The sequence below is a fragment of the Paraburkholderia sp. J7 genome (genome assembly GCF_905220155.1).
Taxonomy (GTDB): Bacteria; Pseudomonadota; Gammaproteobacteria; order Burkholderiales; family Burkholderiaceae; genus Paraburkholderia.
On sequence record NZ_CAJMYZ010000040.1, the window covers coordinates 1 to 47991 of the forward strand.

The window sequence follows — 47991 nt, forward strand, 5'->3', positions numbered from 1 at the left end:
AAGCAGCACGAACGCACCGAGCGAGCGCGTGTTGTAGTGCTTTTCGTAATACAGATAGAAGAGCGCGGTGATGAGGCTGAACAGCACGAACACTTCGTAGAGGTTCGAGATGGGAATGTGACCGACGTCCGCACCGATCAGGTAGGACTCGTACCAGCGCACCATCAGGCCGACGAAGCCCATGAGCACCGCCGCCCACGTGAGCTTCGAGCCGATCGAGCCGCCCGAGGGCGAACGCGAGAGCAGGCCGATCCAGTAGAACAGCGTGGCGAGCACGAACAGCGCGCTCATCCACAGGATGGCCGACTGGCTGGAGAGGAAATACTTGAGGAAGAAGGCCTGGTCGGCGCGCGCGAGGTCGCCCTGGTAGATCTGGATCGCGAACAGCGCGAGCACCGCGATACCCGCCATGAGCAGCCGCGCCGGCTTCCAGCGCCAGCCCAGCACGACGAGCGCCGGCGTGGTGCCGCAGAGCACCAGCTTGTCGTAGTAGTTCATGTGCGCGTGATAGCGCGAGAGCGCGAAGCCTGCGCCTGCCACGAGCGCCAGCGCGAACAGCCAGTCCACCACGCTCAGGCGGCGCAGGAAGGGGCGTTCGTCGAACAGGGCGTCGGCGAGAGGATCGTGGGCGCTCGCGGCGCCGTGCGCGAGAGCGGCATTGGCCACCTGAGCACGTTCGGCGCGGCGGGCCTTTGCGGAGGAGGAAACCTGAGACAAGTCCATGGGCTTACCGGTATTGATCGTGGGTGGCTGTCATCACGTGCGTGGATCAGGGCGCACGGTCCTTGCCGCTGCCGTTCGTGTCGCCCGCATCGCTCGCTGCGCCGGTTTGCGGCGCCGCGCCTAGCGCACGGCCAACCGCGTCGCGGGTACGGGCGAACTCCTTCTCGAAGTCGAGGGTACGGCGGGCGGTCGACATCGCCATGATGACGTCGACGCCGTGGTCCTGATCATCCTGGCCCTTGCGGTCCTTCAACCAGAACCACAGACGCCGCTCACGCACGTAGAACATCGAGAAGATGCCGAGCACGAGCAACAGGCTGCCAAGATACACGACTTTCTTGCCCGGCGCGCGCGTCAACTGAAATACCGAAGCTTGCACCTGCTTGAATGAATCGAGCTGTAGATAGACGGGAGATCCATACAGGAAGCTGTCGGAAATCGCGTTGATCGAATCTTGCACGAAGCGCGCGGCGTCGGCGTCGGGCTTCAGGTCGGGTTCGCCGGCCTGCTCGCGCGCGAGCTGCCAGAGGTCCCACGTCGCGCCCTCCAGCATGCGCAGCAGAAGGCTCGCCGCCTTTTCCTGCTGATCCTTCGGCACCGACTTGTCGATGAAGGCGGCCACGGCCTGGAAGCCGCCGGCGGCGCCCGCAGCTGCCGGCGCACCTGTCGGCGGTGGCACTGCGCCCGCGAAAAGGGTCAGGACACGCTCAGCGCTGTCTTCCAGATGCTGCTGCAGTTCGCGGTTCGAAGCTGGGACCGAACGCTCGGCGAAGCGCTTTGCCGCCTGCGCGCGGAGTGCGGGGTCCTCGAAGGCCGCGCGCAGCATCATCCACTCTTTCGGCGTGCCGCCACTGTCGGCGGGAATGCGCAGGTAGCGGAACGGATCGTCGGGATTCTCGCGCATGCCGGCGAGGAACATGCGGTCGCCGCCGCCCACGTCCACGGGCAGCATGTAGTTGTTGTACTCGCGCGCCTGGCCGTCTTTGTCGCGCACTTTGTACTGCACCGAAGGGCCGACGTTATGCAGATCGAGCGGCTTCGAGCTCTTCGCACCAGACCCGAGACGCTCGTCGAACGCCTCCTTGAGCGACTGGTGCGCCACGCCGCGCGCGTCGTTCGCGCCACTGCCGTTCGAGATGTTTTCGACGTTGATCGCGCGGAAGTCCGCGAATTCGATGGTTTGCCCATCCACACCGGGCACCGTCTGGCCGGCGGGCAGCGCGAGCGGCGCCGAGTTGCCGATCGTGCCGCCGAACGCGAAGCTCTTCGCGCTTGCGCCGGACATGGGCCACGCCGTCATCGACATCTGCGAGCCGCCGTCCTGGAAGCTCGACTGGTAGATCGACACGCCGTCGTACTCGAATGGCTCGTTCACCTCGATGCGCGCCAGAATGCGCTGCCCCGTCTTGTGGTCAATCACGACGATGTCGCTCGCAAAGAGCTTGGGCATGCCGGTCGAGTAGTAATCGACGATGAACTTGTTGAGCTGGATGGAGAACGGCAGGTCCTGGATCAGCGATCCGTCGGGCTGGTTCAGGATGGCCGTGGAAACGAACTGGCCTTCCGGGACCCAGGCGTAGCCGCGGAAGGTCGGGTTGGACTGCGAGAGCCGGTGCTCGGGCGGTATGTCGTTGATGACCGTGTTGCTGCGAATCGGCGTCTTGTCGAAGAGCCACATCTGGAATTTGATCGGCAGATTGCTGTCGAGCAGGCCGCCGAGACAAATGATCACGATCGCGAGGTGCGCGAAGATGTAGCCGATCTTCGTGAGCGCGCCGCGCTTGGCCGCGATGAGCGTGGCGCCGTCGGACTCGCGCGTGACGAATTTGTAGCCCATGCGCTGCGCCAGCTTGCCGAGCGTGGCGGCCGTTTGTGCGCGCGTGGCGCCCTCCACTGCGAACTCGCCCTTGTGATGGAACGCGCGCAAGCTACCTTCGCGGACCTTGTCCTTCCAGCTCCTCATGTCCGCGAGCATCTTCGGCGCGTTGCGGATCACGCACAGCGAGACCGACACGACGAGAAAGCCGAGGATCGTCATGAACCACCACGCGCTGTAGACCGTGTAGAGGCTCAGCGAGCGGAAGATGTCGGCCCAGAAGGGGCCAAACTGATTGACATAGTTCGGGTACGGGTCATCCTGCGTGAGCACCGTGCCGATGATGCTCGCAATGGCGAGCACAACGAGCAGCGCAATCGCGAAGCGCATCGAACTGATCAGTTCGACAGCGCTTTTCACCGCCTTCTGGCGAACATTCAACTGCAAACCCTGCGTGGTGACGCTCATTCAAACTCCGCTTTTCGCTCTTGCCGGCTTCTTGCCGGCTTCTTGCTGATGAGGCGCTACAGCAAAAAAGGGTGCAGGCGCGCCGCCAGCATGACGACGCCCTCACCCTTTTCTTGTTTTTCGGCCGGCCGCCCGATCAAACGCGCGGCAAGCCTGCTACTACGCTCAATGCAGGCCGGCCGCGTAATCGGCGACGGCCTTGATTTCGTCGTCCGAGAGCCGGTGCGCGATGGTGCGCATCGGATCGTTATTGTTACGCGTGCCCTGCTGGAAGGCATTGAGCTGTGCAACGACATATTCCGACCACTGGCCCGAGAGCCGCGGATACTGGATCGGAATGCCCTGGCCCGTGGGTCCGTGGCACGCCGCACACGCCGGCACGCCCTTGTCGGCGATACCGCCGCGCCAGATCGACTGGCCGAACGGCACGGTCTTCGCGTCGCGCGCGTAGCCGGGTTTGGGTGTCTGGGAGGCGAACCAGGCCGCCACGTTGATCATATCCTGGTCTGACAGCGCAGCAGCAAAGCCCGCCATGATGGGGTTCGCGCGCGCCGCTGGCTTGCCGCCGGGCTGCGGTTTGAAGTCCTTGAGTTGCTTGACGAGATAGTCGGCGTGCTGGCCGGCAAGCTTGGGATAGGCGCCGCCGGTGCTGTTGCCGTCGGCCGCGTGACAGGCCGCGCACACCTGTGCGGCAATGGCTTGCCCCCGGGCGAGGTCGGGCTTGGCCGGCGTTCCCTGATCCGCCGCGCTTGCGTGCCCCGCCATCATGAATAAACCAGCTGTTAGACCCGACGCTATCGCACTCTCGAACACCTTCAAGCACTTGCCCAGTCGATTCATTCGCGCACCTTGTTTCGTCTTGTGGGAATCAGGTTCTGCAATGGACGACAGCGACCGATCTACCTCGAAAGGCCCGCGCTGGCCTCACTGGTATTCAGTAAACCATCGCATTGTACAATAGCGCGCAAGGCAGCTCCGCGCCAGTCGGGCCTGCCCCCGATATCCCAGATTCCATCCCGGGCGCCTCCGGGCCCGGCGGGCCACCCGCCGCGTTGTTTCATATTGTGGTCCTTTTCCGATGGCCTTCCTGCTGCACCAAGCCCGCTTCTTCACGACGGTGAACCATATGCGCGACCTGCCCGCTACGGCGCGGCCCGAGGTTGCGTTCGCCGGCCGCTCGAACGCCGGCAAATCCACCGCCATCAACCTGCTGTGCAACCAGAAACGGCTCGCCTTCGCCTCGAAGACGCCGGGCCGCACCCAGCATATCAACTACTTCTCGGTCGGCCCCGCGGACGACCCCGCGGGCTATCTCGTCGACCTGCCCGGCTACGGCTACGCCGAAGTGCCGGCAGCCGCGAAGGCGCACTGGGAACAGTTGCTCTCGCTGTACCTGCAAACGCGCGCCCAGCTCTCGGGCCTCATCCTGATGATGGACGCCCGCCGCCCGCTCACCGACCTCGACCGCCGCATGGTCGAATGGTTTGCGCCGACGGGCAAGCCGATCCACGCACTCCTCACGAAGTGCGACAAATTGACGCGTCAGGAAAGCGTGCTCGCGCTGCGCACGACGAACAAGGCGTTCGACGAATACAGCAAGCAAGGCTATGAAGGGAAGCTGAGCGCGCAGCTTTTTTCGGCGCTCAAGCGCGTGGGGCTCGACGAGGCGCACGCCGTGATCGAGAGCTGGATCGTGCCGCAGGAAGCGGTCGGCGAGACCAACACGCAAGCGTAATAGCACCGCTGGCCCGTCGCTCCAGGCAGGCCCTCAGCCGTCGAAAAGCCCACACAGTCGGGCGTTTCACGCGTTTTCATCAGATCTTTTCGCAGCGCAGGCGCGGCTTTCGCCGTGCTATGTGCGTTACCGCACACAGACCGCACCGACGCCAGGCGCAAACGCCCTTTTGGGTCGTCGCGTCGGGGCCTTGCCACGCCAAGTCCGCCGCACATAAAAAAACCCGCCGTGATTTCCGGCGGGTTAAACAGCCTTATCGAAAAACGACAGGCACCCGCTCAGGGAGGAGAAGCGGGGAGCTCGGCGCCAGGCGCCTCGCTCGATCGGTATGATATACCATTGTCCCGAAAAGTTTCCTGCGCTCCCGGGACCCATCCCGTTTCAAGATATCCGCCGACATGAGCTTCTATCCGCATCATCGTCCGCGCCGCATGCGACGTGACGATTTCTCGCGCCGTCTGATGCGCGAAAACCTCCTCACCACAAATGATCTGATCTACCCCGTATTCGTCATTGCGGGCAACAACGTGCGCGAAGCCGTGCCGTCGATGCCCGGCGTCGAACGCGTGTCGATCGATCTGCTGATGGGCGTCGCCGAGCAGTGCGTCGAACTCGGCATTCCCGTGCTTTCGCTCTTCCCCGTTGTCGATCCGGCGCTCAAGACGCCCGATGGCATCGAGGCAACGAACCCCGACGGTGTGATTCCGCGCGCCGTGCGCGAGTTGAAGAAGCACTTCCCCGACCTCGGCGTGCTTTGCGACGTCGCGCTCGACCCGTACACGAGTCACGGCCAGGACGGCGTGCTCGACGAGAACGGCTACGTCATCAACGACGAAACCATCGAGATCCTCGTCGCGCAGGCGCGCGCGCAGGCCGAAGCGGGTGTCGATATCGTCGCGCCTTCGGACATGATGGACGGCCGCATCGGTGCGATCCGCGAGATGCTCGAAAGCGAGAACCACATCCATACGCGCATCATGGCGTATTCGGCCAAGTATGCTTCGGCGTTCTACGGACCGTTCCGCGACGCCGTGGGTTCGGCGTCGAATCTGGGCAAGGGCAACAAGATGACCTACCAGATGGACCCGTCGAACTCCGACGAAGCGCTGCGTGAAGTGCGCCTCGACATCGAGGAAGGCGCCGACATGGTCATGGTGAAGCCCGGCATGCCGTACCTCGATATCGTGCGCCGCGTGAAGGACGAATTCCGCTTCCCGACCTACGTGTATCAGGTGAGCGGCGAGTACGCCATGCTCAAGGCTGCCGCGCAGAACGGCTGGCTCGATCACGACAAGGTGATGATGGAATCGCTGCTCGCGTTCAAGCGCGCGGGCGCCGACGGCATCCTCACGTATTTCGCGCTCGACGCCGCTCGTTTGCTGCGCGCACAGAAGTAAGCGCCGCGCGCATTGCATGAAAAAAGGCACGTCTGCGGACGTGCCTTTTTGTTTTTTGCTCGCGCAATACCGCAGATCCCGATCAGGCCGAAGGCGCGCCCTGCGTCTGCGGCGCGGGTGCCGTCAAGCGATCGAGACGCGCGAGAAAGCGGTCGGCGTTTTCGTAGCCGACCACGCGCAGCACTTCCCGGCCCTGCGTATCGAAGAAGATGATGCCAGGCGGTCCGAAGAGTCCAAAGCGCTTGAGCAGCGCCTGGTCGTCGGAATTGTTGGCCGTGACGTCTGCGCGCATCAGGCCCAGTTCCGCGAGGCGTGCCTGCACGCGAGGGTCGCTGAACGTGAACTTCTCCATCTCCTTGCAGCTCACGCACCAGTCGGCGTAGAAGTCGAGCATCGACGGCTTGCCCGCTGTCTTGAGCGCCGCGTCTAGTTGCGCCGGCGAGCGCACGGGGGCAAAGACCAGCGCGTTTGCTGCGCTGGCGCCGGCGGACTGCGCCGCGCCGGTTGCGGCAACATCGCTCGCACCACCCACGCGCGCGGCAAGCACCGCAAGCGGACGCAGCGGATCGGCCGAGCCCGCCGCAAGACCGACGATCAGTGTCGCCGCCCAGATTGCGAATGCCGCGCCGAGACCGCGTCCGAGGCGGCGCCAGACGTTGGCCGCGCCCGCGTTCGGCGTGAAAAGCCCAAGCGCGGCCGCCGCGAGCAGCAGCCAGAGCGCGGCGAGCAGCATCTGCGCGGTGGCGCCGAGCACCGGCCAGACGATCCAGAGCGCGGCCGCCAGCAGCACGACGCCGAAGAATACCTTCACGCCATCCATCCATGCGCCCGCACGAGGCAGCAGCGAGCCCGCGCCGAGGCCGAGGATCATCAGCGGCACACCAAGACCCAAGCCCATCGCAAAGAGCGCTGCGCCGCCCAGCACGGCGTTGCCCGTGTGCGCGATAAAGGCGAGCACCGCGAAAAGCGGCGCGGTCATGCAGGCGCCCACCACGAGCGCGGAAAGCGCACCCATCACGGCGACCGCCGCAAATTTGCCGCCGGAGCGGCTCTGCGTGGCGCGTGAGGCGCCATCCTGCCAGCGCTGCGGCAGCGCGATGTCGTAGCCCGCGATCAACATGACTGCGAACGCGGCAAGCAGCACCGCGAATACACCGAGCACCCACGGATTCTGCAACCACGCCCCCAGGCTCTGCCCAACCAGCGCAGCGGCGATGCCCAGCACCGTGTAGACGAGCGCCATGCCGAGCACGTAGACGAACGAGAGCGCGAAGCCACGTGAGCGCGTGACGCGGGCGCCCTCACCGACGATGATCGCCGAAAGGATCGGGATCATCGGGTACGAGCAGGGCAAGAGGCTCAGCACCATGCCGGCCACGAAGTACAGGCCGACCACGGCGAAAAAGCCGCCGCCCTGGAGCAACGACTGCGCGTAGTCGGCGCTCGTGGCGCGCTCGTACCAGGGCTCGCCGGTGTCGCCAGCAGCGGGCGCTGCGTTGGATTGCGGCAGCGGCGTGGGCGTCGAGCGTGCCGCACCCGGAACGGTGCTCTGGCCAGCCGTAGCGGCCTGCAAAGCCGCGCCACTCACGTGGAACACGTGCTCAGCAGGCGGATAACAGATGCCGGCATCGGCACAGCCCTGCGACGTCACCGCGAGATCGAATGGACCGCTCGCCTTCTGCACCGGCACGTGAATCGTCAGCTCGCCACGATAGGTTTCGACGTTCTTCTGGAAAGTCGGATCGAACTTGATGTGGCCGGGCGGGATTTGCGCCTCGCCCAGTTCGGCCGTCCCGTTGCGCGCGGCAAATGCGAAGCGCTCGCGGTACATGTAGTAGCCGTCTGCGATCTTGAAATGCACATCGACCATGCCCGGCGCTTCGCTCGCGCTGAAGGTGAAGGCCTGATCGGGCGGCAGAAAGTCATCGTCGGCGGCGCGCGCGAGTGAAGTGCCGAACAGCAGAGGCAGCACGCAGCAGACGAGCAGGAGGAAGCCGGACAGCGAAGCGTACGGCGCGACGCGGGAGCGCCGATCGAAGCGGTTAGACATGTAGGGTGCGCTGAGTCTCGGCATTGACCCATTGACCGTAGGCGTTCGACGCCGTGGCCTGCCACGAGAGAATCTCGGGCGTTTCGTAGGGATGCTGGGTCTGGATGAACTGTTCGAGCTCGGCCGCGCGGGCGAGGCTCGTCTTGAAGAGCAGCTGAATCTCGTTGCCTGACTCGATGCTGCCCTGCCAGTGGTACTGCGAGTGCACGGCGCCAAGGCGCGTCACGCACGCAGCGAGGCGCTGCGCGAGCGCCCCGGAGGCGAGCTTTTCGGCGGTGCCCTCGTCGGGCACCGTGGTCAGCATCAGGGTCACATTGAGGGTCACGACGAACTCCGGCTGCGCCCTCTTTCAAAACAAGGGCTTGAGGCAAGACGTGATGCTACCACCGCCCCGACCGGCGCGTGCTGCGCGCCCGTTGATGCCGCTGCCAAGTGCGGTGCATGCGATCCGGTACTTTGTGTGCCGCCGGGCCCCCACGCCGGCACTACACCACCGCTCAGGTTCCCGAGAGGCTGAGCGATGTGCGCACCACGGCTCCCGAGCGCTGCAACTTCGCGAGTTCGCGCGCCTGCACCACGCTCATAAACTCGGCCCAGTCCCGCGCCAGAGCGGCTTTGTCGACCTTGTCGGTGTCGCCGAGCTTGTAGCGCTCGCCAGCCCGATAAGGCAGTTCCCAGGGCGCACGGTGCCAGGACCGCTCGGCAAGCGCAAGCAGCCGCGGATACACCATGTACTCGAAAAGCCGATCGTTGCGCATCACCTCGCCCCACGCCTGGCCCTGCATGCCTTCGACGCGCGGTGCGGCGCCCGTACCCGTCACCTCGAACGGATTGCCATCCCGATCGGGCATGATCTCGGCGTTCTGCGGCAGATTATCGGGGGCAAGCGAGAAGACCTTGAAGCTGTCCGTTGCGTGCGAGCCCCAGTAGTAACCGCGCTCATGCGGATCGATCGTGTGAGGAAAGTCGAAGTAGAGGTAGTCGGGCAGCGCGAGGACCGCACGGTAGCCCTTCTGGCTCCACGATTGCGCGGTATCCGCGCCGCCCCAGAAGAGCGTGTCCCAGAGCGTCACCATCACACTGCTCGTGGCGAAGTCCTGTGGACCGCTAGCGTGCTTGAGACCGTCCTGCCACGCCGCCATCGCACCAATGCCGTTGGCGCTCACGAGCCGACTGACGTCGATCGCGAACATCGTGGGCAATTCGTCGACCGACGCGACCCTGCCTTGTCGAATCAGCGCGGCGCACCATGGCGAACGTGCCCACGGTTTGTCCTGTGCGGCGAGGTCGATGCGCCCCTTGGCGGGATCGCCGCCGTCGCGCGCCTGAAAGCCGGCGCCAAGCAGAATGTTCTTTGCCTCGTCGCCGCCGAAGTGCCAGATCGAGAGCGGCGCGCCTGCCTCGCGATGCATGGCGGCGATTTCGCCGATGATCTTGCCTGCGAAGCGGCGCGCGCCGTCGGAACAGGGGTTCAGATCGGTCCGTCTGTCGTAGAACTGCACCGACGTAATATTCGAGGTGTCCTGAGGATCGAGCAGACGATACTCGTTGGCGCCTTGTTCGTCGCCCTGCGAATGCAGCTTGCGATAGCGCGCCTCCATCGACACCACCGCCGCGCGAGCATGCGCTGGCATATCGATTTCCGGGATGACTTCGATGAAGCGGTCGGCGGCATAGCGCACGAGCGCGATGTAATCGGCGCGGCTCAGGTAGCCGCCGCCCGATTCGTTGTTCGGCCCAGAGGCCAGTTGGGGGATGAGGCACCGGGTTTCGCCGGGATCGTGGCAACGCTGTCCGCCGATGTCGGTCAACTCCGGCAAGCCGGGAATCTGGATGCGCCAGCCTTCGTCGTCGGAGAGATGCAGGTGCAGGCGATTGAGCTTGTAGGCGCTCATCTGGTCGATGAGGCGCTGCAGGGTCGCAGGATGGCGGAAGTTGCGCGCGAGGTCGACCATCATTCCGCGGTGTGTGTAGCGAGGCGCGTCCTCGATGGTCAGTGCCGGCACGCGACCGCCCCCAGCGGGAGTCAGGGAGAACAGGGTCTGCACGGCGTAGTAAAGGCCCGGTGCGTCGAAAGCGTCAATGGACACCCCATCTCGCGCGATGATCAGCCGATAGCCCCCCGATACCGCGATGTCCGCTGGCAACGTGTGGGGCGCGAGGCGGCCCGTTATCTGCATGGGCGCTCCCGTCAAGCCGAGCGCTGACGCGCGTGCCTGCAGCGCGGCAAGCTGCCCGCCCGGTAAATCCGGCAACCCGAGCGCCACCCCGCCGATCTGGACGTCGCCAACACCCGCCTGCTCGCGTACGACGGCGGGAATCGCGCGCGCCGCAATCCGTTCGGCGGAAGGTGGCGAAGACTCAGCACGCGCACGTTGAAGTTGCGCCGGCGTCTGCAGGAAAGCGGCTGCGCTATCCGCACTGGGCGGCAGGCTTTCGACATACTGGGTTTCGTCGTCGGTATTGTTCGCCTTGAGGACGATCGGCGCCGCGCCGTCGACCACGACATAGGCGCGCGGCAACACATCGCTATAGCGCCGGTACCAGTACTCGCCCACGAAAGGCACTTCGATACGCTGACCCGGCGCCAGCGAGAATGCGCCTCGCTGGGGCGACAACGCGTACAGGTCGCCCGTAATGTGGCGCCACGAAATCGCAGCGTTGTCGATCGCGAGTATGCGCCGGATGCTGTGCATGTAGAGCGCCCAACCGCCTGCGCTCACGCGTTCTGTTCCCAGATTCTCGAGGATCAGGCGGCCACGCGCACAACTCGCCCAATCCGCGCCAAGGTTCGCGCAGGAAACACCGCTCTGGGTCGCGTCGTTCGTGTCGATGGCCACACTGAGCTTCAGGCTTGACGCGATCCGTTGCGCCTGGGCCTGGGTTGCGCCTGCGCTACTGTCGTCGGAGCCACTGCAAGCAGCAAGTGACAAGGCAGCGGTCAGCGCGCAAAGCACTGCGGCGAGCCGAGCGACTGAAGGATCCGAGGATCGAATTCGCGCGCAGCGAGCACTCCGTGGATGAGGCAAATCCATCGCGCACAACATCTTAAGTTGTCCGAATAAATCTCGAGAAAAATAAGACACCCGTCTCCTCCGCTTTCAATCGCAGCTGCATTCGTGCCTGACTATACGTTGACGGTTCCGCATCGAGGTCGCGGTACATCAAACTCAGCGGCATTCGGTGGCGCTGCGTGCAATCGGGCGGAGCCAAAAACAAAAAAGCCAGGCTAGGCCTGGCTTTTTTGTGTGCCGCTCGATCCGCAGTCCACAACTGCGTCAAGCGACCGAAAGCTTATTCCGCTTCCTGGACGTTCTCTTCCGCGACTTCCGGACGATCGAGCAGTTCGACCAGTGCCATCGGTGCGTTGTCGCCAACACGGAAACCGAACTTCAGGATACGCAGGTAGCCGCCCGGACGGTTCGCGAAACGCGGACCGAGCACGTCGAACAGCTTCGTGACCGAGTCACGATCGCGCAGGCGGTTGAATGCCAGACGACGGTTTGCGAGCGACGGCTTCTTGCCCAGCGTGATGAGGGGCTCGACAACCTTACGGAGTTCCTTCGCCTTCGGCAGCGTCGTCTTGATGACTTCGTGCTCGATGAGCGAGTTGGACATGTTACGGAGCATTGCCAGACGGTGGCTGCTCGTGCGGTTCAGTTTCCGCAGACCATGACGGTGACGCATTTCAATTTCCTTGAAACAAAGTTTTGGTCCAGCTCTTCTATCGCTTCGCGACTACCGAAGCACGGGCCGGTACATGAAAAAGGCAAGACGCGGATTTTAAAGGAAAATCCGCGTCCGTGCCACATACATTACTTGTCGAGACCAGCCGGCGGCCAGTTTTCGAGCTTCATGCCGAGCGTGAGACCGCGCGAAGCGAGCACTTCCTTGATCTCGTTGAGCGACTTGCGACCCAGGTTCGGGGTCTTGAGCAGCTCGTTCTCGGTGCGCTGGATCAGGTCGCCGATGTAGTAGATGTTCTCGGCCTTCAGGCAGTTCGCCGAGCGAACCGTGAGTTCGAGATCGTCCACCGGACGCAGCAGGATCGGGTCGATCTGCGGTGCGCGCGACGGCGCTTCCGCGGCCGTTTCCGTGCCTTCCAGTGCAGCGAACACCGACAGCTGATCCACGAGGATGCGCGCCGACTGGCGGATCGCTTCCTCAGGCGAGATCACGCCGTTGGTTTCGATGTTCATCACGAGCTTGTCGAGGTCGGTACGCTGTTCAACGCGAGCGCTTTCCACGGCGTAGCTCACGCGGCGAACCGGCGAGAACGATGCGTCCAGCACGATACGGCCGATGATCTTGGCCGACTCGTCGCCATAGCGGCGCACGTTGCCCGGCACGTAGCCACGGCCCTTCTCGATCTTGATCTGCACGTCGAGCTTGCCGCCCTTCGTCAGGTGCGCAACCACGTGTTCCGGGTTGATCACTTCGCAGTCGTGCGAGAGTTCGATGTCGCCAGCGGTGACAACGCCTTCGCCTTCCTTGCGCAGCGTAACCGTTACTTCGTCACGGTTATGCAGCTTGAAAACAACGCCCTTCAGGTTCAGCAGCAGGTTGACCACATCCTCTTGCACACCATCGAGCGTCGAGTATTCGTGCACGACGCCTGCGATCGTCACTTCGGTCGGCGCGTAGCCCACCATCGACGACAGCAGCACGCGCCGGAGCGCGTTACCCAAGGTGTGGCCATAACCGCGTTCGAACGGCTCCATGACCACTTTCGCGTGGTTGTCGCCGAGCGATTCCACAGCGATGATCTTGGGTTTCAACAAACTGGTTTGCATAGGTTTTCCTTTTCAATACCCTCGGCTCGTTACACCGATAAGGCTGAGATGGCAACAACCTGAAAAAAACGGCCGAGGCCGCCTCCTGCGCGAAGCACAGAGGTTACCCCGGCCGTCAATCCGATTACCGCGAATACAATTCGACGATCAGGCTTTCGTTGATGTCGCCAGCGATGTCGCTGCGCTCAGGCATGCCCTTGAACGTGCCTTCGAACTTCTTCGCGTCGACCGACACCCAACCTGCCATGCCGCCTTGCTCTGCGAGCGAGAGGGCTTCGACGATACGCGCCTGCTTCTTCGCCTTTTCGCGAATCGCAACGACGTCGCCTGCCTTCACTTGCATCGACGGGATGTTCGCGACGACGCCGTTCAGCGTGAGAGCCTTGTGGCTCACGAGCTGACGCGCTTCAGCGCGGGTCGATGCGAAGCCCATGCGGTACACGACGTTGTCGAGACGCGACTCGAGCAGTTGCAGCAGGTTTTCGCCGGTGTTGCCCTTGATACGGTCAGCTTCAGCGAAGTAGCGGCGGAACTGGCGCTCGAGCACGCCGTAGATACGCTTCACTTTCTGCTTTTCGCGAAGCTGCGTGCCGTAGTCGGACGTACGGGCGCCCGAAGTGCGGCCGTGCTGGCCCGGCTTGCTGTCAAGCTTGCACTTGTCAGCGAGCGAGCGGCGTGCGCTCTTCAGGAAGAGGTCGGTGCCTTCACGGCGGGACAGCTTGGCCTTCGGGCCGATATAACGTGCCACGTTGCTTTCCTTCGATAATTGATCACGCGAAACCTTAGTGGGAAAACCCGCGGTATCGCGCTAGTCCGGCCCTTTGAGCCGAACGGTGGGCTTAGTCAATTCAATAACGCCGAGAGCCTGGGTCGCCGTTTCCGGCGGCTCAGGCGTTCGGCTCAAACGACGCCTTAGATACGGCGGCGCTTCGGCGGACGGCAGCCGTTGTGCGGGACCGGCGTCACGTCGGAGATCGCGGTGATCTTGATGCCAAGACCATGCAGCGCGCGCACCGCCGATTCGCGGCCAGGACCGGGGCCCTTGATCCGCACTTCGAGGTTCTTGACGCCGTATTCCATCGCAACACGGCCAGCCGACTCGGCTGCGACCTGAGCTGCGAAGGGGGTCGACTTACGCGAGCCCTTGAAGCCCTGACCGCCCGACGTTGCCCAGGCAAGTGCATTGCCTTGACGATCGGTGATCGTGATGATGGTGTTGTTGAACGACGCGTGAACGTGAACCACGCCCTCGGCGACGTTCTTCTTAACCTTCTTGCGAACGCGTTGCGCCGCGGAGTTGTTCGAAGCCTTAGCCATTACGTTTTCCTGTAACTTTCAGTTCCGCTTACTTCTTCAGCGACTGTGCTGCGCGGCGCGGACCCTTACGCGTACGTGCGTTGGTACGCGTACGCTGGCCACGCAGGGGCAGGCCCTTGCGATGGCGCACGCCGCGGTAGCAGCCGAGGTCCATCAGGCGCTTGATGTTCATCGTCACTTCACGGCGGAGATCGCCTTCGACGACAAACTTGCCCACTTCCTCACGCAGCTTTTCCAGATCCGCGTCGTTCAGGTCCTTGACCTTCTTGTTGAACGGCACACCGGCGGCCACGCAGATGTTGCGCGAACGCGTGCGGCCAACACCGAAAATTGCCGTCAGGCCGATTTCAGTGTGCTGGTGGTTCGGGATGTTAACCCCTGCAATACGAGCCATTGTTTTTCCTCAAACAAAAAGCGCAAGCGCGCTAATCAGCCTTGGCGCTGCTTGTGGCGCGGGTCCGAGCTGCAGATCACGCGAACGACGCCGTTGCGCTTGATGATTTTGCAGTTGCGGCAAATGCGCTTTACCGATGCCATCACTTTCATGATATTACCCTTTTTCCTAAATCACTTCGCCCGGAACACGATCCGCGCACGCGACAGATCGTAAGGCGTCAACTCAACCGTCACCTTGTCGCCCGGGAGAATGCGGATGTAGTGCATCCGCATCTTTCCGGAAATATGTCCCAGAACGACATGGCCGTTTTCCAGCTTCACCCGGAAGGTTGCGTTGGGGAGGTTTTCGATCACCTCGCCTTGCATCTGGATTACATCGTCTTTGGCCATAGGTCCTTTTAACGCATCGGGACGCCGCCGCCCTTGAAGTTGGCCTTCTTGAGCAGCGATTCATATTGTTGCGACATTACGTACGACTGCACCTGCGCCATGAAGTCCATTGTGACGACGACAATGATCAGCAGCGACGTTCCACCAAAATAAAACGGCACATTCCAGCGCAGCACCAGAAACTCCGGCAGCAGGCAAACGAACACGATATAGATCGCACCGGCCAGCGTCAGACGCGTGAGGATGCGGTCGATATAACGTGCCGTCTGATCGCCCGGGCGGATGCCAGGTACGAACGCGCCACTCTTCTTCAGGTTGTCGGCCGTCTCCCTGCTGTTGAACACCAGTGCGGTGTAGAAGAAGCAGAAGAACACGATCGCCAACGCATACAGCAACACGTACACGGGCTGGCCAGGCTTGAGGGCTTCGGCCACATTGTGCAGCGTGTCCGCAAACCAGCCGGTTCGCGAACCCGAACTGAACCAGTTCAGGATAGTTGCCGGGAACAGGATGATCGACGACGCAAAGATCGGCGGAATCACACCCGACATGTTCAACTTGAGCGGCAGGTGGGACGACTGCCCGCCGTAAATCTTGTTACCGACCTGACGCTTCGCATAGTTCACGAGGATCTTGCGCTGGCCGCGTTCGATGAACACCACCAGGTACGTCACGGCTGCGATCAGAACGACCACGATGATTGCCGAGATGATGCTCATCGAGCCGGTGCGAACCAGTTCGAAAAGCCCACCGAGCGCATTCGGGAAGCCTGCCGCGATCCCGCCGAAGATGATGATCGAGATACCGTTGCCAAGCCCGCGTTCCGTGATCTGCTCACCAAGCCACATCAGGAACATCGTGCCCGTTACGAGCGTCACGACCGTCGTCAAGCGGAACACCATGCCCGGATCGATCACGAGGCCGGGCTGGTTTTCCAGCGCGACCGCGATGCCGAACGCCTGAAACGTCGCCAGCACCACCGTGAAGATCCGCGTGTACTGCGTGATCTTGCGTTGTCCAGCCTGCCCTTCTTTCTTCAGCGCTTCCAGCTGCGGCGAAACAATCGCCATCAGCTGCAGGATGATCGACGCCGAAATATACGGCATCACACCCAGCGCGAAGATCGTGAACCGCGACAGTGCGCCACCCGAGAACATGTTGAACATGCCAAGGATGCCGCCCGACTGGCTTTGAAAGAGCTTCGCCAGCTGGTCCGGATCGATACCCGGGACCGGAATATGCGCGCCGATACGATAAACGACCAACGCCAGCAGCAGGAACACTGCCCGCCGACGCAGGTCGCCGAACTTCGGAGCGCTGCGACCGGTTTTTGCGAGACTCGGGCTGTTAGCCAAGTAGCTTCTCCGATGCAGATGCTAGTGACGGCGGGCAAGCCCGCGCGCACCACTCACAATCACTCGGCAAAAGAACCGCCTGCTGCTTCAATCGCAGCACGCGCATTCTTCGTCGCACCCAGACCCTTCACGACGACCTTACGCTTGATCTCGCCGGTAGCGATGATCTTCGCGCTGCGGGTCAGTTCGCCCACGAGGCCTGCCTGCTTGAGAGCCAACAGATCGATTTCGTCGACCGGCAGCTTCTCGAGATCCGCGAGGCGCACTTCACCAACGAATTCCTTCGTCAGCGAGGTGAAGCCACGCTTCGGCAGACGACGCTGCAGCGGCATTTGACCGCCTTCGAAGCCAACCTTGTGGAAGCCGCCCGAACGCGATTTCTGACCCTTGTGACCACGGCCAGCGGTCTTGCCGAGGCCGGAGCCGATGCCGCGACCGACGCGACGCTTAGCGTGCTTCGCGCCTTCTGCCGGCTTCAGGTTATTCAATTCCATTTCAAACTCCTGGAGTCTTTGGTCGACCGCTTAGCCGATGACCTTAACGAGGTACGAGACCTTGTTGATCATGCCGCGCACAGCCGGCGTGTCCTGCAGCTCGGAAACCGAGTTCAGGCGGCGCAGGCCGAGACCGCGCACGGTGGCACGGTGCGTTTCGCGGGTCCCAATCAGGCTCTTGACGAGCTGAACCTTGACAGTTTTTTCAGACATGGTGCCCACCCTTAGCCCAGAATGTCTTCGACGGACTTGCCGCGCTTCGCTGCGATGTCAGCCGGGGTCGATTGCTTGCGCAGACCGTCCAGCGTGGCACGAACGAGGTTGTACGGGTTCGTCGAACCGTGGCTCTTGGCCACGACGTTCTGCACGCCCATCACGTCGAACACTGCGCGCATCGGGCCGCCGGCGATCACGCCCGTACCTGCCTTCGCCGGAGCGAGGAGGACGACCGATGCGCCGTGCTTGCCGTGCACTTCGTGTTGCAGGGTGCCGTTCTTCAGGGGCACCTTGAACATGTTGCGGCGAGCTTGTTCCATCGCCTTCTGGACAGCGACGGGCACTTCCTTCGACTTGCCCTTGCCCATACCGACGCGGCCATCACCGTCGCCAACCACGGTCAGTGCGGCGAAGCCGAGAATACGGCCACCCTTCACGACCTTGGTCACGCGGTTGACCGAAATCATTTTTTCGCGGAGGCCGTCGTCGCGTTCGTCAGCCTGAACTTTCGCTTGCATCTTTGCCATGACGAATTCCTTCCTTAGAACTTGAGCCCGGCTTCGCGCGCAGCATCAGCCAGCGCCTTGACGCGGCCGTGATAGCGGAAACCCGAGCGGTCAAAGGCGACGGATTCGATGCCGGCGGCCTTAGCCTTTTCTGCAATACGCTTGCCGATCAGCGAGGCTGCTGCGACGTTGCCGCCCTTGCCCGACTGGTCAGCCAGTTGCGCACGCACTTCAGCTTCAAGCGTCGACGCGCTGGCCAGCACCTTGGTGCCGCAGGGCGAGAACACTTGCGCATAGATGTGCGTGTTCGTGCGATGCACGGCCAGACGCGCGACCTGCAGCTCAGCGATCTTGAGACGCGTCTGACGAGCGCGGCGCAGGCGAGATTGAGTCTTATCCATGATTGCGCACCCTTACTTCTTCTTCGTTTCTTTGAGGATCACGACCTCGTCGGCGTAACGCACACCCTTGCCCTTGTAGGGCTCCGGCGGGCGATAACCGCGCACTTCTGCAGCGGTTTGGCCGACTTTCTGCTTGTCGATCCCCTTGATCACGATTTCCGTTTGCGACGGGGTTTCAGCCTTGATGCCTTCCGGCATCTGGTGCACCACGGGGTGCGAGAAACCCAGCGACAGGTTCAGCTTGTCGCCTTGCGCTTGAGCACGGTAACCGACGCCAACCAGCGTCAGCTTGCGCTCAAAACCCTTCGTCACGCCTTGCACCATGTTCGCGACAATTGCGCGCATCGTGCCCGACATTGCATTGGCTTCGCGGCTTTCATCGGTCGGCTCGAACTTGAGCGTACCGTTGTCGTTCACCACCTTCACGAGGCGGTTCGCAGCTTGCGAAATCGTACCCAGCGGGCCCTTGACGGTAATCTTCTCGTCGCTGAGCGTCGCTTCTGCGCCTTGCAGCGCGATCGGGCTCTTACCTACTCGAGACATGTTTCTTCTCCTTAGGCCTTAAGCGACGTAGCAGATAACTTCGCCGCCGACGCCAGTAGCGCGCGCCTTGCGGTCCGTCATCACACCCTTGGGCGTCGACACGATCGCAACGCCCAGGCCATTCATGACCTGCGGGATATCGTTGCGGCCGCGGTACACGCGCAGACCCGGCTTCGAAACGCGTTCGATGCGCTCGATAACGGGACGGCCAGCGTAGTACTTCAACGCGATGTTCAATTCCGACTTCGCACCTTCGGTTTTCACCGCGAAGTCGTCGATATAACCTTCGTCCTTCAGAACCTGCGCAATCGCAATCTTCACTTTCGACGAGGGCATAGCAACCGAAACCTTCTCGACCATCTGCGCATTGCGGATGCGAGTCAGCATATCGGCGATAGGATCACTCATGCTCATTTATGTTTCTCCTATTACCAGCTCGCCTTGGTGATGCCAGGGATCTCACCACGGAACGCGATTTCACGAATCTTGTTACGTGCGAGACCGAATTTGCGGAACGTGCCACGCGGACGGCCCGTGATCGCGCAGCGGTTACGCTTGCGAGTCGGGTTCGAGTTGCGGGGCAGTTGTTGCAGTTCGAGGCGAGCTGCGTAGCGCTCTTCTTCCGACTTGCTTTGGTCGTCGATGATCGCCTTCAGCGATGCGCGCTTCGGCGCAAATTTCGCTGCCAGACGAGCGCGCTTCTTTTCACGTTCGATCAGTGCCAGTTTAGCCACGGTAACCTCAGTTTCTGAACGGGAACTTGAAGCCGGCGAGCAGTGCCTTTGCTTCTTCGTCGGTCTTCGCGGTCGTCGTGATGCTGATGTTCAGCCCACGCAGCGCGTCGATCTTGTCGTAGTCGATTTCGGGGAAAATGATCTGCTCTTTCACACCGATGTTGTAGTTACCACGGCCGTCGAACGCCTTGCCCGACACGCCACGGAAGTCGCGCACGCGGGGCAGCGCAACCGTCACGAAACGGTCCAGGAATTCGTACATGGCGTTGCCACGCAGCGTGACCATCGTGCCGATCGGGTAGCCTTCGCGGATCTTGAAGCCGGCGATTGCCTTGCGCGACTTCGTGATGACGGGCTTCTGGCCGGCGATCTTCGTGAGGTCGCCAACGGCGTGCTCGAGGACCTTCTTGTCAGCGACGGCTTCACCAACACCCATGTTCAGGGTGATCTTGGTGAGGCGCGGCACTTCCATGACCGACTTGTAACCGAACTTCTCGATCAGGCCAGGAACGACCTTCTCTTTATAAAATTCTTGCAAACGTGCCATTTTTTACTCCGCAGCGTCAGGCGCTCAGAACAGCACCGGTCGTCTTCAGGAAACGGACCTTCTTGTCCCCTTCGACCTTGATGCCCACGCGCGACGGCTTACCGTTCGCGTCGACCAGTGCGACGTTCGAGATAGCCACCGGCATTGCCTTGGCTTCCACGCCACCCGTCGTACCCTTCATGGGGTTCGGCTTCACATGCTTTTTAGCGATGTTGATGCCTTCGACAGTGACGCGCTCTTCGCCGATGGCCAGCACGACGCCGCGCTTGCCCTTGTCTTTGCCAGTGACGATGATGACTTCGTCACCCTTGCGAATCTTGTTCATCGCGACTCCTTACAGCACTTCCGGCGCCAGCGAAACGATCTTCATGAATCGTTCGCTACGCAGCTCACGCGTAACCGGCCCGAAAATGCGGGTGCCGATCGGCTCAAGCTTGGTATTCAAAAGCACGGCGGCGTTGCCATCGAACTTGATCAGCGAGCCGTCTTGACGGCGCACGCCCTTCGCAGTGCGAACCACAACAGCGTTGTAGATTTCGCCCTTTTTCACGCGCCCGCGCGGCGTTGCTTCCTTGACGCTCACCTTGATGATGTCGCCAATGCTGGCATAACGACGCTTCGAGCCGCCGAGCACCTTGATGCACAGGACTTCACGTGCACCCGTGTTGTCGGCTACTTCAAGCCGAGTTTCGGTCTGGATCATGGTTTATCTTTCCCAACTTAATCCGGTCGCGCCACCATGGCACATCCGGTCAGTCTTGGTCCCGTCAGCCGCGCCGCCACTAGAACGACCGCTCAGCTGCTTGGGTAAGAACAGCAGCGACGGCAAACGAAACCGGCCATCGCATTCCGGTGAATCTTGCTAACCCGGACTGGCGCCCGGATCTGCTTCCCCACCTACATTCGCCTGCTGCTTTGCCAACAGCAAGCCCAAAAGGAGGGAAGACCAAGATTATAACCAGACAATCTTGGCCTCGCAAGCGAAATCTTCAGCGATTTCAATTACTTCTACACCCCGGAGAATGACTCCCCGGGGTGCTGCGTCACTTTTAGATGACGCGTGCTGCTTCGATCAGCTTCGACACGGTCCAGGCCTTCGTCTTCGAGAGAGGACGGGTTTCCTGAATTTCAACGAGGTCACCCTCGTTGTACGTGTTCGCTTCGTCGTGAGCGTGGTACTTCTTCGACTGCACGACGTACTTGCCGTAGATCGGGTGCTTAACGCGGCGCTCGACCAGGACGGTGACCGTCTTGTCCATCTTGTTGCTGACGACCTTGCCGACCAGCGTCCGCTTAAGCGAGGTTTTCACGCTTTCGTTCATTTCTGGTTCGCCTTCTGAGTCAGGACGGTCCGCACACGTGCGATGTCGCGACGAACCTTCTTCAGCTGGCTCGTGTTCGTGAGCTGCTGGGTCGCGAGTTGCATGCGCAGGCCGAATTGCGCCTTCAAGAGGTCCGACAGCTCTTTGTCGAGCGCGGCCTTGTCTTTCTGAAGAAGTTCAGATGCCTTCATCAATCACTCCTTAGGCGCCGAGCTGGCGAACCATGAAGACCGTCTTCAGCGGCAGCTTGGCTGCAGCCAGACGGAAGGCTTCACGGGCCAGTTCTTCGGACACACCATCCATTTCATACAGCATCTTGCCCGGCTGAATCTCGGCGACGTAGTACTCAGGGTTACCCTTACCGTTACCCATACGCACTTCCGCCGGCTTTTGCGAGATCGGCTTGTCCGGGAAGATACGGATCCAGATGCGGCCGCCACGCTTGATGTGACGCGTCATTGCACGACGCGCTGCTTCAATCTGACGCGCGGTCAGGCGACCACGACCGATAGCCTTCAGACCGTATTCACCGAACGAAACCGCGTTGCCGCGCGTTGCGATACCGGTGTTACGACCCTTCTGCTCTTTGCGATACTTCCTGCGTTTCGGTTGCAGCATCGTTATTCTCCACTCTTGCCGTCACCGCCGGCGCCACGGCGCGGTGCGCCACGACGGGCACCCGGTGCACCTTCGCCATCACGGCGCGGACGACGATCGCCCGGGCGCGCGTTGCGGCGCGGACGCTTTTCTTCGGCGACTTCTTCCACCACCGGTGCGTCGTTGCGGCCGAGCGTGTCGCCCTTGTAGACCCAAACCTTCACGCCGATGATGCCGTACGTCGTCTTCGCTTCCGAGGTTGCGTAGTCGATGTCAGCACGCAGCGTGTGAAGCGGCACTCGACCTTCGCGGTACCACTCGGTACGTGCGATTTCGATACCGTTCAGACGGCCGGCGCTCATGATCTTGATGCCCTGGGCACCCAGACGCATTGCGTTCTGCATCGCGCGCTTCATTGCGCGACGGAACATGATGCGGCGCTCGAGCTGCTGCGTGATCGAATCGGCGATCAGTTGAGCATCGGTTTCCGGCTTGCGGATTTCTTCGATGTTCACGTGAACCGGAACGCCCATGCGCTTCTGGAGTTCGGCCTTGAGGAGTTCGATGTCCTCGCCCTTCTTGCCGATCACCACACCCGGGCGCGAGCTGTAAATCGTGATGCGAGCGTTCTTTGCCGGACGCTCGATCACAACACGGCCCACCGAAGCGTTCTTCAGCTTCTTCTTCAGGTATTCACGAACACCGATGTCTTCCTTCAACATCGCCGCGAAATTGTTGTTGTTCGCGTACCAACGCGAAGCCCAATTGCGGCTGACGGCCAAACGGAAGCCAGTCGGATGAATTTTCTGTCCCATCGTATGGCTCCTTAATTCCCGACCGTCACAGTGATGTGACAGGATTGCTTCTCGATGCGGTTGCCGCGGCCCTTGGCGCGCGCGGTGAAACGCTTCAGCGAAGCTGCCTTGTCGACGTAGATGCTCTTGATCTTGAGCTCGTCGATGTCAGCACCTTCGTTGTGTTCCGCGTTTGCGATCGCCGAGAGCACAACCTTTTTCACGATGCCAGCCGCTTTCTTCGGCGAGAACGTCAGAACGTTCAGTGCCTTGTCGACCGGCAGACCGCGGATCTGGTCAGCCACAAGGCGCGTCTTCTGCGCCGAGATGCGGGCACCGCGATGAATTGCCTTCACTTCCATCTTGATTGCCCCTTATTTCTTGGCCTTCTTGTCGGCTGCGTGACCCTTGAACGTACGGGTCAGTGCGAACTCGCCAAGCTTGTGGCCGACCATGTTTTCCGTGACATACACCGGAACGTGTTGACGGCCGTTATGAACGGCGATCGTCAGGCCGATGAAGTCCGGCAGGATCGTCGAACGACGCGACCAGGTCTTGATCGGTTTCTTGTCGCGCGTAGCTGCAGCCGCCTCAACCTTCTTCAGCAAATGGGCGTCGCAGAACGGACCTTTCTTAATAGAACGTGCCATTGCCTACTCCTTAACGCTTGTGACGGCGCTGGACGATCATGCTCGTCGTGCGCTTGTTGCTGCGGGTGCGATAGCCCTTCGTCGGCGTGCCCCACGGGCTCACCGGGTCGCGACCAGCCGCAGTCTTGCCTTCGCCACCACCGTGCGGGTGGTCGACCGGGTTCATTGCAACGCCACGGACCGTCGGGCGGATACCGCGCCAGCGGTTCGCGCCAGCCTTACCGATTTGACGGAGGCTGTGCTCTTCGTTGCCGACTTCACCGATCGTTGCGCGGCACTCAACGTGCACGCGACGGATTTCACCCGAACGCAGACGAACCTGCGCGTAGATGCCTTCACGTGCCAGCAGCATTGCCGACGTACCAGCCGAACGCGCGATCTGCGCGCCCTTGCCCGGCAGCATTTCGATGCAGTGGATCGTCGTACCGACCGGAATGTTGCGGATCGGCAGTGCATTGCCTGCCTTGATCGGCGCTTCCGAACCCGACATCAGCTGCGCACCAACCGCCACGCCCTTCGGCGCGATGATGTAGCGGCGCTCGCCGTCTGCGTACAGAACCAGCGCGATGTTCGCGCTACGGTTCGGGTCGTACTCGAGACGCTCGACCTTCGCTGCGATACCGTCCTTGTTGCGACGGAAATCGATCACGCGGTAGTGCTGCTTGTGACCACCACCCTGGTGACGCGTCGTGATACGACCGTTGTTGTTACGACCGGCCTTCGAGGACTTCTTTTCGAGCAGCGCTGCGAACGGCGCACCCTTATGGAGGTCCTTGTTGACGATCTTGACCATCGCGCGGCGACCCGGCGAGGTCGGCTTAACTTTCACGATTGCCATGATTACTTGGCCTCCGCTTCAAAGTTGATTTCCTGGCCGGGCTTCAGGCAGACATACGCCTTCTTCACGTCCTTGCGCTTGCCGTTGAAGCGGCCAAAGCGCTTGGCTTTACCCTTCTGGACCAGCACGTTGACGGACTCGACTTCCACCTTGAACAGCAGCTCGACAGCAGCCTTGACTTCCTGCTTGTTCGCGTCCGGCGCGACTTCGAAGACGACTTGTTCGTTCTTCTCCGCAACCAGCGTCGCCTTTTCGGAGATCACCGGTGCGAGCAGGACCTGCATCAAACGATGATCGTTCTTGCGAATCTCGCTCATGACAGCAACTCCTCGATCTGGGCGACCGCTGCCTTCGTGATCAGGATCTTCTTGAAGTAGATCAGCGAGAGCGGGTCGGCAAAGCGCGGCTCAACGACTGCCACGTGGGGCAGGTTGCGCGACGCCAGGAACAGGTTCTCGTCGACCGTGTCGGTGATGACCAGCACGGATTCGAGACCCATGGCCTTGAATTTTTCGGCCAGCAGCTTCGTCTTCGGCGCTTCGAGCGAGAGCTCTTCCACGACCGAGATGCGGCCTTCGCGGGCCAGCTGCGAGAAGATCGAGCAGAGACCTGCGCGATGCATCTTCTTGTTGACCTTGTGCGAGAAGTTTTCTTCCGGCGAATTCGGGAAGATGCGACCACCGCCACGCCACAGCGGGCTCGACGACATACCGGCACGAGCGCGGCCCGTACCCTTCTGACGCCACGGCTTCTTGGTGGTGTGCTTGACCTGTTCGCGGTCCTTCTGCGCGCGGTTACCGCTGCGTGCGTTCGCCTGGTAGGCGATAACGATCTGGTGGATCAGCGCTTCGTTGTAATCACGACCGAACACGACGTCCGATGCGTTGACTGCTGCGCCTTCCTGACCATTAGCGTTCAGGAGCTTCAGTTCCATTATTGCGCTCCTTTCTTGGCGCGGGCCTTGACAGCCGGCGTCACGAAAACCTTGCCGCCCTTTGCACCCGGGACAGCACCCTTCACGAGCAGCAGCTTGCGCTCTGCGTCGATACGGGCGATTTCGAGGTTTTGCACCGTCACGGTTTCGTCACCCATGTGACCGGTCATGCGCTTACCCGGGAAAACACGACCCGGATCCTGCGCCATACCGATCGAGCCCGGCACATTGTGCGAGCGCGAGTTACCGTGCGAAGCACGACCCGAAGCGAAGTTGTAACGCTTGATGGTACCGGCGTAGCCCTTACCGATCGAGGTGCCTTGCACGTCGATCTTCTGGCCTTCTTCGAAGAGTTCCACACCGATCACAGCGCCAGCGGACAGTTCGGCGGCCTTAGCGGCGTCGATCTGGAATTCCTTGAGGATTTCACCGGCTTGAACGCCAGCTTTGGCGAGATGACCTGCGAGCGGCTTCGTCACGCGCGATGCGCGGCGAGTGCCGAAAGCAACCTGCACGGCCGTGTAGCCGTCGGTTTCAACAGTCTTGATCTGCGTCACGCGGTTGTCGGACACGTCCAGCACGGTCACGGGAATCGAATCCCCGTCAGCCGTGAAGATACGCGTCATGCCAACCTTGCGACCTACGAGTCCAAGGCTCATCGTTTTCTCCATTCCCGACTGCGATTGGTCGGGGCTAATTTACAAAGTACCGGCGCGTTTTCCGGGTAAAGGCCAGAAAAGTCACACCGATTTTTTGCGCAAACGCGCGAAAAGACGTCAAGTATAACGTCCTTTCTCGTTTTCCGCAAGCAATCAAAGACTTAGCGCCGCCAGAGAATCTGACAGCGCTGGAGACTCTTACTGCAGCTTGATTTCGACGTCCACGCCAGCCGGGAGGTCCAGCTTCATCAGCGCGTCAACAGTCTTGTCCGTCGGGTCGACGATGTCCATCAGGCGCAGGTGGGTGCGGATTTCGAGCTGGTCGCGCGACGTCTTGTTGACGTGCGGCGAACGCAGAATGTCGAAACGCTGGATACGCGTCGGCAGCGGCACCGGACCGCGGACGATGGCGCCCGTGCGCTTCGCCGTATCGACGATTTCAGCGGCCGACTGGTCGATCAGACGGTAGTCGAAAGCCTTCAGACGGATACGGATTTTTTGGTTCTGCATGACAATTCCTTGAAAAGAGCGAGGCGGACTTGCGCCGCCAGACGATATAAAGAGCGCAGGACCACCCCGCGGCAAGGCGCCGCAAGGTGGTCCCAGGGTACATCAACTTCTAGAGCAAGCCGAGTATTCTACTCGATTTACTCGATGATCTTTGCAACCACGCCGGCGCCGACGGTACGGCCGCCTTCGCGGATTGCGAAGCGCAGACCTTCTTCCATCGCGATCGGAGCGATCAGCTTCACCGTGATCGACACGTTGTCGCCCGGCATGACCATTTCCTTGTCCTTCGGCAGCTCGATCGAGCCCGTCACGTCCGTCGTACGGAAGTAGAACTGCGGACGGTAGTTGTTGAAGAACGGCGTGTGACGGCCGCCTTCGTCCTTGCTCAGCACGTACACTTCAGCCGTGAAGTGCGTGTGCGGCGTGATCGAACCCGGCTTGGCCAGAACCTGGCCACGCTCCACGTCTTCACGCTTCGTGCCGCGCAGCAGGATACCCACGTTGTCGCCTGCCTGACCCTGGTCGAGCAGCTTGCGGAACATTTCCACGCCCGTGCAGGTCGTCTTCACCGTCGGCTTGATACCGACGATTTCGATTTCCTCGCCGACCTTCACGATGCCGCGCTCAACGCGACCCGTCACCACCGTGCCGCGACCCGAGATCGAGAACACGTCTTCCACCGGCATCAGGAACGCGCCGTCAACTGCACGCTCCGGCGTCGGGATGTACGTGTCCAGTGCGTCGGCCAGGTTCATGATCGCCACTTCACCCAGTTCGCCCTTGTCGCCTTCCAGCGCCAGCTTGGCCGAACCCTTGATGATCGGCGTGTCGTCGCCCGGGAAGTCGTACTTCGACAGGAGTTCGCGCACTTCCATTTCGACCAGCTCGAGCAGCTCGGCGTCGTCGACCATGTCGCACTTGTTCAGGAACACGATGATGTAAGGCACGCCAACCTGACGGGCGAGCAGGATGTGCTCACGCGTTTGCGGCATCGGGCCGTCAGCGGCCGAGCACACCAGGATTGCGCCGTCCATCTGTGCCGCGCCCGTGATCATGTTCTTCACGTAGTCAGCGTGGCCCGGGCAGTCGACGTGTGCGTAGTGGCGGTTAGCCGTTTCGTACTCGACGTGCGCGGTGTTGATGGTAATACCACGTGCCTTTTCTTCCGGCGCTGCGTCGATCTGGTCGTACGCCTTGGCTTCGCCGCCGAACTTCGCGGTCAGAACCGTCGTGATCGCTGCCGTCAGCGTGGTCTTGCCGTGGTCAACGTGACCGATCGTGCCCACGTTCACGTGCGGCTTGGTCCGTTCGAATTTACCTTTTGCCATGTTTCTCTTCTTTCAAAAAAGTGGTGAATCGGTGACTGAGCGATGCGGACCGAACTCACGCCCGATCCGCTTATGCGCCGATGCTTACTTCGCCTTCGCGCTGATGATCGCGTCGGCCACGTTACGCGGTGCTTCTGCGTAGTGCTTGAATTCCATCGTGTACGTTGCACGACCTTGCGTCAGCGAGCGCAGCGACGTCGAGTAGCCGAACATTTCCGACAGCGGCACTTCGGCGCGAACGATCTTGCCGCCGCCAACCATGTCTTCCATGCCCTGGACGATACCGCGACGGCCCGACAGGTCGCCCATCACGTTGCCCATGTAGTCTTCCGGCGTTTCGACTTCAACAGCCATCATCGGTTCGAGGATGACCGGCTGCGCCTTGCGCATCGCTTCCTTGAACGCCATCGAACCGGCCATGCGGAACGCATTTTCGTTCGAGTCAACGTCGTGGTACGAACCGAACGTCAGGTGAACCTTGACGTCGACGACCGGGAAGCCCGCCAGCACGCCTGCCTTCAGCGTGTCCTGGATACCCTTGTCCACCGCCGGGATGTATTCGCGCGGAATCACACCGCCCTTGATCTCGTCGAGGAACTCGTAGCCCTTGCCCTGCTCGTTCGGCTCGAGCGTGATGACCGCGTGACCGTACTGGCCGCGACCACCCGACTGCTTGACGAACTTGCCGTCCACGTCCTTCGCCGTGGCGCGGATCGTTTCACGGTAGGCAACCTGCGGCTTGCCGACGGTCGCTTCCACGCCGAATTCGCGCTTCATGCGGTCAACCAGAATTTCGAGGTGGAGCTCGCCCATACCCGAAATGATGGTCTGGCCCGATTCTTCGTCCGTCTGGACGCGGAACGACGGGTCTTCCTGCGCCAGGCGGTTCAGGGCGATGCCCATCTTTTCCTGGTCAGGCTTCGTCTTCGGCTCGACGGCCTGCGAAATCACCGGCTCCGGGAACACCATGCGTTCCAGGATGATCGGGTTCTGCGGGTCGCACAGCGTGTCACCCGTGGTCGCTTCCTTCAGGCCGACAGCAGCAGCGATGTCGCCGGCACGAACTTCCTTGATTTCTTCGCGGTTGTTCGCGTGCATTTGCAGAATACGGCCGAGGCGTTCCTTCTTGCCCTTGGTCGAGTTCAGCACGGTGTCGCCCGAGTTGACGATGCCCGAGTACGCGCGGAAGAAGATCAGCTGACCAACGAACGGGTCGGTCATGATCTTGAACGCGAGTGCTGCGAACTTCTCGTCGTCGGCTGCGCGGCGCTCTGCCACTTCGCCGTTTTCGAGTTCGCCCTTGACCGGGGGAATATCCACCGGCGACGGCAGGAAGTCGATCACGGCGTCGAGCATGCGCTGCACGCCCTTGTTCTTGAACGCGGTGCCGCACAGCATCGGCTGGATTTCGCACGCGATCGTACGGTCGCGCAGTGCCTTGACGACTTCCGCTTCCGTGAGCTCTTCGCCGCCGAGGTACTTCTCCATCAGCTCTTCGCTGGCTTCAGCCGCCGACTCGATCATCTTCTCGCGCCACTCGTTGCACGTGTCAACGAGTTCAGCCGGGATGTCGACGTAGTCGAACTTCGTGCCTTGCGAGGCCTCGTCCCAAATGATCGCCTTCATCTTGATCAGGTCGACCACGCCAGTGAACGTGTCTTCCGCGCCGATCGGCACCACGACCGGAACCGGATTCGCCTTCAGACGCGTTTTCAGCTGGTCGTAGACCTTGAAGAAGTTCGCGCCGGTACGGTCCATCTTGTTGACGAACGCGAGACGGGGAACCTTGTACTTGTTCGCCTGACGCCACACCGTTTCCGACTGCGGCTGCACGCCGCCCACTGCGCAGTAGACCATGCACGCGCCGTCGAGCACGCGCATCGAGCGCTCGACTTCAATCGTGAAGTCAACGTGGCCCGGGGTGTCGATGATGTTGATGCGGTGCTCGGGGTAGTTGCCGCCCATGCCCTTCCAGAACGCGGTCGTAGCAGCGGACGTGATCGTGATGCCACGCTCCTGTTCCTGCTCCATCCAGTCCATGGTTGCGGCGCCGTCGTGAACTTCACCAATCTTGTGGTTCACGCCGGTGTAAAACAGAATGCGCTCGGTCGTCGTCGTCTTGCCGGCGTCGATGTGAGCGCTAATACCGATGTTACGGTAGCGCTCGATAGGAGTCTTGCGAGCCACTTTGATCCTCTATCGGGAGGTGCGCGCCGGGTCATCCCGACCGGGTTGATCCCAACGCGCCTGAACACAAACGGGCGAGGCGCTTGATAAGCGCACCCGCCCGGAATTTTTTCCGTTTTTCGAGCAAACCCCGGTAGGGGCTTTCTCTTAGAAGCGGAAGTGCGAGAACGCCTTGTTCGCTTCTGCCATCCGGTGAACTTCGTCGCGCTTCTTCATCGCGCCGCCACGGCCTTCGGCCGCTTCGGTGAGTTCACCTGCCAGACGCAGAGCCATCGACTTCTCGCTGCGCTTCTTCGCGGCTTCACGCAGCCAACGCATCGCCAATGCCATACGACGCGAGGGGCGCACTTCGACCGGAACCTGATAGTTCGCACCACCAACGCGGCGGCTCTTCACTTCCACCACCGGCTTCACGTTGTTGAGTGCGACAGTGAACACTTCCAGCGGGTCCTTGCCACCCTTGGTCTGGATCTGTTCGAAAGCGCCGTACACGATACGCTCGGCAACCGACTTCTTGCCGGAGAGCATCAGCACGTTCATGAACTTGGCTACATCAACGTTGCCGAACTTCGGATCCGGCAATATTTCCCGCTTGGGGACTTCGCGACGACGCGGCATGTTTCTTCCTTTAACTTTTCAGTTGAAGCGCGGGTGAATCCCTTGCGCTCCGCGGCCACCAACTAACCCGATTCATCCATTACGACTTACCAGCCTGGTCGGGTGACCACTTACTCGACAGCACCGGCCAATCCGGCACCTGTCGCTTTTATCGCCTGCACTCTCGCGAGCGCGACGACACCTGACTCTTACTTCGCAGCCTTGGCGCGCTTTGCGCCGTACTTCGAACGAGCCTGCTTACGATCCTTGACGCCCTGGGTATCCAGCGAGCCACGAACCATGTGGTAACGCACACCCGGCAAGTCCTTCACACGGCCGCCGCGGATCAGCACGACCGAGTGTTCCTGCAGGTTGTGGCCTTCACCACCGATGTACGAAATGACTTCGAAGCCGTTCGTCAGGCGCACCTTGGCGACCTTACGGAGTGCCGAGTTCGGCTTCTTCGGCGTCGTCGTGTACACACGGGTGCACACGCCGCGACGCTGAGGGCAGTCCTGCAGGGCCGGCGACTTGCTCTTCGAAGCTTCCGAAGCGCGGCCTTTGCGAACCAGTTGATTGATGGTTGGCATTGTTTATTCCTGAAATTGAACAAAATCGACGCATTTATTTCCGGGCAAAGCGGAAACGCACGCGCATCGAACTCCGGAATTGGGTATTCGATGTTAGTTTTCGTCAAATCAATCGACGAGCACGCACATCCCAAAGACCGGAACCCAGCATGATATTCCGAAAATACCAAGCGAGTCAACGGCTTGCGACATTTCGGACGACGGAAGAAGTGACAGCGGCGTGACAATCCGGCGGCGCCCGCAATACCCGGTGGGAGCGCCTCGCCTTATTCGTCGCCAACGACCTCGACGAGTTCCTCGCCGAAGCGCTCGAGTTTGCGCGCGCCGATACCCGGAATGTCCCGCAAATCGTCCACTGACTCCGGCCCGTTGCGCGCGATTTCCGCCAACGTGGCGTCGTGGAAGATGACGTAGGCCGGCACGCCCTCGCTTTTCGCGGTTTCGGTGCGCCAAAGGCGCAGGCGCTCCCAGCGCGAGCGCTGACGCGGGCTCATGCCAAGGGTCGGATCGGCGCGCTCGCTCGTGCGGCTCGACGACGTGCGCGTACGCGTGGGCTTCACGTAGCGGCGCATCGTAACGTTCTGCTCACCCTTGAGGACCGGCTTGCTCGCCTCGGTGAGCACGAGCGAACCATAGCCGTCGTGGTCGACGGTGAGATAACCGAACGCCACCAGTTGCCGGAAGATTGCGCGCCACTCCGGCTCCGAAAGCGCCGAGCCGATGCCGAAGGTGGAGATTTTCTCGTGCCCGCGCTGCAGGATCTTCTCGTTGCGGTTGCCGCGCAGGATGTCGATCAGATGGCCGGCGCCGAAGTTGAAGCCGCTCGCGCGCTGCGCGCGGAACACGCATGAGAGCGCCATTTGCGCTTCACGCGTCGCATCCCAGGTGGCGGGCGGCTCGAGGCACGTGTCGCAGTTGCCACATGGCTTGCTCTCCTCGCCGAAGTACGCGAGCAGCCGCACGCGCCGGCACGAGGCCGTTTCGCACAAGCCGAGCAGCGCGTCGAGCTTGCCCGTCTGCACGCGCTTGTGCTGCTCGTCGGCTTCGGACTCGTCGATCATCTTGCGCTGCTGTACCACATCGCCAAGGCCGTAAGCCATCCACGCATTGGCCGCCAGCCCGTCGCGCCCCGCGCGGCCGGTTTCCTGGTAGTAGCCTTCCACGCTCTTGGGCAAATCCAGATGCGCGACGAAACGCACGTCCGGCTTGTCGATGCCCATACCGAATGCGATGGTGGCGCACATCACCACGCCCTCCTCGCGCTGGAACAGCTCCTGGTGCTTCTGGCGCACCTCGAATTCCATGCCCGCGTGATACGGCAGCGCACGCAGCCCCTGCCCTTTCAACCACTCCGCTGTTTCTTCGACCTTACGGCGCGAGAGGCAATACACGACGCCCGCATCCGTCGTACCGTCGGCGCGCGTGTGCTCCGCGCGGATGAAGTCGAGCAGCTGCGAGCGCGCGTTGTCCTTTTCGGCGATGCGGTAGCGGATGTTCGGCCGGTCGAAGCTCGAGACGAACACGCGTGCGTCGTCGAGCGCGAGGCGGTGCGCAATTTCGTCGCGCGTGATGGCGTCGGCCGTCGCCGTGAGCGCAATGCGCGGCACGTTCGGAAAGCGTTCGTGCAGCACCGAGAGCTGGATGTATTCGGGCCGGAAGTCGTGGCCCCATTGCGAGACGCAATGCGCTTCGTCGATCGCAAAGAGCCCAATGCGCGTGCGCTCGAGCAAGTCGAGAAAGCGCGGCGTCATGAGGCGCTCGGGTGCGACGTAAAGCAGGTCGAGGTCGCCTTCACGCAGCGCTCGCTCGGTAGCCGCGGCTTCGGCGCCGGTGAGCGTCGAATTGAGATACGCGGCGCGCACGCCCACTTCCGTGAGCGCGGCCACCTGGTCCTGCATGAGCGCGATGAGCGGCGACACGACGATGCCGGCCCCTAGACCGGCTTCGTGCCGCACAAGTGCCGGAATCTGGTAGCAGAGTGATTTGCCGCCGCCGGTAGGCATGAGCACCAGCGAATCGCCCCCCCCTGCGACGTGCTCGACGATTTCGGCTTGCTGCCCTCTAAACGCGGGATAGCCGAAGACTTCGTTGAGGATTTCGAGGGAGCGGGACATGAAGGGCACGGGATTCTGAAGCGGTCGGCGCATTCTACCAACCGCGGCGCTCTTCAAACCGCACTTCAAGCAACGTTAGCCGAAAGGTCGAGGCACTGTACCGGATTCGAAGGCCGTTACCCAGCGGGAAACAAGAGCCCCTGAGGGCTGCGCGCGCATGCCGCGAGCGCAGACAATCAGGGTGAAACGGAGATAGTCAGGCGGCTTGACGCCCGCGCGCGATGCGCACTGCACCGACGATCGTCACAACGGCCACAATCGCGGCCACGATCGCGAATACGCCGGCCCCGAAGAGCACGAAGTTGGCGCCGACGAACATCAACGAGCCGACCGTGAGCAGCGCGGCGCCGCCCGTGGCCCGGCGCGCCAGCAACATGATGAAACCGATGATCAGGAACGCCCACATCACGAGGAAGGTCGCGAAGAAGTTCGCCGCAGATTGATTGCTGACGTGATGCAGTAGCTGCGAAAAGCTGGCGACACACGCCACCAGATTCAGGATGAGACCGACCCCGACCACCCACATGATTACCGCCTCCAGATTCAGAAAAATGCCGCCAGCGTCGTACGAAAAGACCCACACAGGCGGACTTGGCGCGCTACGTTAGCACGCCTGACCGATGCGCGCAGCGAGCGGGCCGGCACTGCGGCACGAGGCCGCAGCCGCGAGCGGGCAAACACCAGCGCAAATAAAAAAAGCCGCCCGGTGAATACCGGGCGGCTTTTGCGAGGGCACGTCAGCCCGAGGCACAAGGCGGCTTGCACCGCCCCTGGCTTACTCGTCCGTCGTATGCGGCTGTTGCGGCTGCTCGGCGGCCGGGGTTTCCGGCGTACCGAACTCGAACGCTTCTTCCGCTGCGATCTGGTCGAAACGCTCGCGATCCGACGATTCCTTCGCACGGCGCGCCTTGTGGAAGGCGAGACCCGTACCGGCCGGAATCAGACGACCGACGATCACGTTTTCCTTCAGGCCACGCAGATCGTCGCGCTTGCCCATGATCGCCGCTTCGGTCAGCACGCGCGTCGTTTCCTGGAACGATGCCGCCGAGATGAACGAGTCGGTCGAGAGCGATGCCTTCGTAATACCGAGCAGCACGTTCTCGTACGTTGCCGGGCGCTTGTCCTCGGCGTTCATCTTGTCGTTTTCGTCCAGCATGTCCGAACGCTCGACCTGCTCGCCCGGAATGAAGCGCGTATCACCGTTGTCGGTGATCTGCACACGACGCAGCATCTGACGCACGATCACTTCGATGTGCTTGTCGTTGATCTTCACGCCCTGCAGACGGTACACGTCCTGCACTTCGTCCACGATGTAACGCGACAGCGCTTCGATACCCTGCAGACGCAGGATGTCGTGCGGATCGGCCGGGCCGTCCACGATCATTTCGCCCTTGTTGACGACCTGACCGTCGTGGACCAGCACCTGCTTTTCCTTCGCGATCAGGAACTCGTGCTGATTGCCTTCGAGGTCCGTGATAACGAGACGCTGCTTGCCCTTCGTGTCCTTACCAAACGACGTCGTACCCGTGACTTCCGCCAGGATACCTGCGTCCTTCGGCGAACGTGCTTCGAACAGTTCCGCCACACGCGGCAGACCACCGGTAATGTCACGCGTCTTCTGCGCTTCGGTCGGGATACGTGCGAGCACTTCACCGACCTGCACTTGCTGACCGTCCTTCACGGTGATCAGTGCGCCGACCTGGAAGCCGATCTGCACCGAGTGCTCCGTGCCCGGGATCTTCACTTCGTCGCCGTTCGCGTCGAGCAGCTTGACCTGCGGACGCACGCTCTTCGCAGCCTGCGAACCGCGGCGCTTCACGTCGATCACGACGAGGGTCGACAGACCCGTGACGTCGTCGATCTGCTTGGCCACGGTCACGCCTTCTTCGACGTTCTCGAACTTCACCGTACCGCCGTACTCGGTGATGATCGGGCGCGTGAGCGGATCCCACGTTGCGAGCTGCGTGCCGGCCTTGATCGCCGCGCCGTCGAGCTGCAGCAGCGTCGCGCCGTACGGCACCTTGTGACGCTCGCGCTCGCGGCCGTGATCGTCGGCGATGATGGCTTCACCCGAACGCGAAATGACGACTTGCTCGCCCTTAGCATTCGTGACGTAACGCATCGTCGCCGTGAAGCGCACGGTACCGTTCGACTTGGCTTCCACCGACGAGGCCACTGCCGCACGCGATGCCGCACCACCGATGTGGAACGTACGCATCGTGAGCTGCGTGCCCGGTTCGCCGATCGACTGTGCTGCGATCACGCCGACAGCTTCGCCGACGTTCACGCGCGAGCCACGACCCAGGTCGCGGCCGTAGCACGATGCGCACAGGCCGTAACGCGTTTCGCAGGTCAGCGGCGTGCGCACGCGCACTTCGTCGATGCCGAGGCTTTCGATCGTTTCGACTGCGTCTTCGTCGAGCAGGTCGCCCGAAGCGTAGATCGTTTCCTGGGTTTCAGGATTGACGACGTCCGCCACCGCCACACGGCCGAGAATACGGTCGCGCAGCGCTTCGACGACTTCACCGCCTTCCACGAGGGCCTTCATCGCCACGCCGTTCGACGTGCCGCAATCTTCCTCGACGACCACGAGATCCTGCGTGACGTCGACGAGACGACGCGTCAGGTAACCCGAGTTCGCGGTCTTCAGTGCCGTATCAGCCAGACCCTTACGTGCACCGTGGGTCGAGATGAAGTACTGCAACACGTTCAGACCTTCGCGGAAGTTCGCGGTAATCGGCGTTTCGATAATCGAGCCGTCCGGCTTCGCCATCAGACCGCGCATACCCGCCAGCTGACGGATCTGGACCGCGGAACCCCGCGCGCCCGAGTCGGCCATCATGTAGATCGAGTTGAACGATTCCTGACGCGTTTCCTTGCCGTCGCGGTCGATGACCGGTTCCGTCGCGAGCTGCTCCATCATCGCCTTGCCGACCGCTTCCGACGTTGCCGACCAGATGTCGACCACGTTGTTGTAGCGTTCTTGCGCGGTGACGAGACCCGACATGTACTGACGGTCGTACTCCTTCACCTTCTTCGCGGCGTCGCCGACGATGGTTTCCTTCTGCGGCGGCACGAGCATGTCGTCCACACAGATCGAAATACCGGCGCGCGTTGCAAGGCGGAAGCCCGACTGCATCAGCTGGTCGGCGAAGATCACCGTTTCACGCAGACCGCACTTGCGGAACGCGGTGTTGATCAGACGCGAGATTTCCTTCTTCTTCAGCGGCTTGTTCAGCACCGTGAACGGCAGGCCCGGCGGCAGGATTTCCGAGAGGATCGCGCGGCCGACCGTGGTCGCGTACAGCGTGATCTTCGGCACGAATGCCGGTGCGCCTTCCGACTTGTCCTCGTTATGGACCATTTCGGTAATACGCACGTTCACGCGCGAGGCCAGCTCGACTTCCTTGTTCTCGTAGGCGCGCAGTGCTTCCGACACGCCCGTGAACGTCATGCCTTCGCCCTTGCCGTTGATCGCTTCACGCGTGGCGTAGTACAGGCCGAGCACGATATCCTGCGACGGCACGATCGACGGATCGCCGTTGGCCGGGAACAGGACGTTGTTCGACGCGAGCATGAGCGTACGCGCTTCCATCTGCGCTTCGAGCGACAGCGGAACGTGCACAGCCATCTGGTCACCGTCGAAGTCGGCGTTGAACGCCGCGCAAACGAGCGGGTGCAGCTGGATTGCCTTACCTTCGATCAGCACCGGCTCGAAAGCCTGAATGCCAAGACGGTGCAGCGTCGGCGCACGGTTGAGCATGACCGGATGCTCGCGGATCACCTCTTCGAGGATGTCCCACACGACCGGCGTCTGGTTCTCGACTTCCTTCTTCGCAGCCTTGATGGTCGTGGCAACGCCCATCGTTTCCAGCTTGTTGAAGATGAACGGCTTGAAGAGTTCGAGCGCCATCAGCTTCGGCAGACCGCACTGGTGCAGCTTGAGCGTCGGACCCACCACGATGACCGAACGGCCCGAGTAGTCCACGCGCTTGCCCAGCAGGTTCTGACGGAAGCGGCCGCCCTTACCCTTGATCATGTCGGCGAGCGACTTCAGCGGACGCTTGTTCGCGCCCGTCATCGCCTTGCCGCGACGGCCGTTGTCGAGCAGCGAGTCAACCGCTTCCTGGAGCATCCGCTTTTCGTTGCGGACGATGATCTCCGGCGCCTTCAGCTCGAGCAGACGCTTCAGACGGTTGTTACGGTTGATGACGCGGCGATACAGGTCGTTCAGGTCCGAGGTCGCGAAGCGGCCACCGTCCAGCGGCACGAGCGGACGCAGTTCGGGCGGCAGCACCGGCAGCACTTCGAGCACCATCCATTCGGGCTTGATGCCCGAACGCTGGAAGGCCTCGAGCACCTTCAGGCGCTTCGCGTACTTCTTGATCTTCGCTTCCGAGCCGGTGTTCTTAAGCTCCGTGCGAAGCGTCTCGACCTGTTCGTCGATGTTGATCGCACGCAGCAGCTCGCGCACGCCTTCCGCGCCCATTTCAGCGCGGAATTCGTCACCGTACTCTTCGACCTTGTTGTAGTAATCCTCTTCGGTCATGATCTGCCGCGCCTTCAGCGGCGTCATGCCCGGTTCGATCACCACGTATGCTTCGAAGTACAGCACGCGCTCGATGTCGCGCAGCGTCATGTCGAGCACCATGCCCAGACGCGACGGCAGCGACTTCAGGAACCAGATGTGAGCGACCGGCGAGGCCAGCTCGATGTGGCCCATGCGTTCGCGACGCACCTTGGCGAGCGTGACTTCCACGCCGCACTTCTCGCAGATCACGCCACGGTGCTTCAGGCGCTTGTACTTGCCGCAAAGGCATTCGTAGTCCTTGATCGGACCAAAAATCTTCGCGCAAAACAGACCATCCCGCTCCGGCTTGAACGTGCGGTAGTTGATGGTCTCCGGCTTTTTCACTTCGCCGAACGACCACGAACGGATCTTGTCCGGCGAGGCCAGACCGATCTTGATCGCGTCAAAAACTTCTTCTTGTTGGACTTGCTTGAATAGATCGAGCAGAGCTTTCATTGCCTTCTCTCCGTAGTCCGATTAGTTGCGGTCGAGGTCGATGTCGATGCCGAGCGAGCGGATTTCCTTCACCAGCACATTGAAGGATTCCGGCATGCCCGCGTCGATCACGTGGTCGCCCTTGACGAGGTTTTCGTACACCTTCGTCCGGCCCGTCACGTCATCGGACTTCACCGTCAACATTTCCTGCAGCACATACGAAGCGCCATACGCTTCGAGCGCCCACACTTCCATTTCACCGAAGCGCTGACCACCGAATTGCGCCTTACCACCCAGCGGCTGCTGCGTCACGAGCGAGTACGGACCCGTCGAACGCGCGTGCATCTTGTCGTCGACAAGGTGGTGCAGCTTCAGGTAGTGCATGTAGCCCACGGTGACCGTACGCTCGAACATCTCGCCCGTGCGGCCGTCGTACAGACGCACCTGGTTCTTCGAGGGCGTCATGCCGAGGTTCGTCGCGATCTCGTCCGGGAACGCCAGGTCGAGCATCTTCGACATTTCCTCTTCGGTCGCACCGTCGAACACCGGCGTTGCGAACGGCACGCCTTCGCGCAGGTTCTTCGCGAGTTCGAGGATCTCGTCGTCGCTGAAGCTGTCGAGGTCTTCCTTGTGGCCCGATTCGTTGTAGATCTTCGTGAGAAACTCACGCAGCTCTGCAACCTTCGTCTGACGCGCGAGCATTTCGCCAATACGCCAGCCCAGACCCTTCGCGGCCCAACCGAGGTGCACTTCGAGAACTTGACCCACGTTCATCCGTGACGGGACGCCGAGCGGGTTCAGCACGACGTCTGCCGGACGGCCGTCGGCCATGTACGGCATGTCTTCGATCGGAACGATCTTCGACACCACACCCTTGTTACCGTGACGGCCTGCCATCTTGTCGCCAGGCTGCAGACGGCGCTTCACCGCGAGGTACACCTTGACCATCTTCAGCACGCCCGGCGGCAGTTCGTCGCCTTGCGTGAGCTTCTTGCGCTTTTCTTCGAAAGCCAGATCGAACTGGTGACGCTTCTCTTCGATCGAGTTCTTGATCGCTTCGAGCTGCGCCGCTGCTTCTTCGTCCGCGAGGCGGATGTCGAACCAGTGGTAGTGATCCAGGTCTTCGAGGTACGCGCGCTCGATCTTCGTGCCCTTCGCGAGCTTCTTCGGACCGCCGTTCGCGACCTTGCCTTCGAGCATACGTGCGAGACGCTGGAACGCGTCGCCTTCCACGATACGCAGCTGGTCGTTCAGGTCGAGGCGATAGCGCTTCAGTTCATCGTCGATGATCTGTTGTGCACGCTTGTCGCGCTGGATGCCTTCACGCGTGAACACCTGCACGTCGATGACCGTGCCGCTCATGCCCGAGGGCACGCGCAGCGACGTGTCCTTCACGTCCGAAGCCTTCTCGCCGAAGATCGCGCGCAGCAGCTTTTCTTCCGGCGTGAGCTGGGTTTCGCCCTTCGGCGTGACCTTGCCCACGAGCACGTCGCCCGCTTCGACTTCCGCGCCGATGTACACGATGCCCGACTCGTCGAGACGGCCAAGCTGCACTTCTGCGAGGTTCGAGATGTCGCGCGTGATTTCTTCCGGTCCGAGCTTCGTGTCGCGTGCAACGACATTCAGTTCTTCGATGTGGATCGACGTGTAACGGTCGTCCGCCACCACCTTCTCCGAGATCAGGATCGAGTCTTCGAAGTTGTAGCCGTTCCACGGCATGAACGCGATCAGCATGTTCTGGCCGAGCGCGAGCTCGCCCAGATCGGTCGATGCGCCGTCAGCCAGCACGTCGCCGCGCGCAACCTTGTCGCCCATCTTCACGATCGGACGCTGGTTGATGTTCGTGTTCTGGTTCGAACGCGTGTACTTGATCAGGTTGTAGATATCGACACCAACCTCACCCGCAACCGCTTCGTCGTCGTTCACACGAATCACGATACGGCCTGCGTCGACGTAGTCCACGACACCGCCACGCAGCGCCTGAACCGTCGTGCCCGAGTCGACCGCAACCGTGCGCTCGATACCCGTACCGACGACCGGCTTTTCCGGACGCAGGCAAGGCACGGCCTGACGCTGCATGTTCGAACCCATCAGTGCGCGGTTCGCGTCATCGTGCTCGAGGAACGGAATCAGCGAGGCTGCAACCGAGACGATCTGCGACGGCGCCACGTCCATGTACTGGATGCGGTCCGGCGTGACCATCAGCGTTTCGCCCGCTTCACGCGACGAGACGAGTTCGTCGGTCAGCGTGCCGTCTTCGGCCACTGCCGCGTTCGCCTGAGCGATCACGTAACGGCCTTCTTCGATCGCCGACAGGTAGTCGATCTGGTCGGTCACCTTGCTGTCCACGACCTTGCGATACGGCGTTTCGAGGAAGCCGTATTCGTTCAGGTGCGCGTACAGAGCGAGCGAGTTGATCAGACCAATGTTCGGACCTTCCGGCGTCTCAATCGGACACACGCGGCCATAGTGGGTCGGGTGCACGTCGCGGACTTCGAAGCCTGCGCGCTCACGCGTCAGACCGCCCGGGCCCAGTGCGGAAACACGACGCTTGTGCGTGATTTCCGAGAGCGGGTTGGTCTGGTCCATGAACTGCGACAGCTGCGACGAACCGAAGAACTCGCGAATCGCCGACGAAATCGGCTTCGAGTTGATCAGGTCGTGCGGCATCAGGTTTTCGCTTTCGGCCTGGCCGAGGCGTTCCTTCACTGCGCGTTCGACGCGCACGAGACCCGCGCGGAATTGATTTTCCGCGAGCTCGCCCACGCAACGCACGCGACGGTTGCCCAAGTGGTCGATGTCGTCCACTTCGCCCTTGCCGTTGCGCAGTTCGACGAGGATCTTGATGGTCGCGAGAATGTCGTCGTCCTGCAGCGTCATCGGGCCGACGATTTCGTCACGGCCCACGCGGCGGTTGAACTTCATACGACCCACCTTCGAGAGGTCGTACGCTTCTTCGCTGTAGAACAGGCGGTTGAACAGCGCCTCGACCGCTTCTTCGGTCGGCGGCTCGCCCGGACGCATCATGCGGTAGATCGCGATGCGCGCGGCCATCTTGTCGGCGGTTTCGTCGATACGCAGCGTCGACGAGATGTACGGACCCTGGTCCAGATCGTTCGTGTAGAGCGTCTGGATGTCCTTGATCTTCGCTTCGCGCAGCTTCTCGAGCACGCTTTCCGTGATCTCGTCGTTCGCGTTCGCGATCACTTCGCCCGTGTCGCCATCGACGACGTTCTTCGCGAGAACGCGGCCGAGCAGATAATCTTCGGGGACCGAAATGTAGGTGGTCTTCGCGTTTTCGAGGTCGCGGATGTGCTTCGCGTTGATCCGCTTGTCCTTCTGGACGATGACCTTGCCTTCGCGATCGCTGATGTCGAAGCGCGCGACTTCACCGCGCAGACGCTCCGGCACGAACTCCATCTGCGCGCCTTCCGGCATCAGCGTGAAGTTGTCGAACACGAAGAAGTTCGCGAGGATCTGTTCCGGCGTGAGGCCGATAGCCTTCAGCAGGATCGTGACCGGCATCTTGCGGCGACGGTCCACACGGAAGTACAGCACGTCCTTCGGGTCGAACTCGAAATCGAGCCACGAACCGCGGTAAGGAATGATACGAGCCGAGAAAAGCAGTTTGCCCGAGCTGTGCGTCTTGCCCTTGTCGTGTTCGAAGAACACGCCAGGCGAGCGGTGCAGCTGCGAGACGATGACACGCTCGGTGCCGTTGATAACGAACGAACCGGTCGGCGTCATGAGCGGAATTTCGCCCATGTACACTTCCTGCTCCTTCACTTCCTTCACGACCGGCTTGCTCGGCGATTCCTTGTCGAGCAGGACGAGACGGACCTTGGCGCGCAGCGCCGAGCAGTACGTCAAACCGCGTTGCTGGCATTCCTTGATGTTGAATGCCGGCGACGACAGCATGTAGCTGACGAACTCTAGACGAGCAAAGCCGTTATGGGAAACAATAGGAAAAACGGACGAAAACGCTGCCTGCAGACCTTCCGGTTTGCGTTGTGCGGTCGCCGTTTCTGCTTGCAGGAATGTGCTGAATGATTCAAGCTGGGTAGCCAGCAGGAAAGGAACCTGGTGAACGATGGGGCGTTTCGCGAAACTCTTGCGAATACGCTTCTTCTCGGTGAAGGAATAGTGCATACGATCTCCGAATCACGGCGGGTAGGACGACCCGAGTGTTCACCGACTGAGACCCGATGGCTTCGCGAGCCCTGGAAGCTTGGTGGTTGGCCTCTACCAACCGCTGGCTGACGGCAACGGATTTCGGCTTGTCATAACTTGCCCGCTGCCCGACCAAACTTGCCTTCTGCAGTCGCTTCAGAAGACAAAGAGAAGCGTCGTGCGCCCAGATGGTGCCCTTGAGGCTTTCACCCGGCGAAAGACGTTTTTCTTTGGCTTCTAGGTCCCGCATTCCGCCTCCGACTTCTAAAAAATCGAACACAAAAACGCAGAACCCACAAAGCACAAAAAGGCCGGCGGTGTAAAAACCGCCAGCCTTCGCACAGCGCGCTGAAACTTACTTGATTTCAGCCTTCGCGCCGGCTTCTTCCAGCTTCTTCTTCGCTTCTTCAGCAGCAGCCTTGGGCACCGCTTCCTTCACGGGCTTCGGTGCACCGTCGACCAGGTCCTTCGCTTCCTTCAGGCCGAGACCCGTCAGTTCACGAACGGCCTTAATGACCGAAACCTTGTTCGCGCCTGCTTCAAGCAGGTTGACCGTGAATTCGGTCTGCTCTTCAGCAGCAGCAGCAGCGCCGCCGCCTGCCGGGCCAGCGACTGCCACAGCAGCTGCCGACACGCCAAACTTCTCTTCGAATGCCTTGACCAGTTCGTTCAGTTCGAGAACCGACATCGAGCCAACGGCTTCGAGGATGTCTTCTTTTGCGATTGCCATTTGAAATTACTCCAGATTTGAATTCGGAAACAGCTAGCGATCTTCGCTCGCTCTTGCTCGTTCGCCTGCCTGAAATCAGGCGGCTTCTGCTTGCTTCTTCTCCGCCAGCGCGGCCAGAGCACGCGCGAAGCCGGAAACAGGAGCTTGCATAACGAACAGCAGCTTCGAGAGCAGTTCTTCGCGGCTCGGGATGTTGGCCAGCGCTTGCACGCCTGCCACGTCCATCACCTTGCCTTCGTAGGAACCAGCCTTGATGACCAACTTGTCATTGCCCTTCGCGAAGTCATTGACGACCTTCGCAGCAGCAATTGCATCTTCCGAGATGCCGTAGATCAGGGGGCCAGTCATCTGCTCTGCCAGCGGAGCAAACGGGGTACCTTCGACAGCGCGACGCGCCAGCGTGTTCTTCAACACGCGCAGGTACACCTGCTGCTCACGCGCTTTCGCGCGCAGCTTGGTCAGATCGCCAACCGCGATTCCACGATACTCGGCCAGCACCATGGTCTGAGCCTTCGCGACTTGCGCGGAGACCTCAGCCACGACGGCCTGCTTACCTTCTTTGTTCAGTGGCACGGTTAACCTCCAGATTCGACACACTTTGCTTTCGCTACATGTGCCGCGTTCAACAACGGCGACCGACCAGTCCGGAGTAAATCAGTTTGCATCTTCAGGCGTTGCCGCCTGCATCCGCTCACATCAGCACTTCAAAACCTTTTCGGGTTCGCCATCTGCGTTGGCTTTGCATTAAGGAAGCACCCAACTGCTGCACCTCCGCCAACGGTCTTTGACAACCGGTTGCACCGCGCATGCTGCCGCTGCACAACCGCCCAAAGCCCTTTAAATCCGCGCTGCTGTTCTTTCAAACCTCAGCGCGGCGAAACTATTACGCTGCGAGCGACGTTTGGTCGACGCGAACGCCAACGCCCATCGTGCTCGAGACAGCGATCTTGCGCAGGTACACGCCCTTGCTCGTTGCCGGCTTCGCCTTGGTCAGCGCGTCGAGGAGCGCGTCCAGGTTGCTGCGCAGCGCGGTCGGCTCGAACGATGCACGGCCGATGGTCGCGTGGATGATACCGGCCTTGTCGACACGGAATTGCACCTGACCAGCCTTCGCGTTCTTGACCGCAGTCGCCACGTCCGGCGTCACGGTGCCGACCTTCGGGTTCGGCATGAGGCCACGCGGGCCGAGGATCTGACCGAGCGTACCGACAACGCGCATCGTGTCCGGCGAAGCGATCACGATGTCGAAGTTCAGGTTGCCGCCCTTGATCTGCTCGGCGAGGTCTTCCATACCGACGATCTCAGCGCCTGCTGCCTTGGCTTGCTCAGCCTTTTCACCTTGCGCGAACACTGCAACGCGGACCGACTTGCCGGTACCTGCGGGCAGAACGACCGAACCACGAACGACCTGGTCCGACTTCTTCGCATCGATGCCGAGCTGCACTGCAACGTCGATCGACTCGTCGAACTTCGCCGTGGCGCATTCCTTCACGAGCGACAGTGCGTCGCCGATCGGGTATTGCTTCTGGCGGTCGATCTTGGCAGCCAGTGCCTTTTGACGCTTGGAAACCTTAGCCATTTACACGCCCTCCACGACAATGCCCATCGAGCGGGCGCTACCAGCGATCGTGCGGACCGCTGCGTCCATATCGGCTGCCGTGAGGTCCGGCATCTTGGTCTTTGCGATTTCCTCGGCTTGCGCGCGGGTAATCGTAGCGACCTTGTCGGTGTGCGGCTTGGCCGAACCCTTGTCGACCTTCGCTGCCTTCTTGATCAGAACCGTAGCCGGCGGCGTCTTCAGGATGAACGTGAAGCTCTTGTCCGCGAATGCCGTGATCACGACCGGAACCGGCAGACCCGGTTCCATGGCTTGAGTCTGCGCGTTGAACGCCTTGCAGAACTCCATGATGTTCAGGCCGCGTTGACCCAGTGCCGGGCCGACCGGCGGCGACGGATTGGCTTTACCTGCAGGAATCTGCAGCTTGATAAAGCCGATGATTTTCTTTGCCATGTTGAAAACCTCTTTGGAACGCGTGAGCGTTCTGGTGAGTGGTAGCGCGCGTTCGCCACAATCTTCGCTGTGCCAACTGCTTTGGCGACATCTACAGCCGACTGGACTACTGGCGCTCCTCTACGGCCATAACGCGGACCGTAAGCGCGGAAAAACGGACCGCACCAGAGGCGCGATCCGTAGTATTCGATTTACAGCTTTTCGACCTGGCCGAATTCGAGTTCGACCGGTGTGGCGCGACCGAAAATGGTGACGGAGACCCGGACGCGCGACTTTTCGTAGTTGACTTCTTCGACGCTGCCGTTGAAGTCCGTGAACGGACCTTCCTTCACGCGGACCATCTCGCCGACTTCGAACAGGGTCTTGGGGCGCGGCTTCTCAACGCCTTCCTGCATCTGCGACATGATCTTTTCGACTTCGCGCGGCGAAATCGGGCTCGGGCGATTACGCGCCCCGCCGACAAAACCGGTCACCTTGGCCGTGTTCTTCACGAGGTGCCACGTTTCGTCCGTCATTTCCATCTCAACCAGGACATAGCCCGGGAAGAAACGACGTTCGGTCACTGATTTGTGACCACCCTTCACCTCGACCACTTCTTCAGTCGGAACGAGGATCTGGCCAAACTTGTCTTGCATGCCAGCACGTTCGATGCGCTCTTGAAGCGCACGTTGCACGCTCTTCTCCATGCCGGAGTAGGCGTGCACCACATACCAACGTTTTCCGCTCGGGGATGCCGGTGTATCGCTCATATCATTTCCAACCCAGAATCGCCGAGAAAATCACCCACTCGATGGACTTGTCGCAAACCCACAGAATGATGGCCATTGCCAGCACAAAACCGAAGACCACCAGCGTCGTTTGCGTGGCCTCTTTGCGAGTCGGCCAGACGACCTTGCGAACTTCCTTGTACGAGTCTTTGGCAAATGCGATGAAGCTCTTGCCGGGCGCCGAGAGAAGACCGACTACCACCCCCGCGATCACGCCCACTGCGAGCGCTGCACCGCGGACATACCACTCCTGGCTACCGAGCCAGTAGAACCCTACGAACCCGGCCACAACCAACAATACGCCCACTGCAAGCATCAGCTTGTCGCTGGAAGTATTAACAGTTTCGACGGAAGGATTCGCCATAACACCTTAAAGAACAACGCGCCGAAGCGCGAGAAGTTGGCAGGGGCAGAGGGAATCGAACCCCCAACCTTCGGTTTTGGAGACCGACGCTCTGCCAGTTGAGCTATACCCCTAAACCATTTTGGGGTTGGCGGCATCGCCAACCCCGAAACCACTTAGTCGATCAACGAGACTGGCAAAAACTTACTCGATGATCTTTGCAACCACGCCGGCGCCGACGGTACGGCCGCCTTCGCGGATTGCGAAGCGCAGACCTTCTTCCATCGCGATCGGAGCGATCAGCTTCACCGTGATCGACACGTTGTCGCCCGGCATGACCATTTCCTTGTCCTTCGGCAGCTCGATCGAGCCCGTCACGTCCGTCGTACGGAAGTAGAACTGCGGACGGTAGTTGTTGAAGAACGGCGTGTGACGACCGCCTTCGTCCTTGCTCAGCACGTACACTTCAGCCGTGAAGTGCGTGTGCGGCGTGATCGAACCCGGCTTGGCCAGAACCTGGCCACGCTCCACGTCTTCACGCTTCGTGCCGCGCAGCAGGATACCCACGTTGTCGCCTGCCTGACCCTGGTCGAGCAGCTTGCGGAACATTTCCACGCCCGTGCAGGTCGTCTTCACCGTCGGCTTGATACCGACGATTTCGATTTCCTCGCCGACCTTCACGATGCCGCGCTCAACGCGACCCGTCACCACCGTGCCGCGACCCGAGATCGAGAACACGTCTTCCACCGGCATCAGGAACGCGCCGTCAACTGCACGCTCCGGCGTCGGGATGTACGTGTCCAGTGCGTCGGCCAGGTTCATGATCGCCACTTCACCCAGTTCGCCCTTGTCGCCTTCCAGCGCCAGCTTGGCCGAACCCTTGATGATCGGCGTGTCGTCGCCCGGGAAGTCGTACTTCGACAGGAGTTCGCGCACTTCCATTTCGACCAGCTCGAGCAGCTCGGCGTCGTCGACCATGTCGCACTTGTTCAGGAACACGATGATGTAAGGCACGCCAACCTGACGGGCGAGCAGGATGTGCTCACGCGTTTGCGGCATCGGGCCGTCAGCGGCCGAGCACACCAGGATTGCGCCGTCCATCTGTGCCGCGCCCGTGATCATGTTCTTCACGTAGTCAGCGTGGCCCGGGCAGTCGACGTGTGCGTAGTGGCGGTTAGCCGTTTCGTACTCGACGTGCGCGGTGTTGATGGTAATACCACGTGCCTTTTCTTCCGGCGCTGCGTCGATCTGGTCGTACGCCTTGGCTTCGCCGCCGAACTTCGCGGTCAGAACCGTCGTGATCGCTGCCGTCAGCGTGGTCTTGCCGTGGTCAACGTGACCGATCGTGCCCACGTTCACGTGCGGCTTGGTCCGCTCAAACTTACCCTTGGCCATTTTCGACTCCTAAGAGGATTTTTCCGTACGTTGCGCGGGGCGCGCAAACAATCACTGGCTTGCTGCTGCCTGCTCGATGCGGGGCTTCTGAGGCCCGCTAGATACCGGCTGGTGCCCATGGGCAGGATCGAACTGCCGACCTCTCCCTTACCAAGGGAGTGCTCTACCACTGAGCCACATGGGCGAAAACTGCTCTGAACCGCTTTATTGCTTCGCTGGAGCGGGTGAAGGGAATCGAACCCTCGTCGTAAGCTTGGAAGGCTTCTGCTCTACCATTGAGCTACACCCGCGAGGTTCGCCGGCTTGGTGCTGCTGCCGGCCCGACACTTACTACAGCTGAATTCTGGTGGAGGAGGTTGGATTCGAACCAACGTAGGCGTAAGCCAACAGATTTACAGTCTGCCCCCTTTAGCCACTCGGGCACCCCTCCGTAGAGAACTGATGATTATGGGGGAACATCCGAATCGTGTCAAGCACTTTGTTCGGCGTCGATCCCACAACGCTCTCACTTATAGGGAGAGCGAAAAAGCAAAAACCCCGGCTTTTTAGGGCCGGGGTTTCGCTTGTAG

General features: G+C 61.3%; 51 protein-coding genes, 4 tRNA genes and 1 pseudogene. 2 read left to right on the forward strand and 54 right to left on the reverse strand.

Going from position 1 to position 47991, the window contains the following annotated elements; all coding sequences use genetic code 11:
• The 3 genes and pseudogenes from U5A58_RS38005 to U5A58_RS38015 all read right to left on the reverse strand — a co-directional run.
• Window positions 1–723 (reverse strand): annotated as a pseudogene (locus U5A58_RS38005) (c-type cytochrome biogenesis protein CcsB); the annotation flags it as partial.
• 46 nt (window positions 724–769) lie between these two features.
• Complete coding sequence (locus tag U5A58_RS38010; protein ID WP_321965167.1) at window positions 770–3007, reverse strand: cytochrome c biogenesis protein ResB; 2238 nt, start codon at window positions 3005–3007, stop codon at window positions 770–772.
• A 165-nt stretch (window positions 3008–3172) separates the two neighbouring features.
• Window positions 3173–3847, reverse strand: a complete 675-nt coding sequence (locus tag U5A58_RS38015) for a c-type cytochrome (RefSeq protein WP_321917564.1) — start codon at window positions 3845–3847, stop codon at window positions 3173–3175.
• A gap of 238 nt (window positions 3848–4085) precedes the next feature.
• Between U5A58_RS38015 and yihA the strand changes: the two genes are divergently transcribed.
• Together yihA and hemB are read left to right on the forward strand one after the other, a co-directional pair.
• On the forward strand, window positions 4086–4742 hold the full coding sequence (gene yihA, locus U5A58_RS38020; RefSeq protein ID WP_321965168.1) for a ribosome biogenesis GTP-binding protein YihA/YsxC: 657 nt from the start codon (window positions 4086–4088) through the stop codon (window positions 4740–4742).
• A 398-nt stretch (window positions 4743–5140) separates the two neighbouring features.
• Window positions 5141–6139 carry a porphobilinogen synthase gene (hemB, locus tag U5A58_RS38025; RefSeq protein ID WP_321939836.1) on the forward strand — a complete coding sequence of 333 codons (999 nt, stop codon included), beginning with the start codon at window positions 5141–5143 and terminating at the stop codon, window positions 6137–6139.
• An 82-nt stretch (window positions 6140–6221) separates the two neighbouring features.
• Here the strand turns inward: hemB and dsbD are convergent, their stop codons facing one another.
• From dsbD to U5A58_RS38280, 51 genes are all read right to left on the reverse strand, one after another.
• Complete coding sequence (dsbD, locus tag U5A58_RS38030) at window positions 6222–8189, reverse strand: protein-disulfide reductase DsbD (protein WP_321965169.1); 1968 nt, start codon at window positions 8187–8189, stop codon at window positions 6222–6224.
• Window positions 8182–8493 carry a divalent-cation tolerance protein CutA gene (gene cutA, locus U5A58_RS38035; protein WP_199272101.1) on the reverse strand — a complete coding sequence of 104 codons (312 nt, stop codon included), beginning with the start codon at window positions 8491–8493 and terminating at the stop codon, window positions 8182–8184. The genes dsbD and cutA overlap by 8 nt, the downstream gene beginning before the upstream one ends.
• A 193-nt stretch (window positions 8494–8686) precedes the next feature.
• Window positions 8687–11224 (reverse strand): family 20 glycosylhydrolase, encoded by a 2538-nt coding sequence (locus U5A58_RS38040; RefSeq protein ID WP_321965170.1) that lies wholly within the window; start codon window positions 11222–11224, stop codon window positions 8687–8689.
• A gap of 259 nt (window positions 11225–11483) precedes the next feature.
• Complete coding sequence (gene rplQ, locus U5A58_RS38045) at window positions 11484–11876, reverse strand: 50S ribosomal protein L17 (protein WP_027797304.1); 393 nt, start codon at window positions 11874–11876, stop codon at window positions 11484–11486.
• A gap of 128 nt (window positions 11877–12004) precedes the next feature.
• Window positions 12005–12982, reverse strand: coding sequence for a DNA-directed RNA polymerase subunit alpha (locus U5A58_RS38050; protein WP_027819335.1), 978 nt, complete (start codon window positions 12980–12982; stop codon window positions 12005–12007).
• A 124-nt stretch (window positions 12983–13106) separates the two neighbouring features.
• Complete coding sequence (gene rpsD / locus U5A58_RS38055) at window positions 13107–13730, reverse strand: 30S ribosomal protein S4 (protein ID WP_158758789.1); 624 nt, start codon at window positions 13728–13730, stop codon at window positions 13107–13109.
• Window positions 13731–13894: 164 nt separating this feature from the next.
• Window positions 13895–14299, reverse strand: a complete 405-nt coding sequence (gene rpsK, locus U5A58_RS38060; RefSeq protein ID WP_006052224.1) for a 30S ribosomal protein S11 — start codon at window positions 14297–14299, stop codon at window positions 13895–13897.
• A gap of 28 nt (window positions 14300–14327) precedes the next feature.
• Window positions 14328–14693 (reverse strand): 30S ribosomal protein S13, encoded by a 366-nt coding sequence (gene rpsM, locus U5A58_RS38065; RefSeq protein ID WP_028213337.1) that lies wholly within the window; start codon window positions 14691–14693, stop codon window positions 14328–14330.
• A 35-nt stretch (window positions 14694–14728) separates the two neighbouring features.
• On the reverse strand, window positions 14729–14845 hold the full coding sequence (gene rpmJ, locus U5A58_RS38070) for a 50S ribosomal protein L36 (protein ID WP_027819338.1): 117 nt from the start codon (window positions 14843–14845) through the stop codon (window positions 14729–14731).
• A 21-nt stretch (window positions 14846–14866) separates the two neighbouring features.
• Complete coding sequence (gene infA, locus U5A58_RS38075; protein WP_004521905.1) at window positions 14867–15085, reverse strand: translation initiation factor IF-1; 219 nt, start codon at window positions 15083–15085, stop codon at window positions 14867–14869.
• Window positions 15086–15093: 8 nt separating this feature from the next.
• Window positions 15094–16440, reverse strand: coding sequence for a preprotein translocase subunit SecY (secY, locus tag U5A58_RS38080; protein ID WP_028206524.1), 1347 nt, complete (start codon window positions 16438–16440; stop codon window positions 15094–15096).
• A gap of 59 nt (window positions 16441–16499) precedes the next feature.
• Entirely contained in the window at window positions 16500–16934 is a 435-nt protein-coding gene (gene rplO, locus U5A58_RS38085; protein WP_028228146.1) for a 50S ribosomal protein L15, read from the reverse strand.
• Between the two features lie 30 nt (window positions 16935–16964).
• Window positions 16965–17147, reverse strand: coding sequence for a 50S ribosomal protein L30 (gene rpmD, locus U5A58_RS38090; RefSeq protein ID WP_010106952.1), 183 nt, complete (start codon window positions 17145–17147; stop codon window positions 16965–16967).
• Window positions 17148–17158: 11 nt separating this feature from the next.
• Window positions 17159–17677, reverse strand: coding sequence for a 30S ribosomal protein S5 (gene rpsE, locus U5A58_RS38095; RefSeq protein ID WP_028206522.1), 519 nt, complete (start codon window positions 17675–17677; stop codon window positions 17159–17161).
• Window positions 17678–17691: 14 nt separating this feature from the next.
• Entirely contained in the window at window positions 17692–18057 is a 366-nt protein-coding gene (gene rplR, locus U5A58_RS38100) for a 50S ribosomal protein L18 (protein ID WP_027819343.1), read from the reverse strand.
• A gap of 12 nt (window positions 18058–18069) precedes the next feature.
• Complete coding sequence (gene rplF, locus U5A58_RS38105; protein WP_321917555.1) at window positions 18070–18600, reverse strand: 50S ribosomal protein L6; 531 nt, start codon at window positions 18598–18600, stop codon at window positions 18070–18072.
• An 18-nt stretch (window positions 18601–18618) separates the two neighbouring features.
• Window positions 18619–19014: a 30S ribosomal protein S8 gene (gene rpsH / locus U5A58_RS38110; RefSeq protein ID WP_027819345.1), complete on the reverse strand. Its 396-nt coding sequence runs from the start codon at window positions 19012–19014 to the stop codon at window positions 18619–18621.
• A 14-nt stretch (window positions 19015–19028) separates the two neighbouring features.
• On the reverse strand, window positions 19029–19334 hold the full coding sequence (rpsN, locus tag U5A58_RS38115) for a 30S ribosomal protein S14 (RefSeq protein ID WP_028206520.1): 306 nt from the start codon (window positions 19332–19334) through the stop codon (window positions 19029–19031).
• Between the two features lie 7 nt (window positions 19335–19341).
• Complete coding sequence (rplE, locus tag U5A58_RS38120; RefSeq protein ID WP_069268213.1) at window positions 19342–19881, reverse strand: 50S ribosomal protein L5; 540 nt, start codon at window positions 19879–19881, stop codon at window positions 19342–19344.
• A 16-nt stretch (window positions 19882–19897) separates the two neighbouring features.
• Window positions 19898–20206, reverse strand: coding sequence for a 50S ribosomal protein L24 (rplX, locus tag U5A58_RS38125; protein ID WP_321917550.1), 309 nt, complete (start codon window positions 20204–20206; stop codon window positions 19898–19900).
• A gap of 9 nt (window positions 20207–20215) precedes the next feature.
• Window positions 20216–20584: a 50S ribosomal protein L14 gene (rplN, locus tag U5A58_RS38130; protein ID WP_028206517.1), complete on the reverse strand. Its 369-nt coding sequence runs from the start codon at window positions 20582–20584 to the stop codon at window positions 20216–20218.
• A gap of 346 nt (window positions 20585–20930) precedes the next feature.
• Window positions 20931–21203: a 30S ribosomal protein S17 gene (gene rpsQ / locus U5A58_RS38135; protein WP_028206516.1), complete on the reverse strand. Its 273-nt coding sequence runs from the start codon at window positions 21201–21203 to the stop codon at window positions 20931–20933.
• On the reverse strand, window positions 21200–21394 hold the full coding sequence (rpmC, locus tag U5A58_RS38140; RefSeq protein ID WP_028206515.1) for a 50S ribosomal protein L29: 195 nt from the start codon (window positions 21392–21394) through the stop codon (window positions 21200–21202). The genes rpsQ and rpmC overlap by 4 nt, the downstream gene beginning before the upstream one ends.
• 10 nt (window positions 21395–21404) lie before the next feature.
• Window positions 21405–21821, reverse strand: a complete 417-nt coding sequence (gene rplP / locus U5A58_RS38145; protein ID WP_042269753.1) for a 50S ribosomal protein L16 — start codon at window positions 21819–21821, stop codon at window positions 21405–21407.
• A 2-nt stretch (window positions 21822–21823) separates the two neighbouring features.
• Window positions 21824–22615, reverse strand: a complete 792-nt coding sequence (gene rpsC, locus U5A58_RS38150) for a 30S ribosomal protein S3 (protein ID WP_027797287.1) — start codon at window positions 22613–22615, stop codon at window positions 21824–21826.
• 11 nt (window positions 22616–22626) lie between these two features.
• Complete coding sequence (rplV, locus tag U5A58_RS38155; protein WP_004199272.1) at window positions 22627–22956, reverse strand: 50S ribosomal protein L22; 330 nt, start codon at window positions 22954–22956, stop codon at window positions 22627–22629.
• A gap of 12 nt (window positions 22957–22968) precedes the next feature.
• Window positions 22969–23244 carry a 30S ribosomal protein S19 gene (gene rpsS / locus U5A58_RS38160; RefSeq protein ID WP_027797286.1) on the reverse strand — a complete coding sequence of 92 codons (276 nt, stop codon included), beginning with the start codon at window positions 23242–23244 and terminating at the stop codon, window positions 22969–22971.
• A gap of 10 nt (window positions 23245–23254) precedes the next feature.
• Entirely contained in the window at window positions 23255–24082 is an 828-nt protein-coding gene (gene rplB / locus U5A58_RS38165) for a 50S ribosomal protein L2 (protein WP_321917547.1), read from the reverse strand.
• A gap of 2 nt (window positions 24083–24084) precedes the next feature.
• Window positions 24085–24399: a 50S ribosomal protein L23 gene (gene rplW, locus U5A58_RS38170; protein WP_028206513.1), complete on the reverse strand. Its 315-nt coding sequence runs from the start codon at window positions 24397–24399 to the stop codon at window positions 24085–24087.
• Complete coding sequence (gene rplD, locus U5A58_RS38175; RefSeq protein ID WP_321965171.1) at window positions 24396–25016, reverse strand: 50S ribosomal protein L4; 621 nt, start codon at window positions 25014–25016, stop codon at window positions 24396–24398. Before rplD ends, rplW begins: the two co-directional genes overlap by 4 nt.
• Entirely contained in the window at window positions 25016–25675 is a 660-nt protein-coding gene (gene rplC, locus U5A58_RS38180) for a 50S ribosomal protein L3 (protein WP_028222628.1), read from the reverse strand. Before rplC ends, rplD begins: the two co-directional genes overlap by 1 nt.
• Window positions 25676–25873: 198 nt before the next feature.
• Complete coding sequence (gene rpsJ / locus U5A58_RS38185; protein ID WP_017777154.1) at window positions 25874–26185, reverse strand: 30S ribosomal protein S10; 312 nt, start codon at window positions 26183–26185, stop codon at window positions 25874–25876.
• Window positions 26186–26322: 137 nt separating this feature from the next.
• Window positions 26323–27513 (reverse strand): elongation factor Tu, encoded by a 1191-nt coding sequence (gene tuf, locus U5A58_RS38190; protein WP_028371383.1) that lies wholly within the window; start codon window positions 27511–27513, stop codon window positions 26323–26325.
• Between the two features lie 84 nt (window positions 27514–27597).
• On the reverse strand, window positions 27598–29700 hold the full coding sequence (gene fusA / locus U5A58_RS38195) for an elongation factor G (protein ID WP_321917543.1): 2103 nt from the start codon (window positions 29698–29700) through the stop codon (window positions 27598–27600).
• A 147-nt stretch (window positions 29701–29847) separates the two neighbouring features.
• The gene (gene rpsG, locus U5A58_RS38200; RefSeq protein WP_158758793.1) at window positions 29848–30318 is read right to left on the reverse strand and encodes a 30S ribosomal protein S7; all 471 of its coding nucleotides are present in this window, start codon (window positions 30316–30318) and stop codon (window positions 29848–29850) included.
• Window positions 30319–30506: 188 nt separating this feature from the next.
• Window positions 30507–30887, reverse strand: a complete 381-nt coding sequence (gene rpsL / locus U5A58_RS38205) for a 30S ribosomal protein S12 (protein WP_124154012.1) — start codon at window positions 30885–30887, stop codon at window positions 30507–30509.
• A 266-nt stretch (window positions 30888–31153) separates the two neighbouring features.
• Window positions 31154–33001: a DNA helicase RecQ gene (gene recQ, locus U5A58_RS38210; RefSeq protein ID WP_321965172.1), complete on the reverse strand. Its 1848-nt coding sequence runs from the start codon at window positions 32999–33001 to the stop codon at window positions 31154–31156.
• Between the two features lie 196 nt (window positions 33002–33197).
• Window positions 33198–33527: a hypothetical protein gene (locus U5A58_RS38215; RefSeq protein WP_321965173.1), complete on the reverse strand. Its 330-nt coding sequence runs from the start codon at window positions 33525–33527 to the stop codon at window positions 33198–33200.
• Between the two features lie 249 nt (window positions 33528–33776).
• The gene (gene rpoC / locus U5A58_RS38220; RefSeq protein WP_321939843.1) at window positions 33777–38027 is read right to left on the reverse strand and encodes a DNA-directed RNA polymerase subunit beta'; all 4251 of its coding nucleotides are present in this window, start codon (window positions 38025–38027) and stop codon (window positions 33777–33779) included.
• Window positions 38028–38048: 21 nt separating this feature from the next.
• The gene (gene rpoB, locus U5A58_RS38225; RefSeq protein ID WP_321965174.1) at window positions 38049–42155 is read right to left on the reverse strand and encodes a DNA-directed RNA polymerase subunit beta; all 4107 of its coding nucleotides are present in this window, start codon (window positions 42153–42155) and stop codon (window positions 38049–38051) included.
• 376 nt (window positions 42156–42531) lie between these two features.
• A complete protein-coding gene (gene rplL, locus U5A58_RS38230) occupies window positions 42532–42906 on the reverse strand; it encodes a 50S ribosomal protein L7/L12 (protein ID WP_027821097.1) in 375 nt (124 codons plus the stop codon).
• Window positions 42907–42981: 75 nt separating this feature from the next.
• The gene (gene rplJ, locus U5A58_RS38235; protein ID WP_069269335.1) at window positions 42982–43479 is read right to left on the reverse strand and encodes a 50S ribosomal protein L10; all 498 of its coding nucleotides are present in this window, start codon (window positions 43477–43479) and stop codon (window positions 42982–42984) included.
• A 310-nt stretch (window positions 43480–43789) separates the two neighbouring features.
• A complete protein-coding gene (gene rplA / locus U5A58_RS38240; protein WP_042272956.1) occupies window positions 43790–44485 on the reverse strand; it encodes a 50S ribosomal protein L1 in 696 nt (231 codons plus the stop codon).
• Window positions 44486–44917 (reverse strand): 50S ribosomal protein L11, encoded by a 432-nt coding sequence (gene rplK / locus U5A58_RS38245; RefSeq protein WP_027797945.1) that lies wholly within the window; start codon window positions 44915–44917, stop codon window positions 44486–44488.
• A gap of 191 nt (window positions 44918–45108) precedes the next feature.
• The gene (nusG, locus tag U5A58_RS38250; RefSeq protein ID WP_028208939.1) at window positions 45109–45666 is read right to left on the reverse strand and encodes a transcription termination/antitermination protein NusG; all 558 of its coding nucleotides are present in this window, start codon (window positions 45664–45666) and stop codon (window positions 45109–45111) included.
• A 1-nt stretch (window position 45667) separates the two neighbouring features.
• Window positions 45668–46048, reverse strand: a complete 381-nt coding sequence (secE, locus tag U5A58_RS38255; protein ID WP_321917529.1) for a preprotein translocase subunit SecE — start codon at window positions 46046–46048, stop codon at window positions 45668–45670.
• 37 nt (window positions 46049–46085) lie between these two features.
• Window positions 46086–46161 (reverse strand) — tRNA-Trp (locus U5A58_RS38260).
• Window positions 46162–46231: 70 nt separating this feature from the next.
• Complete coding sequence (tuf, locus tag U5A58_RS38265) at window positions 46232–47422, reverse strand: elongation factor Tu (RefSeq protein ID WP_028371383.1); 1191 nt, start codon at window positions 47420–47422, stop codon at window positions 46232–46234.
• 109 nt (window positions 47423–47531) lie between these two features.
• Window positions 47532–47606, reverse strand: a tRNA-Thr gene (locus U5A58_RS38270).
• Between the two features lie 32 nt (window positions 47607–47638).
• Window positions 47639–47712 (reverse strand) — tRNA-Gly (locus U5A58_RS38275).
• Window positions 47713–47766: 54 nt separating this feature from the next.
• Window positions 47767–47852: transfer RNA gene (locus U5A58_RS38280), tRNA-Tyr, on the reverse strand.
• Window positions 47853–47991: the final 139 nt, after the last annotated feature.

Excerpts from the sequence above, each read along its gene's own strand:
- U5A58_RS38010 (WP_321965167.1), bottom strand. The coding sequence starts at position 3,007 with ATGAGCGTCACCACGCAGGGTTTGCAGTTGAATGTTCGCCAGAAGGCG.
- U5A58_RS38015 (WP_321917564.1), bottom strand. The coding sequence starts at position 3,847 with ATGAATCGACTGGGCAAGTGCTTGAAGGTGTTCGAGAGTGCGATAGCG.
- yihA (WP_321965168.1), top strand. The coding sequence starts at position 4,086 with ATGGCCTTCCTGCTGCACCAAGCCCGCTTCTTCACGACGGTGAACCAT.
- hemB (WP_321939836.1), top strand. The coding sequence starts at position 5,141 with ATGAGCTTCTATCCGCATCATCGTCCGCGCCGCATGCGACGTGACGAT.
- dsbD (WP_321965169.1), bottom strand. The coding sequence starts at position 8,189 with ATGTCTAACCGCTTCGATCGGCGCTCCCGCGTCGCGCCGTACGCTTCG.
- cutA (WP_199272101.1), bottom strand. The coding sequence starts at position 8,493 with ATGCTGACCACGGTGCCCGACGAGGGCACCGCCGAAAAGCTCGCCTCC.
- U5A58_RS38040 (WP_321965170.1), bottom strand. The coding sequence starts at position 11,224 with ATGGATTTGCCTCATCCACGGAGTGCTCGCTGCGCGCGAATTCGATCC.
- rplQ (WP_027797304.1), bottom strand. The coding sequence starts at position 11,876 with ATGCGTCACCGTCATGGTCTGCGGAAACTGAACCGCACGAGCAGCCAC.
- U5A58_RS38050 (WP_027819335.1), bottom strand. The coding sequence starts at position 12,982 with ATGCAAACCAGTTTGTTGAAACCCAAGATCATCGCTGTGGAATCGCTC.
- rpsK (WP_006052224.1), bottom strand. The coding sequence starts at position 14,299 with ATGGCTAAGGCTTCGAACAACTCCGCGGCGCAACGCGTTCGCAAGAAG.
- rpsM (WP_028213337.1), bottom strand. The coding sequence starts at position 14,693 with ATGGCTCGTATTGCAGGGGTTAACATCCCGAACCACCAGCACACTGAA.
- rpmJ (WP_027819338.1), bottom strand. The coding sequence starts at position 14,845 with ATGAAAGTGATGGCATCGGTAAAGCGCATTTGCCGCAACTGCAAAATC.
- infA (WP_004521905.1), bottom strand. The coding sequence starts at position 15,085 with ATGGCCAAAGACGATGTAATCCAGATGCAAGGCGAGGTGATCGAAAAC.
- rplO (WP_028228146.1), bottom strand. The coding sequence starts at position 16,934 with ATGGAATTGAATAACCTGAAGCCGGCAGAAGGCGCGAAGCACGCTAAG.
- rpmD (WP_010106952.1), bottom strand. The coding sequence starts at position 17,147 with ATGTCTGAAAAAACTGTCAAGGTTCAGCTCGTCAAGAGCCTGATTGGG.
- rpsE (WP_028206522.1), bottom strand. The coding sequence starts at position 17,677 with ATGGCAAAGATGCAAGCGAAAGTTCAGGCTGACGAACGCGACGACGGC.
- rplR (WP_027819343.1), bottom strand. The coding sequence starts at position 18,057 with ATGGATAAGACTCAATCTCGCCTGCGCCGCGCTCGTCAGACGCGTCTC.
- rplF (WP_321917555.1), bottom strand. The coding sequence starts at position 18,600 with ATGTCTCGAGTAGGTAAGAGCCCGATCGCGCTGCAAGGCGCAGAAGCG.
- rpsH (WP_027819345.1), bottom strand. The coding sequence starts at position 19,014 with ATGAGCATGAGTGATCCTATCGCCGATATGCTGACTCGCATCCGCAAT.
- rplE (WP_069268213.1), bottom strand. The coding sequence starts at position 19,881 with ATGGCACGTTTGCAAGAATTTTATAAAGAGAAGGTCGTTCCTGGCCTG.
- rplX (WP_321917550.1), bottom strand. The coding sequence starts at position 20,206 with ATGAACAAGATTCGCAAGGGTGACGAAGTCATCATCGTCACTGGCAAA.
- rplN (WP_028206517.1), bottom strand. The coding sequence starts at position 20,584 with ATGATCCAGACCGAAACTCGGCTTGAAGTAGCCGACAACACGGGTGCA.
- rpsQ (WP_028206516.1), bottom strand. The coding sequence starts at position 21,203 with ATGAACGAAAGCGTGAAAACCTCGCTTAAGCGGACGCTGGTCGGCAAG.
- rpmC (WP_028206515.1), bottom strand. The coding sequence starts at position 21,394 with ATGAAGGCATCTGAACTTCTTCAGAAAGACAAGGCCGCGCTCGACAAA.
- rplP (WP_042269753.1), bottom strand. The coding sequence starts at position 21,821 with ATGCTGCAACCGAAACGCAGGAAGTATCGCAAAGAGCAGAAGGGTCGT.
- rpsC (WP_027797287.1), bottom strand. The coding sequence starts at position 22,615 with ATGGGACAGAAAATTCATCCGACTGGCTTCCGTTTGGCCGTCAGCCGC.
- rplV (WP_004199272.1), bottom strand. The coding sequence starts at position 22,956 with ATGGAAGTGAAGGCAATTCATCGCGGTGCCCGCATCTCGGCGCAGAAG.
- rpsS (WP_027797286.1), bottom strand. The coding sequence starts at position 23,244 with ATGGCACGTTCTATTAAGAAAGGTCCGTTCTGCGACGCCCATTTGCTG.
- rplB (WP_321917547.1), bottom strand. The coding sequence starts at position 24,082 with ATGGCAATCGTGAAAGTTAAGCCGACCTCGCCGGGTCGCCGCGCGATG.
- rplW (WP_028206513.1), bottom strand. The coding sequence starts at position 24,399 with ATGAGCGAGATTCGCAAGAACGATCATCGTTTGATGCAGGTCCTGCTC.
- rplD (WP_321965171.1), bottom strand. The coding sequence starts at position 25,016 with ATGGAACTGAAGCTCCTGAACGCTAATGGTCAGGAAGGCGCAGCAGTC.
- rplC (WP_028222628.1), bottom strand. The coding sequence starts at position 25,675 with ATGAGCCTTGGACTCGTAGGTCGCAAGGTTGGCATGACGCGTATCTTC.
- rpsJ (WP_017777154.1), bottom strand. The coding sequence starts at position 26,185 with ATGCAGAACCAAAAAATCCGTATCCGTCTGAAGGCTTTCGACTACCGT.
- tuf (WP_028371383.1), bottom strand. The coding sequence starts at position 27,513 with ATGGCAAAAGGTAAATTCGAACGGACCAAGCCGCACGTGAACGTGGGC.
- rpsG (WP_158758793.1), bottom strand. The coding sequence starts at position 30,318 with ATGCCGCGTCGTCGCGAAGTCCCCAAGCGGGAAATATTGCCGGATCCG.
- rpsL (WP_124154012.1), bottom strand. The coding sequence starts at position 30,887 with ATGCCAACCATCAATCAACTGGTTCGCAAAGGCCGCGCTTCGGAAGCT.
- recQ (WP_321965172.1), bottom strand. The coding sequence starts at position 33,001 with ATGTCCCGCTCCCTCGAAATCCTCAACGAAGTCTTCGGCTATCCCGCG.
- U5A58_RS38215 (WP_321965173.1), bottom strand. The coding sequence starts at position 33,527 with ATGTGGGTGGTCGGGGTCGGTCTCATCCTGAATCTGGTGGCGTGTGTC.
- rpoC (WP_321939843.1), bottom strand. The coding sequence starts at position 38,027 with ATGAAAGCTCTGCTCGATCTATTCAAGCAAGTCCAACAAGAAGAAGTT.
- rpoB (WP_321965174.1), bottom strand. The coding sequence starts at position 42,155 with ATGCACTATTCCTTCACCGAGAAGAAGCGTATTCGCAAGAGTTTCGCG.
- rplL (WP_027821097.1), bottom strand. The coding sequence starts at position 42,906 with ATGGCAATCGCAAAAGAAGACATCCTCGAAGCCGTTGGCTCGATGTCG.
- rplA (WP_042272956.1), bottom strand. The coding sequence starts at position 44,485 with ATGGCTAAGGTTTCCAAGCGTCAAAAGGCACTGGCTGCCAAGATCGAC.
- rplK (WP_027797945.1), bottom strand. The coding sequence starts at position 44,917 with ATGGCAAAGAAAATCATCGGCTTTATCAAGCTGCAGATTCCTGCAGGT.
- nusG (WP_028208939.1), bottom strand. The coding sequence starts at position 45,666 with ATGAGCGATACACCGGCATCCCCGAGCGGAAAACGTTGGTATGTGGTG.
- secE (WP_321917529.1), bottom strand. The coding sequence starts at position 46,048 with ATGGCGAATCCTTCCGTCGAAACTGTTAATACTTCCAGCGACAAGCTG.
- tuf (WP_028371383.1), bottom strand. The coding sequence starts at position 47,422 with ATGGCCAAGGGTAAGTTTGAGCGGACCAAGCCGCACGTGAACGTGGGC.